The 48345-nt window shown below is 61.8% G+C and carries 47 protein-coding genes and 1 tRNA gene; 21 read left to right on the top strand and 27 right to left on the bottom strand.

What is annotated here, in order from left to right:
- Positions 1–738: 738 nt before the first annotated feature.
- A complete protein-coding gene (locus AC16XC_RS01845) occupies positions 739–2052 on the top strand; it encodes a MarR family winged helix-turn-helix transcriptional regulator (RefSeq protein WP_484032928.1) in 1314 nt (437 codons plus the stop codon).
- A gap of 14 nt (positions 2053–2066) precedes the next feature.
- On the opposite strand, the gene AC16XC_RS01840 is transcribed toward AC16XC_RS01845, so the two are convergent.
- Positions 2067–2639 carry a hypothetical protein gene (locus AC16XC_RS01840; RefSeq protein WP_484032927.1) on the bottom strand — a complete coding sequence of 191 codons (573 nt, stop codon included), beginning with the start codon at positions 2637–2639 and terminating at the stop codon, positions 2067–2069.
- Between the two features lie 244 nt (positions 2640–2883).
- Here AC16XC_RS01840 and AC16XC_RS01835 point away from each other — a divergent pair, with 244 nt between their 5' ends.
- The 3 genes from AC16XC_RS01835 (at position 2884) to AC16XC_RS01825 (ending at position 5762) form a co-directional block, all read left to right on the top strand.
- Positions 2884–3153, top strand: coding sequence for an FtsB family cell division protein (locus AC16XC_RS01835; protein ID WP_484032926.1), 270 nt, complete (start codon positions 2884–2886; stop codon positions 3151–3153).
- Positions 3154–3290: 137 nt separating this feature from the next.
- Positions 3291–4385: a pyruvate dehydrogenase (acetyl-transferring) E1 component subunit alpha gene (pdhA, locus tag AC16XC_RS01830; protein ID WP_484032925.1), complete on the top strand. Its 1095-nt coding sequence runs from the start codon at positions 3291–3293 to the stop codon at positions 4383–4385.
- A 3-nt stretch (positions 4386–4388) separates the two neighbouring features.
- Entirely contained in the window at positions 4389–5762 is a 1374-nt protein-coding gene (locus AC16XC_RS01825) for a pyruvate dehydrogenase complex E1 component subunit beta (protein WP_484032924.1), read from the top strand.
- Positions 5763–5772: 10 nt separating this feature from the next.
- On the opposite strand, the gene AC16XC_RS01820 is transcribed toward AC16XC_RS01825, so the two are convergent.
- From AC16XC_RS01820 to AC16XC_RS01810, 3 genes are read right to left on the bottom strand one after another with little or no spacing between them, the layout of a single operon-like run.
- Positions 5773–6213 carry a TadE/TadG family type IV pilus assembly protein gene (locus AC16XC_RS01820; RefSeq protein ID WP_484032923.1) on the bottom strand — a complete coding sequence of 147 codons (441 nt, stop codon included), beginning with the start codon at positions 6211–6213 and terminating at the stop codon, positions 5773–5775.
- Positions 6210–6674, bottom strand: coding sequence for a TadE/TadG family type IV pilus assembly protein (locus AC16XC_RS01815; RefSeq protein WP_484032922.1), 465 nt, complete (start codon positions 6672–6674; stop codon positions 6210–6212). The genes AC16XC_RS01820 and AC16XC_RS01815 overlap by 4 nt, the downstream gene beginning before the upstream one ends.
- The gene (locus AC16XC_RS01810) at positions 6671–8266 is read right to left on the bottom strand and encodes a pilus assembly protein TadG-related protein (RefSeq protein ID WP_484032921.1); all 1596 of its coding nucleotides are present in this window, start codon (positions 8264–8266) and stop codon (positions 6671–6673) included. The genes AC16XC_RS01815 and AC16XC_RS01810 overlap by 4 nt, the downstream gene beginning before the upstream one ends.
- Before the next feature lie 242 nt (positions 8267–8508).
- Between AC16XC_RS01810 and AC16XC_RS01805 the strand changes: the two genes are divergently transcribed.
- Positions 8509–9135 carry a hypothetical protein gene (locus tag AC16XC_RS01805; RefSeq protein ID WP_484032920.1) on the top strand — a complete coding sequence of 209 codons (627 nt, stop codon included), beginning with the start codon at positions 8509–8511 and terminating at the stop codon, positions 9133–9135.
- Between the two features lie 33 nt (positions 9136–9168).
- The gene (locus AC16XC_RS01800) at positions 9169–9630 is read left to right on the top strand and encodes an EF-hand domain-containing protein (RefSeq protein ID WP_484032919.1); all 462 of its coding nucleotides are present in this window, start codon (positions 9169–9171) and stop codon (positions 9628–9630) included.
- A gap of 12 nt (positions 9631–9642) precedes the next feature.
- On the opposite strand, the gene trmFO is transcribed toward AC16XC_RS01800, so the two are convergent.
- Entirely contained in the window at positions 9643–10974 is a 1332-nt protein-coding gene (gene trmFO / locus AC16XC_RS01795; protein WP_484032918.1) for a methylenetetrahydrofolate--tRNA-(uracil(54)-C(5))-methyltransferase (FADH(2)-oxidizing) TrmFO, read from the bottom strand.
- A gap of 60 nt (positions 10975–11034) precedes the next feature.
- Here trmFO and AC16XC_RS01790 point away from each other — a divergent pair, with 60 nt between their 5' ends.
- Positions 11035–11700 carry a lysoplasmalogenase family protein gene (locus tag AC16XC_RS01790; RefSeq protein WP_484032917.1) on the top strand — a complete coding sequence of 222 codons (666 nt, stop codon included), beginning with the start codon at positions 11035–11037 and terminating at the stop codon, positions 11698–11700.
- On the opposite strand, the gene AC16XC_RS01785 is transcribed toward AC16XC_RS01790, so the two are convergent.
- Both AC16XC_RS01785 and gyrA read right to left on the bottom strand, forming a co-directional pair.
- Entirely contained in the window at positions 11697–12476 is a 780-nt protein-coding gene (locus AC16XC_RS01785; protein WP_484032916.1) for a MerR family transcriptional regulator, read from the bottom strand. The genes AC16XC_RS01790 and AC16XC_RS01785 overlap by 4 nt on opposite strands.
- A 52-nt stretch (positions 12477–12528) precedes the next feature.
- On the bottom strand, positions 12529–15309 hold the full coding sequence (gyrA, locus tag AC16XC_RS01780) for a DNA gyrase subunit A (protein ID WP_484032915.1): 2781 nt from the start codon (positions 15307–15309) through the stop codon (positions 12529–12531).
- Positions 15310–15641: 332 nt separating this feature from the next.
- Here gyrA and AC16XC_RS01775 point away from each other — a divergent pair, with 332 nt between their 5' ends.
- On the top strand, positions 15642–16913 hold the full coding sequence (locus tag AC16XC_RS01775) for a hypothetical protein (protein ID WP_484032914.1): 1272 nt from the start codon (positions 15642–15644) through the stop codon (positions 16911–16913).
- Positions 16914–16978: 65 nt separating this feature from the next.
- Here AC16XC_RS01775 and AC16XC_RS01770 read toward each other — a convergent pair whose 3' ends face one another.
- Both AC16XC_RS01770 and AC16XC_RS01765 read right to left on the bottom strand, forming a co-directional pair.
- The gene (locus AC16XC_RS01770; protein ID WP_484032913.1) at positions 16979–17686 is read right to left on the bottom strand and encodes an NYN domain-containing protein; all 708 of its coding nucleotides are present in this window, start codon (positions 17684–17686) and stop codon (positions 16979–16981) included.
- Positions 17687–17733: 47 nt separating this feature from the next.
- Positions 17734–18387, bottom strand: coding sequence for a carbonic anhydrase (locus AC16XC_RS01765; RefSeq protein WP_484032912.1), 654 nt, complete (start codon positions 18385–18387; stop codon positions 17734–17736).
- A 58-nt stretch (positions 18388–18445) separates the two neighbouring features.
- On the opposite strand from AC16XC_RS01765, the gene lipA reads away from it, so the two are divergent.
- Together lipA and AC16XC_RS01755 are read left to right on the top strand one after the other, a co-directional pair.
- The gene (gene lipA, locus AC16XC_RS01760) at positions 18446–19366 is read left to right on the top strand and encodes a lipoyl synthase (protein WP_484032911.1); all 921 of its coding nucleotides are present in this window, start codon (positions 18446–18448) and stop codon (positions 19364–19366) included.
- A 2-nt stretch (positions 19367–19368) separates the two neighbouring features.
- Positions 19369–19830 (top strand): type II toxin-antitoxin system RatA family toxin, encoded by a 462-nt coding sequence (locus AC16XC_RS01755; RefSeq protein ID WP_484032910.1) that lies wholly within the window; start codon positions 19369–19371, stop codon positions 19828–19830.
- Here the strand turns inward: AC16XC_RS01755 and AC16XC_RS01750 are convergent.
- Positions 19791–20318 carry a CinA family protein gene (locus AC16XC_RS01750; protein WP_484032909.1) on the bottom strand — a complete coding sequence of 176 codons (528 nt, stop codon included), beginning with the start codon at positions 20316–20318 and terminating at the stop codon, positions 19791–19793. The genes AC16XC_RS01755 and AC16XC_RS01750 overlap by 40 nt on opposite strands.
- Positions 20319–20331: 13 nt before the next feature.
- Entirely contained in the window at positions 20332–21489 is a 1158-nt protein-coding gene (locus AC16XC_RS01745; RefSeq protein WP_484032908.1) for a bifunctional 2-C-methyl-D-erythritol 4-phosphate cytidylyltransferase/2-C-methyl-D-erythritol 2,4-cyclodiphosphate synthase, read from the bottom strand.
- A gap of 79 nt (positions 21490–21568) precedes the next feature.
- On the opposite strand from AC16XC_RS01745, the gene dusB reads away from it, so the two are divergent.
- From dusB to AC16XC_RS01705, 8 genes are all read left to right on the top strand, one after another.
- Positions 21569–22585: a tRNA dihydrouridine synthase DusB gene (dusB, locus tag AC16XC_RS01740; protein WP_484032907.1), complete on the top strand. Its 1017-nt coding sequence runs from the start codon at positions 21569–21571 to the stop codon at positions 22583–22585.
- Entirely contained in the window at positions 22582–23643 is a 1062-nt protein-coding gene (locus AC16XC_RS01735) for a two-component system sensor histidine kinase NtrB (RefSeq protein ID WP_484032906.1), read from the top strand. The genes dusB and AC16XC_RS01735 overlap by 4 nt, the downstream gene beginning before the upstream one ends.
- A gap of 19 nt (positions 23644–23662) precedes the next feature.
- Positions 23663–25075: a sigma 54-interacting transcriptional regulator gene (locus AC16XC_RS01730; RefSeq protein WP_484032905.1), complete on the top strand. Its 1413-nt coding sequence runs from the start codon at positions 23663–23665 to the stop codon at positions 25073–25075.
- Between the two features lie 60 nt (positions 25076–25135).
- Positions 25136–27355: a sensor histidine kinase gene (locus AC16XC_RS01725; protein ID WP_484032904.1), complete on the top strand. Its 2220-nt coding sequence runs from the start codon at positions 25136–25138 to the stop codon at positions 27353–27355.
- A 28-nt stretch (positions 27356–27383) separates the two neighbouring features.
- Complete coding sequence (ntrX, locus tag AC16XC_RS01720) at positions 27384–28766, top strand: nitrogen assimilation response regulator NtrX (RefSeq protein ID WP_484032903.1); 1383 nt, start codon at positions 27384–27386, stop codon at positions 28764–28766.
- A 166-nt stretch (positions 28767–28932) separates the two neighbouring features.
- Positions 28933–29481 carry an RNA chaperone Hfq gene (gene hfq / locus AC16XC_RS01715; protein ID WP_484032902.1) on the top strand — a complete coding sequence of 183 codons (549 nt, stop codon included), beginning with the start codon at positions 28933–28935 and terminating at the stop codon, positions 29479–29481.
- Entirely contained in the window at positions 29478–30800 is a 1323-nt protein-coding gene (gene hflX, locus AC16XC_RS01710) for a GTPase HflX (RefSeq protein ID WP_484032930.1), read from the top strand. The genes hfq and hflX overlap by 4 nt, the downstream gene beginning before the upstream one ends.
- Positions 30801–30839: 39 nt before the next feature.
- Positions 30840–31598, top strand: coding sequence for a Stf0 family sulfotransferase (locus tag AC16XC_RS01705; protein ID WP_484032901.1), 759 nt, complete (start codon positions 30840–30842; stop codon positions 31596–31598).
- Here AC16XC_RS01705 and mazG read toward each other — a convergent pair.
- From mazG to AC16XC_RS01650, 11 genes are all read right to left on the bottom strand, one after another.
- On the bottom strand, positions 31595–32335 hold the full coding sequence (gene mazG, locus AC16XC_RS01700; protein WP_484032900.1) for a nucleoside triphosphate pyrophosphohydrolase: 741 nt from the start codon (positions 32333–32335) through the stop codon (positions 31595–31597). The genes AC16XC_RS01705 and mazG overlap by 4 nt on opposite strands.
- A 72-nt stretch (positions 32336–32407) precedes the next feature.
- A complete protein-coding gene (locus tag AC16XC_RS01695) occupies positions 32408–32572 on the bottom strand; it encodes a hypothetical protein (protein WP_484032899.1) in 165 nt (54 codons plus the stop codon).
- Positions 32572–33339 carry an MBL fold metallo-hydrolase gene (locus AC16XC_RS01690; RefSeq protein ID WP_484032898.1) on the bottom strand — a complete coding sequence of 256 codons (768 nt, stop codon included), beginning with the start codon at positions 33337–33339 and terminating at the stop codon, positions 32572–32574. The genes AC16XC_RS01695 and AC16XC_RS01690 overlap by 1 nt, the downstream gene beginning before the upstream one ends.
- Positions 33336–34112 carry a TatD family hydrolase gene (locus tag AC16XC_RS01685; RefSeq protein WP_484032897.1) on the bottom strand — a complete coding sequence of 259 codons (777 nt, stop codon included), beginning with the start codon at positions 34110–34112 and terminating at the stop codon, positions 33336–33338. The genes AC16XC_RS01690 and AC16XC_RS01685 overlap by 4 nt, the downstream gene beginning before the upstream one ends.
- Positions 34112–35686 carry a methionine--tRNA ligase gene (metG, locus tag AC16XC_RS01680; protein ID WP_484032896.1) on the bottom strand — a complete coding sequence of 525 codons (1575 nt, stop codon included), beginning with the start codon at positions 35684–35686 and terminating at the stop codon, positions 34112–34114. The genes AC16XC_RS01685 and metG overlap by 1 nt, the downstream gene beginning before the upstream one ends.
- Positions 35687–35721: 35 nt before the next feature.
- A complete protein-coding gene (locus AC16XC_RS01675) occupies positions 35722–36684 on the bottom strand; it encodes a DNA polymerase III subunit delta' (RefSeq protein WP_484032895.1) in 963 nt (320 codons plus the stop codon).
- Positions 36681–37334 (bottom strand): dTMP kinase, encoded by a 654-nt coding sequence (gene tmk, locus AC16XC_RS01670; RefSeq protein ID WP_484032894.1) that lies wholly within the window; start codon positions 37332–37334, stop codon positions 36681–36683. The genes AC16XC_RS01675 and tmk overlap by 4 nt, the downstream gene beginning before the upstream one ends.
- Entirely contained in the window at positions 37331–38425 is a 1095-nt protein-coding gene (locus AC16XC_RS01665; RefSeq protein WP_484032893.1) for a D-alanyl-D-alanine carboxypeptidase family protein, read from the bottom strand. Before AC16XC_RS01665 ends, tmk begins: the two co-directional genes overlap by 4 nt.
- 139 nt (positions 38426–38564) lie before the next feature.
- Positions 38565–39611, bottom strand: coding sequence for a lytic murein transglycosylase (locus AC16XC_RS01660; protein WP_484032892.1), 1047 nt, complete (start codon positions 39609–39611; stop codon positions 38565–38567).
- 81 nt (positions 39612–39692) lie between these two features.
- On the bottom strand, positions 39693–40538 hold the full coding sequence (locus AC16XC_RS01655) for a DUF8021 domain-containing protein (RefSeq protein WP_484032891.1): 846 nt from the start codon (positions 40536–40538) through the stop codon (positions 39693–39695).
- Positions 40539–40549: 11 nt separating this feature from the next.
- On the bottom strand, positions 40550–41419 hold the full coding sequence (locus AC16XC_RS01650; protein WP_484032890.1) for a DUF8021 domain-containing protein: 870 nt from the start codon (positions 41417–41419) through the stop codon (positions 40550–40552).
- A gap of 122 nt (positions 41420–41541) precedes the next feature.
- On the opposite strand from AC16XC_RS01650, the gene AC16XC_RS01645 reads away from it, so the two are divergent.
- The 3 genes from AC16XC_RS01645 (at position 41542) to AC16XC_RS01635 (ending at position 44252) form a co-directional block, all read left to right on the top strand.
- A tRNA-Ser gene (locus AC16XC_RS01645) sits at positions 41542–41631 on the top strand.
- Between the two features lie 183 nt (positions 41632–41814).
- On the top strand, positions 41815–42777 hold the full coding sequence (locus AC16XC_RS01640; RefSeq protein WP_484032889.1) for an acyltransferase family protein: 963 nt from the start codon (positions 41815–41817) through the stop codon (positions 42775–42777).
- A gap of 170 nt (positions 42778–42947) precedes the next feature.
- Complete coding sequence (locus AC16XC_RS01635) at positions 42948–44252, top strand: MFS transporter (RefSeq protein WP_484032888.1); 1305 nt, start codon at positions 42948–42950, stop codon at positions 44250–44252.
- Positions 44253–44342: 90 nt separating this feature from the next.
- Here the strand turns inward: AC16XC_RS01635 and AC16XC_RS01630 are convergent, their stop codons facing one another.
- The 5 genes from AC16XC_RS01630 to AC16XC_RS01610 form a co-directional block, all read right to left on the bottom strand.
- On the bottom strand, positions 44343–44957 hold the full coding sequence (locus tag AC16XC_RS01630) for a hypothetical protein (protein ID WP_484032887.1): 615 nt from the start codon (positions 44955–44957) through the stop codon (positions 44343–44345).
- A 24-nt stretch (positions 44958–44981) separates the two neighbouring features.
- Complete coding sequence (gene lpdA / locus AC16XC_RS01625) at positions 44982–46391, bottom strand: dihydrolipoyl dehydrogenase (RefSeq protein WP_484032886.1); 1410 nt, start codon at positions 46389–46391, stop codon at positions 44982–44984.
- Between the two features lie 5 nt (positions 46392–46396).
- Positions 46397–46735 carry an acyl-CoA thioesterase gene (locus AC16XC_RS01620; RefSeq protein ID WP_484032929.1) on the bottom strand — a complete coding sequence of 113 codons (339 nt, stop codon included), beginning with the start codon at positions 46733–46735 and terminating at the stop codon, positions 46397–46399.
- A 47-nt stretch (positions 46736–46782) separates the two neighbouring features.
- Positions 46783–47175, bottom strand: a complete 393-nt coding sequence (locus AC16XC_RS01615) for a hypothetical protein (RefSeq protein ID WP_484032885.1) — start codon at positions 47173–47175, stop codon at positions 46783–46785.
- A gap of 28 nt (positions 47176–47203) precedes the next feature.
- Positions 47204–48345, bottom strand: a 1142-nt coding sequence (locus AC16XC_RS01610) for a 2-oxo acid dehydrogenase subunit E2 (protein WP_484032884.1), incomplete at its 5' end; no start/stop codon positions are given.

The following is a 48345-nucleotide window of genomic DNA, read 5'->3' as shown; positions in this document are numbered from 1 at the left end:
TACCCTCCCTATTTTAACCTCTCGCAGCGGCGGGCGGCCACCATCGAGCTTTTGGTTCACGGGTGTCGAATACGACTTTGCCCGTTCAAATCCTGAAGACAGTGCTTGCCCGAATTCCGGTCAGCGATGGGGAGAGGCAGGCCGGACATTTGCATGATGCCTTGCCAATCCGGCAAGGCGTCCGGTTCCGAATGTGAACGCGCGCTGGCGTTCACGATGTTTCCTCTCCCTCATCGAGATCCGTATACGATTCCGGCACTCTCAATCAGCGTTGCAACAATATTTGTGCGTTCTGGCCTTGTCCAGTGGCGAAAATGGCCAAATCGACGAAGTTTGCGACTGTGTCGCCTGAGATACACATGGCGCCCGGTTCCGGACTAAATCAACGATATGGCGGGCAAACCCTGGCCTGCGCGGCGTCGGACAAGAGGAGAATAAATGTGAATTCAAGTTCACAATATGTTAGATGACGAGGCGGGCGCGACGGCGCGCCGCCAGTGCGGGTACCGCACTCCGTGCCCATCCGAGTCCCTTGGCGCGGCCGCCAGTATGCGGGCCGGATCGAACGGAGCTTGTTCGAAACTTCTGTCAAATCGACGTAACAGCCGATAAGTGTCGGCCATTGGGAGGGCGGCGCGAAGGTTTCGCGGCGACCATGGTGGAAGTGGGAAGGGGCCGCGGCCTTGACGATTGCCGGCAGCAGACGAACACGACCGGATGTAAAGCGGGAAGAGCCGGTTGCCTGACCTGAAGCCTTCATCCGTCCGTGAACTGGTCCACGACTACGCGATGCGGCGTTGGCGAGAGGCGACCGACGCACTGCGCGCGGGCAGCGCGATATCGCCGCCCGATCGTTCCAGCCTCGGACCGCTCGATACAGCCATGGGCAGCCTGGCCGACGAAATAGCCGGGATTGTCGATCGTTTCGCACTTGGCGCTGCGGCCGAGGCCGCCGGCAAGCCTTCGGCGGACGATGGCCCGGGCAGGGATTTTGGCGAACAGCTTGACCGGATTCTCTCGGGATTTTCCCTGATCGAAGAGGCCGAGCAGCGTGAAGCCAAGGCGGTCGAGGCGAGGGAAGGACGCCCGAGAATCTTCCAAAGCGATCTCTGGCAGGTGCTCTACAAGGTGCGCGAGAGCGCCGAGCTGTCCTATGCGCGGGAAATCGACCTGGTCGAACTCGATCGCCGGATCGTGTTCATGCTTCACAACCGTGGCCCGATGGTGCCTGCGGTCCTGTCTTCGACGATCGGGGTGGACAAGGCGCAAGTGAGCCGATCCGTCAAGCGCCTGCTCGAACTGAAAATGGTCGAGCGCGACCAGATTCGCAGCCCGGTTTCGCTGTCCCGCAAGGGCGAGGCAATCGCCGAACGGCTGGCCAGGCTGGCCGAATTGCGCAACCGCGAATTGAGTTTCGATATCAGCGACCACGAATTGTCGGAGTTCTTCAAGGTGATGGAACTGCTGCTCGAACGCGCGGTGAAGCTCTATGATATCGAGCGGGAGATCGCGAGCCGGAGCGGCAGAGTCGAGGAGGACAACCGGATCGGCGTCGGCTTCAGCCCGACCAAGGTCGGCGAGCCGATCATTCTCGACCGGTCGCGGATCGTTTCTCCCTTGCTGACCCTGAGTTCGTATTTCTCGCGCAGTGGCGCGCTGGCCTTCAAGCGCAAGACCGGCCTGTCGAATTTCGAGGCCTGGGTCCTGTCCGAGATTTCGCACAATCCTCCCACCGAATGGTCGCGCCTGGTCAAGGCGCTCGAACGCGATCACAGCCAGGCCGGACGGACGGTCAAACACCTGATCGAAAAAGGGCTGGTCGTGCGGGAAGGCAAGCCTGGCAGGCGGCACGGCAAATTTTCGCCGAGCGAAGCCGGAAAGCGGCTGTTCGAGATCATTCTCGAAACCAGCCGGGAAAGGGCGGAATTCCTGATGGGATCGTTGCCGGCCGGCAAGCTCCAGGCATTCCTTGATACGTTCGAGAAGATCCGCCGCAACGCAGCCGCGCAACTGGAGCGGGAGCGCGCCTTCGAGGAATTCGAAAGTAACTGAGAAATGACCGTCAACTACCTGATTCGACGGACTCTTACAGACTGCTGATCGCCCACTCGCATGAGGAAGCTGCCGAGGGCAGCGCGGCCTATTTCAACCGTATCGCCCGGCCTTGGCGGCCTGAAACTGAATGGGACGGTATCGGTGAACAGCCACTCCGCACCGCCTTCGAGCGTCACCAGGTAAATTCCCGGCTCCCTTTGGCGAACCGAAGCCACGCGTGCGGTTATTTCGTCGACACCGAGGCCTCGCTCCTGATAGCTGTCAAAGCGGTCAGGATTCCTGACGTCCTCCGCGCCAAATCCTTGCGCGCCCGAGCCTCCCCCGATTCCGCGGCCGCCCTGCACGGTGCCGCTCTCTCCGGGCACGACCGGCCTGCCGCCGTCGGATCCGCCCGCCCGGATATTGTTGTCGTAACAGGCGAGGCGCGAGGTGGGATCGTCGATCTTCGCGCATTCGCGCATGATGTTGAGGACAACCTCGTCCGGAACTTGCGCCCGTATCGGAGCGCCGACCAGGACCGCGGCAGCAGTTCCGGCAAATAGAAGCGTTGTGCCTTTCACGCGAGTAGCACGTTCCAGCTTCATCAAGAATTCTCCTCTCAACAGGTGCGCAACACTGGCGTCAAGGTGTGGCTTTCGCAAGAGGCAAGCGACCGATCGCAGCGGATATCGTTCGCCCCTAACCGGGCTGCCGCGACATTCACCCGGGTGACTTCGCGGCATCTCCGATGAAAAAGCCCTTGAATCAGACGGTAATCTGTGATTCCTTCTGCTTATGGCCTTAGGGGGAACATCAGTCCTGACTCGCCGCGAACGGATTTCGCAGGGCTTGGCGCTCTGTTTTCTGCTTTTGCTTGGCGGGTTGGCGCTGGCGGGTCCCGGAGGACTTCTGGCCTGGGGCGAATACAATGGCATGCTCGAACAGCGCAAGGCGCAGATTGCGCTGCTCACGACCGAGCGCAACGAACTGCGCAACCGTGTCGATTTGCTGTCGCCAGCGGGGGCCGACATGGATTTGGCCGGCGAGCTGGTCCGCAGCAAACTCAACGTGTTGCACCCCGACGAAGTCGTTGTCCTGCTTGACGAACCAGATAGGTGAACGAGGGCGCCTTAGGCACCCAATATCATTTCATCCAGTTGCATATCGAGCTAAGCGAGGCGTTGCCTAGCGTGCTTTCCTGTGCCTATAGGCAGAGTGAAACTGCTCCTGCTCCGCCCTCGAAGAGGATGACCATCTTGGCCAAATCAGCCGCCAGACCCGCGAAGTCGCCGCGCAAGAAACCAACCGCCAAAACGCCCCCGTCCGACGAAAATTTTGCTCTTCGCAGTCTTCAGGAGATTCACGGAAAGGCGAAACGTTACGATGCCAGCGACGAGGAGTTGCTGACACTGTACGAGCGGATGCTGCTGATCAGGCGTTTCGAAGAGAAGGCCGGCCAGCTTTACGGACTGGGGCTGATCGGAGGGTTTTGCCACCTCTATATCGGCCAGGAAGCGGTCGCTGTCGGAATCCAGTCCGCGCTGCAGGAGAACAAGGACAGCGTCATCACCGGCTACCGCGATCATGGGCACATGCTTGCCTACGGGATCGACCCGCGCATCATCATGGCCGAGCTGACCGGCCGCGGAGCCGGGATCAGCCGGGGCAAGGGCGGGTCGATGCACATGTTCTCGACCGACCATGCCTTCTATGGCGGGCACGGTATCGTCGGTGCGCAGGTGCCGCTCGGCGCCGGCCTCGCCTTCGCGCATAAATATCGGGAGGATGGGGGCATTTGCGTGGCCTATTTCGGCGACGGTGCGGCGAACCAGGGGCAGGTCTACGAAACATTCAACATGGCCAGCCTGTGGAACCTGCCGATCCTGTTCGCGATCGAGAACAACCAGTATGCGATGGGCACATCGGTGAAGCGCAGCTCGGCCGAGACCGAATTCTATCGTCGCGGCACGGCCTTCCGGATCCCCGGCCTCGATGTCGATGGCATGGATGTGCTCGAGGTCCGCCAGGCGACCGAGATCGCGGTGGACCATATCCGCTCCGGCGGCGGACCGGTGCTGATGGAGCTCAACACCTATCGCTATCGCGGGCATTCGATGTCCGATCCGGCCAAGTACCGGACCCGCGAGGAAGTGCAGAACGTGCGCGAACACAATGATCCGATCGAACACGCCAAGCAGGATCTGCTGAAACGCGGGATCACCGAAGACAAGCTCAAGGAACTGGACAAGGCCATCCGCGCCAAGGTGACCGAGGCGGCGGATTTTGCCGAGAGTTCGCCCGAGCCGGAGCCAGCCGAGCTCTACACCGACGTGCTTGTCGGGGAGTATTGAGCGATGGCCATCGAACTCAAGATGCCGGCGCTTTCACCGACAATGGAGGAAGGTACGCTCGCCCGCTGGCTGGTGAAGGAAGGCGACGAAGTTTCGGCCGGCGACATCCTGGCCGAGATCGAGACCGACAAGGCGACCATGGAATTCGAGAGCATCGATGAAGGCGTCGTAGGCAAGATCCTCGTCGCGGAGGGCACCGAGAATGTGAAAGTCGGTGAGGTTATCGCCGTGTTGATGGGCGAGGGCGAAGACGTTTCTTCGGCAGTTGCCTCGTCTTCAGCAACCGAGACACGAGATGAAGCCGGGGACAGCGCACAAAAGGCTGGCGAACCCGAAATCACCAAGCCCAAACCCGCGCCTCGCGCATCGGATCCCGACGTCCCTGCCGGGACCAACATGGTCAGCATCACGGTCCGCGAAGCGCTGCGCGATGCGATGGCCGAGGAAATGCGGCGTGACGAGCGCGTTTTCGTGATGGGCGAGGAGGTGGCCGAGTACCAGGGCGCCTACAAGGTTACCCAGGGCCTGTTGGAGGAATTCGGGCCCAAGCGGGTGATCGATACGCCGATCACCGAATACGGCTTTTCCGGCATCGGAACCGGAGCCGCAATGGGTGGCCTGCGGCCGATCGTCGAATTCATGACCTTCAACTTCGCGATGCAGGCAATGGATCACCTGATCAACTCGGCCGCCAAGACCAATTACATGTCCGGCGGGCAGATGCGCTGTCCGGTCGTGTTCCGCGGGCCGAACGGTGCCGCCAGCCGCGTCGCCGCCCAGCACAGCCAGAACTACGCCTCGTGGTTCTCGCATGTCCCCGGCCTGATCGTGATCGCACCCTATGATTCGTCGGACGCCAAGGGGTTGCTCAAGGCTGCAATCCGGAGCGAAGACCCGGTGATCTTCCTCGAAAACGAGCTGGTCTACGGCCGCAGCTTCGAGATCGCCCAGCTTGACGACCATGTCCTGCCGATCGGCAAGGCAAGAATCGTCCGCGAAGGTTCCGATATAACCATCGTATCCTATTCGATCGGCGTCGGTCTGGCGCTCGAAGCGGCCGAAAAGCTTGCCGAAGAAGGCATAGATGCGGAAGTCATCGACCTGCGCACCTTGCGCCCGCTGGACAAGCAGGCGGTCCTCGAAAGTCTCGCAAAGACCAACCGGCTGGTGATCGCGGAGGAAGGATGGCCGCAATGCTCGATCGCATCGGAAATCCAGGCCATCTGCATGGAAGACGGCTTCGACCATCTCGATGCGCCGGTCCTGAGGGTATGCAACGAAGACGTTCCGCTGCCCTATGCCGCAAATCTGGAGAAGCTTGCGCTGATCGATGCGGCGAAGATCGTCAAGGCGGCCAAACAGGTCTGCTACCGCTGACCGGCGGTTCCTACTGCCTCACGAAGATCGGCCGTTCAAATTCGATAGTCGGGCTCGCCCAGCCCATCATCGTGAGGATCGAGGGAACCTCGTAGGCGATCTCGAGCGTGAGTTCGGTCGCCCCGGTGACCCGCTGTGTCATCGCCGTTTCCACCGACACGTCGAGACCGTCGCGATCGAGCAGGTAGGGCGAATTGACCGCTGTGGTCAGGGCTACCTGCCGGATCTGGGAATTGCTCAGCAGGTTCTCGGTCTGGTATTGGACCGCCGCGTGGCGCGCGACATCGGCGCTGACATTGCGGATGGCATTATAGGATTGCATGGCAATCCCGACCTGGAGCACGCCCAGCATCATCGCGATCAGCAAGGGACCCAGCAGGGCGAATTCCACGACCATCGCGCCGTCCTGGTCGGACTTCAGCCGGGTGAAGGATGCAAATGCCTGTCTCACGAGATCTGCACCGTCCTGAGGACACGATAGGTCAGCGTCTCACCGATGCCGAAATCGACCCATGGCGGGGTGTAGGTATCGGTGATGTAGATATTGAGGAAAGTCGAAACGTCGACGCCCGGTGCGCAGGTGTCGGTAAAGGCGATGTAATCGTCATCGACACCGCAGCGCTTGATCCGGGACACGAAGACCTCGTCATTGGTGAGGCCGGTCGAGAATTTGATCACGTCGCGGATGGCGTTGACCTCCTCTTCGGTTTCGGGAGGTACCGCAAGCGAGATCGCCGCGGCCTCGGCGGCCGCCGACTGGAGTTCGGATTGCCGGGCGACCATCCCGCTCGCCTCGAACCCGCCGATCGCCAACAGGGCGAGGATCGGCGTGACCAGCGCGGTTTCGATCGCCATGGAGGCGGTTGCATCGCGCGCGAGCGTTCCGATCGTAGCGAAGAAGCGGGTCATCATGCGACCAGCCTCACGATCGAACCGGAGCTCGCGACCGTGGTGTTGGTGCTCACACCGGAAGGGCAGAACGATGTCATCTCGGTATCGCCGGTCAAGGTGATCGTGGCCGCGGAAATGTTGAGGCACTGGCTGGTCACCGTTGCCGTTCCGGAAAACTGCAGATGGCTCGAGGGAAGATAGATGGTCCCGTTGAGCACGGTCTCGGCATTACCGTTGATGGTGTTGCCTCCGCCCTGGGTGTAGCCTTCCGAATTGCGATCCTCGAAAATCAGCATACCCGCCAGTTCCTCGGCCCGTTCGGCGGTAAAGCCGAGCGCCAGGAGTTCGGAGATCGTGAGCGCGGTCAGGTTGATGTCGGCGCCGCCATTGATATGGAAGCCGGCCCCATTCTTGAGCACGAACATCACGCCCGCACCGGTGACATCATATTGCGCGTTGATCGTCAGCGTTCCCCCGTCGATCACGTAAATGCCGCCGGTGAACACGCTGTCGCAGCTGAGATTCATGTCGGTGTAGGTGCCGGGCAGCACCGAGGCCACGCTGGTGGCCGGAACCACCCTGACATTGGCGTAGGTTATCGTATTCGTGGTGGTCGTCTTCTCGAAGACCTTGCTGTCCCCACTGCCGGCAATGTTGAACCAGGTGGGCGTGTCCGTCTGGGTTTGCGTACCGGCCACGGTCCCGTCCGGGACGGTCATTTCCGTCGGGCCGGAACTCGAATAGCCATCCGGCTTCGCGCCGGCATAATTATAGGGCGTGCTGTTGTTGCGGCTCGGGCCGATGAAATATTCATAGGTCGTGGCAGTCGTCGTGGTCACGTCCGCGACCGTGCTGGTTGTGGTATTGCCCGTCGGGCAGCTATAGGTCCGCGGTGTCGGGTTATCGGGCGGATCGAGATCGGCATATTTGTCGTACAGGCCTTCATAATTCTCGATCACCGTGTTGCCCTCGGTATCGTCGAACCAGTCGTCGACCCCGCCGGCAGCCATGACGAGGCCGATCTGCACGGTCGGATTGCCGGTCACCACGATCGCATCGGGAGAATCCGACAGGGCCGACATGCCGCAGCCGGCAGTGAGTACCGAACTGCCGCCGATGGTAATGGCGCCGTCGGCGTCTTCGTCGACCGCGATCAGGCAGCTTGAGAATTCCGCACCGGCTTCGAACTGGGCCTGGGCGAACACCGAGATGGTTGTGGCGCTGCCTGTCAGGATGCTGCTGAAGGGCAGGCTGCGGGTCAAATTGGCGGTGACGATCACGCTGTTGTTCGATCCGCCGCCGAAATTCGCCAGCTGGAAGCTGGGTGCGGAAGCATGGTCGGCCGTTGCGGCGAGGTTGTTGGCGTATTCCTGCTGGCCGCGCGTGTCGTAGGTGTCCGCGGTATCCTCGTCGGTCAATGCCCAGGCGGCCGCTATCGCTGCCTGGTCGGTCGCGAACTGCAATTCGCGCTTCCACATATACCATTGGGCGGTATCGACCGCGAAGCCCGTTCCGCCGATCAGCATGGGCAGGCCCATGGCGACGAGCATGGTTGCATTGCCACTTCGGCAATTCTTGAGCCTTTTGAGGAACCCGTCGATCATTCTGATCATGGAAACGACCCGCCGTTTAACTAATGGACGGGCGATAGGGGACGTTCGGTAATCGGATAGTCAATCGAGAGGGTTAATGAAATGAAACCGGAGTAAATTGCGTTTTCCGATCGGTCACTGCGGGCAGGCCGATCTGCTGCGCACGGCAATTAACGGAAATTTGGCAATCCTCGATTCTTGCGGGGGGAAGGGTAAACGGCCATCAGCGAATGATGACGTCACGACCGATTGACTTGCTGCCCTTGCCGCAGCGTTTGGCGCTTGCCTATGCGCCCCGCAAATCACAATCGGAATTGCTTGCCTTCTTTGCCCTCGATGCCCGTCTGGGGCAGGCAGTCGCGCAGGCGAGCGAGCCGCTCATGGGGCAGGTGAGGCTGGCCTGGTGGCGCGACCAGCTCGGTCTTTCGCCCGCGCAACGGGCACGTGGCGAGGCCGCCGTCCAGGCGTTGGACGCGCTGGAAGGAATCGAGCGGGATCTGCTGCGGCTTGCCGATGGCTGGGAATGCCTTCTCGGCGAAAGGCTCGATCGCGATGCTGTCGAACAATTCGCGTCCGCCAGGGCGGAGGCGCTGGTCGGCCTGTCCGGACTGCTCGACACACTCGATTCACCCGATCAAATACGCCGTTGCGCCCGCCAATGGGCACTCGCCGATCTTGCGGCCGGACTAAGCAGCAAGGACGAACGCGACCTGGTTCTGCAGATCGCCCATGAGCCGGGACTGGTCACGCCCAAGCTTTCAAGGGAACTCCGTCCGCTTGCGATCCTCAGTCAATTGTCGAGAATTAGTATTGATGGGCGGACATGCGAATTGATATCGGGCCCTTTCAGTCTTTATACTGTATTTCGATTTGGACTCTTCGGTCGATGACTTGTATCCTCGCTCCATGTTTGGAGTTATTGCGTGAGCAGGGTCCTGGCGGGGGCGCTTGCCGCCCTGTTCCTGGCCGGAATCGGGCTGTTCTGGTGGCAAGGCGTCGCCCAGGTCGAGCGCGCCGCGCCTCCGCCAATGCAGCAGGTCGGCGAAGAGCCGGCTGCGGATGAACTGCCCGCAGCCGATTTTGCCAACATGCTTGGTCCTGATCCGCCCGAAGCCGACGAACTGACCCGCGAACAGCAGCGCTTCATGCGTTATGACCGGAACCGCGACTGGCGCATTTCGCGCAACGAGATGCTCTCGACCCGCACCGACGGGTTTCGTAAGCTCGATGTCGACGGGAACAACCTGCTGACCTTCGAGGAATGGGCTGTGACAACGGTCGAGCGCTTCGAAGGCATGGATGTCGACGCAAACGGAGAGCTGACCCCGCGCGAATTCGCGGCATCGCGTCCCGCACCCAGGCCGCAATCGACCTGCCGTTGCTGATCCCGGCCGCAATCAGGCCGGAACAGTCTCCAATACGGCAAGCCATGCGCCGAAATCCGCTTTGCCTCGTTCGGTATAGGCTTCCTTCCTGGCCTTCTTCCTCACATCGTGAAGCGGCGGGAACAGGCCGAAATTGACATTCATGGGCTGGTAGCTCTCGGCCACGGCGTCACCGGTGATGTGGGACAGCAAGGCGCCCATGGCCGATGTCGCGGGCGGGGAAGTCCAGGATTCGCCTGACAGTTCGGTCGCCGCCATCAGTCCCGCCAGCAAACCCACCGCCGCGCTTTCGACATAGCCTTCGCAGCCGGTGATCTGGCCGGCAAAGCGGATATGCCCCGCATTCCTCAAGCGCAATTGCCGGTCGAGCAGGATCGGCGAATTGATGAAGGTATTGCGGTGCAGGCCGCCGAGCCGCGCGAATTCGGCATTCTCGAGGCCGGGAATCGTGCGGAACAGTTCAACCTGGGCGCCGTGCTTGAGCTTGGTCTGGAAGCCGACCATGTTCCACAGCGTGCCGAGCTTGTTGTCCTGCCGCAGCTGCACCACGGCGTAAGGCCAGCGACCCGTCCTGGGATCGTCGAGCCCGACCGGCTTCATCGGCCCGTAGCGCAGCGTATCGACCCCGCGCGCGGCCATTACTTCGATCGGCATGCAGCCTTCGAAATAGGGCGTGTGGGCTTCCCATTGCCTGAACTCGGTCTTTTCGCCCTCGAGCAGGCCGCGATGGAAGGCGAGATACTGCTCCTTGTCCATCGGGCAGTTGATGTAATCCCTTCCGTCGCCCTTGTTCCAGCGGGACTGGAACCAGCATCTGTCCATGTCGATACTCTCGAAATGGATGATGGGTGCGATCGCGTCGAAAAAGGCCAGCCGGTCCTGGCCGGTCGCCTGCACGATGCTATCCGCGAGCTTCGCGGCGGTAAGCGGGCCGGTTGCGACAATTGCCGGGCCGGACCCGGGCAGGGCGTCGATCCGCTCGCGGACGATCTCGACGTGGGGATGTTCAGCCAGCGTGCGTTCGACTTCGGCGGAAAAGGCATCGCGGTCGACCGCCAGGGCCGAGCCGGCGGGAACCTTTGCAATCTCCGCGGCCCGCATGACGAGCGAATCCAGCCTTCGCATCTCGTGATGCAGCAGCCCCACCGCATTGCGTTCATCATCGTCGGAGCGAAAACTGTTGGAGCAGACCAGCTCGGCCAGCCCGTCGGTCTGGTGGGCGGGGGTCATGTCCCCGCCGCCGCGCATTTCCGAGAGCCTGACCTTGAATCCACGCCGCGCGAGTTGCCAAGCCGCCTCGCAGCCGGCGAGCCCGCCGCCGATTATGTGGATGTCATGCGCCATCAACCCCGCCTAGCTTGCGCTGGCGCATTTTCAAGGCCAAGCGTCGGACAGGAGAGTGTCATGAGCAGGCATGCATTGCTGGAGAAGCGCCCCTATCTGCTGCTGAGCATCGCTGCCGCGGTGGCCTATTACATCTTGCGCGAGGGCTATTTCCCGGAACTCTATCTCGCGTTTGTGAAGGGCGCCGCCTGCGCCTTGCTCGCCACCTATGCCGTGCTGCGGCAGAAGGGGCGCGATGCTCTCATGATTGCTGCCGTGATGGCCATTGCGGCGATTGCCGACATGGTGATCGAATTCTACCCGCGGGAAGGGGGGCTGGTCTTCTTCGCCAGCCATGTTGTTGCGCTGACGCTTTACCTCCAGCCGCATAATCGCAGGGACCACCTCACGCCGAGCCAGAAGGGCGCGGCTGTCGCGCTGTTGCTGCTGACGCCGCTGGCAGCCTGGTTGCTGTCGCGCGACTGGGGCGTGGCGATCTACGCCCTGGCGCTCGGCGGGATGGCGGGGGCAGCATGGACGAGCCGCTTTTCGCGCTACCATGTCGGCATCGGCGTGCTACTGTTCGTGGCTTCGGATATGCTGATCTTCGCGCGGATGGGCGGGGCAGGCATCCAGTCCGCGATCGGCAACCTGCCCCACCTCCTGATCTGGCCGCTTTACTATATCGGCCAGTTCCTGATCTGCACCGGGGTGATCCAGACCCTGCGGCGCGACCACCACGCTTAGCCTGAGGCGCGTGCGGCATAGGCTCTCATCGCCTGCGCCAGCCAGTCTAGAAATCCCTCGCCGCGCGCATCGAAATGCTTTCTAAAGTCTGGATGGGCGAGGTAGAGGTCGGCCATTCCGCCATAGCCATCGCGCGGGCAATCGCGGCCCCACATTTGCGCAATCCAGGCGCGGTGGCGGTCGAACAGCGGATCGAGATCGACCGAAGCCGGATCCACTCCGGCGCGAAACTGTTCCGCCAGCTCATCCTCGGCTTTGGTGCCCGCGGCGATCGCCTCCTGGAACTTCTCGTCGCCTTGCTTCGCCCAGTGTGCCCTGCTGTGGTCGATCCCGGACTGCATGTCGCCCGGCCCGTCATATTCCTTGACCAGCCAGTCCTCGTATTCGGCCTGTTTCTTCGGGTCAAAGCCCTGGTAGAGTTGCTTGTCCTTCATTGCCTGTTCTCCGTTCAATTCCGCAATCGTGCGGTCGATGGTGCGGAGGAGCTGGCGGGAGCGCTTGAGCCGTTCGGCCAGTTCGGCGCGATGCCCGGTGAGGATCTCAACCCGGTCGCGCCCGTCCGAGACGAGCAGCCGGGCAATGTCCTTGAGCGGGACACCCAGTTCGCGATGGAACATGATGTCCTGCAGGCGCAGCAGTTCGTCGCGCCCGTAATAGCGATAGCGATTCTCGCCAACGAACGCCGGCCTGAGCAGCCCGATCTCGTCGTAATGATGCAGCGTGCGGACCGAGACCCCTGAGAGCCTCGCAAGCTGCTTGACGGTGTACCTGCTCATGATCGTCGTCCTTCCGCAGGACGACTCAATAGTCCCTCACCTTGCGTGAGGGTCAAGCATCTTCTTGACGGGGTGGCGGCGCAGCGTCCTGGTCCGGATCGTCAACCGCGATTTCCTCCTCTTCTATCCGCACCGCGCTGACGACCTGTTCACCTTCGGCAACGTTGAACAGGCGCACGCCGGCCGAACCGCGCCCGATAATGCGCATAGCCTTCTCGGCGAGGTCCGGGTCCTCGACCATGTGGCGCAGGTCGATCGGGAGGCGGATGAGCTTGGCATGGTCGGTCACCAGCATGAGCTGGTCACCATTTCTGACCGAGAAACTGGCAACGACCGGGCCATTGCGATCGATATTGTCGATGTTGAGGATCCCTTGGCCGCCGCGCCCGATGCGCCGGTATTCATAGGCCGAGGAGAGCTTGCCATAGCCGTTGGCGCACACGGTGAGGATGAATTGCTCCTTTTCCGCAAGCTCGTCGAAACGTTCGGACGAAAGCGACGGCTCGCCCTCCTTCTCCGCCTTCCAGGGTGCGTAGCGCAGGTATTCCTCCCGTTCTTCCGCTTCGGTTCCAACGCGATGCAGGATCGAGAGCGAGACCACCTCATCGCCCTTCTTGAGTTTCATCCCCCGCACGCCGGTGGATGTTCTGCTGGTGAATTCCCGCACATCATCGCCTGCAAAGCGGATCGCCTTGCCCTGGCGCGAGGCCAACAGGACATCGTCGGATTCTTCGAGCAAGGCGACGCCAATCAGGCGGTCGTCCGAACCTTCCTCGAAACGCATGGCGAGCTTGCCGTTAGACGGGATATTGGCGAATGCATCCATCGAGTTGCGCCTGACATTGCCCTTGGCGGTCGCGAAGACGACGCTCAGTGCACCCCAGCTGTCCTCGTCTTCGGGCAGGGGCAGGACCGTCGCTATCGTCTCGCCTTCGTCGAGTGCCGGGAGGAGGTTGACGATCGGCCTGCCGCGAGTCGCGGGGCCGCCTTCAGGCAGCCTCCAGACCTTGAGCCGGTAGACCTTGCCGGCAGTGGAAAAGAACAGCACCGGATTGTGGGTGCTGGTGACGAACATGTCGCTCACCGCATCCTCTTCCTTTGTGGTCATCCCGGCCCGGCCCTTTCCGCCGCGATGCTGGGCGCGGAAGGTCGAGAGCGCAGTCCGCTTGATGTAACCGTCCATGGTGACGGTCACGACCATGTCCTCATGCTCGATCAGGTCTTCGTCCTCGATCCCGTCCCAGGCAGGCGCAATTTCGGCGACCCGCGGCGTGGCATAGGTATCGCGGATCTCCGTCAGCTCCGCGCGCATCACGTCGTAGAGCCTGGCCCGGTCGGCCAGGATCGCGAGATACTCCTCGATCGCGGCCGCCAGTCCCTTCAATTCTTCGCCGATCTCGTCGCGGCCGAGTGCGGTCAACCGGTGCAATCGCAGGTCGAGAATCGCCTTCACCTGCGTTTCGGAAAGGCGATAATTGCCCTTCGAAGCTCCGAGTTTCGGTTCGACCGCCTCGACCAGCGCGAGATAGGGCGCAATCTCGGCAGTGGCCCATTCCCTTGCCAAAAGCTTTGCCCTGGCATCGGCGGGGTTTGCCGCGCCGCGGATCATCGCGACGACTTCGTCGAGATGGCTCACCGCGAGGACAAGGCCGAGCAGGATATGTGCGCGGTTGCGCGCCTTGGCGAGTTCGAACTTGGTTCGCCGCGTGATCACTTCCTCGCGGAAGGAAATGAACGCCTGGATCATATCGCGCAGGGTCAGCACTTCGGGCCGCCCGCCGCGAATGGCCAGCATGTTGGCGGCAAAGCTCGCCTGGGCGGGGGTGTGCCGCCACAGCTGGTTGAGCACGACATCGGGCGTCGCGTCGCGTTTGAGGTCGATGACGACTCTCACGCCATCGCGATTGGATTCATCGCGAATGTCGGAAATTCCCTCGACCCGTTTTTCCTTTGCGGCATCGGCGATCTTTTCGACGAGGTTTGCCTTGCCGACCTGGAACGGAATCGACGTGAACACGATCGACTTCCTGTCCCCGCGACCTTCCTCGATCACATGCCGACTGCGCATCAGGATCGAACCGCGTCCAGTCGTATATGCCGCCCTCGATCCGGACGATCCGAGGATGAGCGGGGCCGTGGGGAAATCGGGTCCCGGGATGATCTCGAACAATTCTTCGCTGGTGATCGCCGGCCCGCCGCTCATCATGCGATCGATGAAGGCCAGGCAGCCGTTGATGACCTCGCCGAGATTGTGCGGGGGAATATTGGTCGCCATGCCGACGGCGATGCCGCCCGCGCCGTTGACCAGGATGTTGGGGAAACCCGCCGGAAGGACGGTTGGCTCCTCACGCGAACCGTCATAATTGGGTACGAAGTCGACCGTGTTCTTGTCGATATCGTCGAGCAGAGCATTGGCGACCTTGGCCAGCCGCGCCTCGGTGTAGCGTTCCGCCGCCGGCGGATCGGGATCCATCGAACCGAAATTGCCCTGGCCGTCGATCAGCGGCACTCGCAGCGACCACCATTGCACCATCCGCGCGAGCGCATCGTAGATCGCCTGGTTGCCGTGCGGATGGTAATTGCCCATCGTATCGCCGACAATCTTGGCCGATTTGCGATAAGGTTTCCCGGCGACGAAGCCGCCTTCATGACTGGCCCACAGGATCCTCCGGTGGACCGGTTTCAGGCCGTCGCGGACATCGGGCAGGGCGCGAGCCACGATCACGCTCATCGCGTAATCGAGATAGCTCGTCTTCATTTCGTCGACGATATCGACCCTGGGAAATTCGCCCGCCGGGGGCAGAGAATCGAGAGTATCGGTAATGTCGCTCAACTGCGCTCTTCTGTCGTTGTTTTCGGGCTGGATTTATGTGCGGGGACTCTAGGGGAAGGCGCGGAAATCCGCCAGTCAAACCGTATTTGCAGACCTCCAAACGGCTGCTTTATCCACATTTGGATGAAGCCAGGCAAAGCGCAGCGTTCAATCGCCGTTCACTGCCGAAAACATAGGTCGCATTTGCAAAATCGGCCGCAACACGGCAGTAGCGCCCCCGATGGAAGCGGGGCGCCGGTCCCCACGGAATCCTGACAGGAGAGAGTTTGATGATTTTCGCTAACAATACGGCCCGCACGACCGCAAAAGGCCGCTTGCTTGCAAAAGCGGCCATGGCGATGGCGCTGGCAATTGGCGGGGTTGCGGGCGCCGGTCTGGCTGTATCGCCAGCCGCGGCCCAGGACTATTCGGATGGCTGGCGTTCGGCCGCCGCGCCGATCAGCGACGCGGTCGCCAAGACCGACTCGGATGCCCAGATCCAGGCGCTGGTCAGCCAGGTGGCGGCGGCCGATGGCGCCCGGAAGGCCGAACTGAAGGCCCAGCTCGATGCGGCGCTTGGAGGCGTGTTTGCCAAGCTGGAAGCCCTGGAACCGCTTTCCGTCAATGCCGACGACAAATACGCCACCGGCCAGTTCAACCTCAATTTCGGCAACAAGCTGCGCGAGCCGGCCCTGCAATACAAGGGGCTCAAGCTGATGGTCGACAGCGGCAAGTCGGCGCCCGATCAGGTTCCGCTGTTCAACTATTATGTCGGCAGTCTGGCCTATGACGCGCGCGATTACGCCAATGCCCGAACCTATCTGAAGAACGCCATCGACCTTGGCCACCAGGCCGACAACCTCGAGCGACTCTATGCCGAGACCTATTTCGGCCAGGATCAGTTTGTCGAAGGCCTGAATGAGCTGGACAAGGTCATTGGAGATCGCGGGTCCGCAATCCCGGAAGATACCTATCGCCGGGCGCTGCAGGTCGCCTATGACGAGGAGATCAAGGACCAGATCGTCAAGCGGTCCGCCGATCTGGTCAAAGCCCATCCTGGAGAGGGCACCTGGAATACTTCGCTCCGGGTTGTGCTCGATTCCTTCGATTTCACGGCAGACGAATCGCTCGACCTGTTCCGGCTCATGCGCGTTACCAATTCGATGGAAGAGGCGCGAACCTATGTCGATTACATCGAAGCGGCCGATGCGCGTCGAATGGCCAATGAAGTCTTGCCCGTGATCGAGGAAGCGATCGCGCTGGGTCTGCTGAACTCCGAAGACGTATTCGTGAAGGAAGCGCGCGAGGTGGCCGCGGCACGGGCCGCCGAGGATCGCAATGCGGCCGATGAGGATGCGGCGAATGCTCGCACGGCAGCGGATTCACTGAGCGCGCGGGCGACGGCCGACAATTTCTTCTCGCTCGGCCGCTATGCCGATGCGGAAGAATTCTACCAGCTGGCGCTCGATCGCGGCGAAGACGCAAACCGGATGACCATGCGGTTGGCCGTGGCCCAGGCCATGCAGGACAAGTTTGACGAGGCGAAGGCCAATTTTGCCAAGGTCACCGGGAACCGTGCCTTTGTCGCGTCCATGTGGCTGGCCTATATCGACACGATGAGCTGAGACGCGTCGAATATTGCCCGATCCTGTGCGGCGCGGAGGGCAACTTCCGCGCCCATTTTTTGCCGCTAGCGCAGGCGCCGCACGTAGAGCTGGTTGTCCTTGAGCCGCTTGAGTTCGAAATTGTCGATCCCGCGGAACAGGTCGGATAGCCGTTTGAAGCCGTAGTTGCGTACGTCGAAACTCGAACGGTTTCCGGCGATCTGGCCGACTTCCTGCAGCTTGGCGAACCCGTCATCGTCGCGGTTCGCCGCCTTCCAGGCAGCGCCGAGCAGGTCGACCAGCTCGACGTCGACCGGTGTGCCCGTACTCTTGCCGTCCTCGGCCGCGGCGGTCTTGATCAGGCTGTCGACCTCGATGAAGCGGGTGCAGGCGGTCTTGAACGCCTCGGGCGCCTTGGCGCTGCCAAATCCGTAGACGATCAGCCCGTCCTGCCTGAGGCGAGTCACCAGCGGCGTGAAGTCGCTATCGGAGCTCATGATCCCGAAACCGTCTACCTTGCCGTCATAAAGCAGGTCGATCGCATCGATCGTCATCGCCATGTCCGTGGCGTTCTTGCCCTTGGTGAGGTCGAATTGCTGCTGCGGCTGCAAGCCGTAACGATGGGTGATCTGGTTCCACTTGGCGAGGGCGGGCTTGGCCCAATTGCCATAGGCACGCCGGATATTGACCTGGCCAAGCTCCGCCAGCACGGTAAGCACGGGGTCGATCCCGGCATGGCTCGCATTGTCGGCGTCGATCAGCAGCGCGATGTTCTTGAGCGGGGCTTCGGACATGGGCTGTTAGATGGTCCTCCTGCGCGCCGGTGGCAAGGGCGCGCCGGTTACAGGGCGGGACGGAACTTGTCCGCCTGCTCGTCAAGGATGTGGAGGATGCCATCGGAAATCGCGAAAAAGGCACCGCGCAGCGCCAGCTCGCCGGTCCTTTCCTTGCTTTTGACACATGGGAATGTGCGCAAGTTGCGCAGACTGACCCGCACGCCAGCGTGCTCCATCGCGCGCTCGGCATCGCGCCCCTCGGTGCCGAATTCTTTCACCACTGCAACGCGCGCATCGTCGAGCATGGCAATCCAGTCCGCGATGAAGCCGCCTTCGCCCGGCTCGGTCCCGTGAAGCTCCTGCGTGAGGGCGGCCTTGCAACCGCCGCACATGCCGTGCCCCATCACCAGGATTTCCTTCACCTTGAGTACCTGGACCGCGAATTCGAGCGCCGCTGACACCCCGTGGTGGCCCGGCGAAGTCTCGAACGGGGGCACCATCGCCGCGACATTGCGGACCACGAAGATCTCGCCCGGATCGACGTCGAAAATCTGGGCCGGGTCGACCCTGCTGTCGGAACAGGCGATCACCATCACACGCGGTGATTGGCCCTGTTTGAGCGATGCCCAGCGATCGTGCTGGGGATGCCAGCGATGTTCGCGAAAGCGCCGGTAGCCGCGGATCAATTCGTCGAGTTCGGGCGAGGAGGGAACGCTCATGGTCCGGCATTTGCCGCGCATGCTTGCGACTGGCAAGCCTCAAGCCTAGATGGTCCCCATGAATGATCTCGCCGCCGCACCGCGCCCCGAAAGGCAGCGAAAACCCGACTGGATAAGGGTCAAGGCCCCGGTCAGCGAGGGCTATCGCAACACGCGCGACCTGATGCGCGAGCTGAATCTCAATACGGTGTGCGAAGAGGCGGCCTGTCCCAATATCGGCGAATGCTGGAGCAAGAAGCACGCTACGGTTATGATTCTGGGCGACGTCTGCACCAGGGCGTGTGCGTTCTGCAACGTCAAAACCGGCATGCCCCGCGCGGTCGATCCGCTCGAACCCGAGCATGTCGCGATGGCGGCGGCCAGGCTGGGGCTCGAGCATATCGTGGTGACCTCGGTCGACCGCGACGATCTGCCCGACGGCGGAGCAGGGCAGTTTGTCAAGGTGATCGAGGCGCTGCGCCGGACCACACCGAAGACGACGATCGAGATCCTGACTCCCGATTTCCGTGGCAAGATGCGCGAGGCAGTCGAAGCGATCTGCCAGGCAGGCCCGGATGTCTACAACCACAATCTTGAAACGGTTCCGCGGCTTTACCCGACGATCCGACCGGGCGCGCGCTATTACGCTTCGCTAAGGCTGCTTGAGGAAGTCAAACGGCACGATCCGCTGATCTTCACCAAGAGCGGGATCATGCTGGGGCTGGGCGAGGAACGGCTCGAAGTTCACCAGGTGATGGACGACATGCGCAGCGCGGATGTCGATTTCATCACCATGGGGCAATACCTCCAGCCGACCCCCAAGCACGCGGCGGTGAAGGATTTTGTCCCGCCCAAAGTGTTCGACGCGTTTGGAGCCATCGCCCGGGCAAAGGGGTTCCTGCAGGTGGCATCGAGCCCGCTGACCCGTTCGAGCTACCATGCCGGAGAGGATTTTGCCCAAATGCGCGACGCCCGCGAAGCCAGGCTCGCCAAAGCCTAGCAATGCCGGGAATTCACGAGACCAAGCGGCTCCCTTACAGCGCCGCGCAGATGTTCGACCTGGTCGCCGATGTTGGCCGGTACGATGAATTCCTGCCCTGGGTCGTCGGCGTCAGGATCACATCGGACAGCGAAAGCGAGATGATCGCCGACCTGCTGGTCGGCTTCAAGGCGATGCGCGAGAAATTCACGTCGCGGGTACTCAAGGACCGCCCAAGCCGGATCGAAGTGATCTATCTCGATGGTCCGATGCGCGATCTCGACAATATCTGGCTGTTTCGGGACCTGCCGGAGGGTGGGTGCGAGATCGAGTTTTCGGTCCGCTTCACCTTCAGGAACCGGCTGTTCGAGGCCTTGGCCGGACAGTATTTCGACCGCGCCTTTCGAAAAATGGTTGCGGCGTTCGAGGCCCGGGCGGACGAGCTTTACGGCAGCAGCAAATCGAGCGCGACGAGCGTCGCCTGACGCCGCACACCCGCGCGGGTCGTCTCTTCGAAATGACGTTCATTGGGGATCGGATCGCCCATTCCCCTGACCGCCGTTGCAAACACCACCGTGCCGACAGGCTTCAATTCGCTGCCGCCGTCCGGGCCGGCAATCCCGCTGATCGCGACCGCCATGTCGGCCAGGCTGTGCTTGAGCGCGCCCTGGGCCATGGCGAAGACGCAGGCAATCGACACTGCGCCGAATGCCTCGATAATATCCTGAGGCACGCCCAGCAGTTCCTGCTTCGCCTCGTTCGAATAGGTTACGAAGCTCCGATCGAGCACGGCCGAAGAACCGGGGATCTCCGTCAAGGCGGCGGCGACCAGCCCGCCGGTACAGCTTTCCGCGAGCGCGACCGTGCGGCCGATTCTGGCATTTTCTTCGACGACCCGCTTCGCCAGGGAGACGATGTCTTCGGGAAGGAGGAAGTCCTTCGAACTACTCTTGCTTTCGCCAAACAGGGACAAGGTAAAGCTCCAGTCAGTGATCCAGGAGGATCGTTGCGGCGGCCTGCGCGGCAATTCCCTCTCCACGTCCCGTAAATCCGAGCCGTTCGGTGGTGGTTGCCTTGACGCTGACCAGCCCGATGTCGATACCGATCAGCTCCGCAAGCCGTTTGCGCATGGCGTCCCGGTGCGGGCCGATCTTCGGCTGTTCGCAGATGATTGTGAGGTCGACATTGCCGATACGATAACCGGCCTCGCCGACCAGCGCGACCGCATGGGCAAGGAACCGATCCGAGGATGCGCCCTTCCAGCGTGAATCGTGCGGAGAGAAGTGTTCGCCAATGTCGCCGGCGCCCGCCGCCCCCAGCAGCGCATCGACTAGGGCATGGATCGCGACATCGGCGTCGCTATGGCCTGAAAGGCCCTTGTCGTGCTCGATCCTGACCCCGCACAGCCAAAGCTCCTCGCCCTCGACGAGGCGATGGACATCGAAGCCGCTTCCGGTCCTGACGGCCGGCAGCTCGTCCGCAAAATCTTCGGAATAGGTCAATTTGCGCATCTTCTCGTCGCCGGCAACCAGCGCTACCTTCAATCCGGCCGCCATGGCAACCTGGGCATCGTCGCCGGCAATGGCGTCACCCTGCCACGACCGATGAGCTGCCAGGATATCCGGATAACAAAAGGCTTGGGGGGTCTGCACACGGCGCAGGTCTTCTCGCGGAGCTGAGCCGGCCATCACGCCACCGGCGTCCTGCGCAAGACTGTCGACGACCGGAAGCACGGGGATCGCGCCCGGCTTGCTCCCGAGTGCTTCCAGCAGGCGATCGATGACCGCGCGGGGAACATTCGGCCGTGCCGCATCGTGAATCAGCACCCTTGCCGGCATCGTATCGCCCAGGGCCTCCAAGGCGTTCCTGACCGACGATTGGCGCGTCGTGCCTCCCGCGACGAGACTTACATCGGCAATCCCGGCAAGCGCTTCGCGGGCAATTGCCTCCGCATTTTCCGGTATTGCCACGATAATCGGATCGGCACCGGCCGCCGACAAGGCTTCCACCGAATGGCGCAGCAGCGGCTTGCCTCGCCACCGCGCAAATTGCTTTGGAACCGGCTGCCCGGCGCGCATTCCCTGGCCGGCTGCGACGATCACAGCAGCGAAGCCGCGTGTTTGGGAATGGCCGGGACTGTCCATCGACGGCGCGCCTAACCGCTTGCGGGGGAGGGTGCAATCCACTATGCGCCTGCCCAAATTTTAGGCACACAACCCCGCAATGACCGAACCAGCCCATAGTCCGCGCCTCAAGCCAATCCAGGTCGGCGATGTCACGATCGCTTGCCCGGTGATCCTGGCCCCGATGACCGGGGTAACGGACTTGCCGTTTCGCAAGCTGGTGCGCCGGTTCGGCTCGGGGCTCAACGTGACCGAGATGATCGCCAGCCCGGCGGCAATCCGCGAAACCCGCCAGTCGATCCAGAAGGCGGCGTGGGATTCCACCGAAGAGCCCGTTTCGATGCAGCTGGTCGGCTGCACGCCATACGAGATGGGCGAAGCCGCGAAACTGAGCGAGGATCGCGGTGCGGCCATCATCGATATCAATATGGGCTGCCCGGTGCGCAAGGTGACCAATGGCGACGCCGGATCGGCACTGATGCGCGACCTTGCGCTGGCCGCCAGCCTGATCGAGGCAACGGTGAAGGCGGTGTCGGTTCCGGTGACGGTCAAGATGCGCATGGGCTGGGATCACTCCAGCCTCAATGCGCCCGAACTGGCGCATATTGCCGAAGACCTGGGCGCGAGGATGATCACCGTCCACGGCCGGACGCGCAACCAGATGTACAAGGGCCATGCCGACTGGGGCTTCATCCGCAAGGTCAAACGGGCTGTGTCGATCCCGGTGATCGTCAATGGCGATATCTGCAGCGAGGACGATGCTGCCCGTGCGCTCGACGAGAGCGGGGCGGACGGGGTGATGATCGGGCGGGGCGCATATGGCAGGCCGTGGCTGCTCGTGCAGGTGATGCACTTCCTCCAGACCGGCGAACGGATCGCCAGTCCGAGCTTCGACGTCCAATACGAAACCCTCGTCGAGCATTACCGCGGCATGCTCGAACATTACGGCGAAGAGGTCGGCGTCAAGATCGCGCGCAAGCATCTGGGATGGTACACCAAGGGGCTGCACGGTTCGGCCGATTTCCGCAACAAGGTCAATTTTATCGACGATGCCGGGCTTGTGCTGGAGGAACTGGAACGATTCTACGAACCTTTCCTGAGGCGCCGCGCCGCGTGAGCGAAGAGCCAAGGCCAAGGACCCAGCTCGCCAGCCTGCCGATGGCGGTGTTGCTGCTCGAGCCTGACCTCACGATCAACAGTGCCAATCCGGCCGCTGAGCAGTTGATCGGGATCGGGCTCAAAAAGCTGGCGGGACGCAATCTCAAGGACATCGCCAATTTCGGCGACGAGCGCTTCTACGAATGGCTCTCGCGCGGGGATGCCCAGCTTTCGGCGCATTCAGTGGCGACCCGGATTGGCGACCAACCGGAGCGGCAACTGGACCTGATGCTTTCTCCGGTCATCGGCCATGCCGGGTGGCAGATGCTGGCGATGCACGACATCGGCAGTTCGGAGACCCTGGGCGAGCGCGACGATCCCCCGCTTCGCGCGCCCGCCATCCTTGCCCATGAAATCAAGAACCCGCTCTCGGCGATCCGCGGCGCGGCCCAGCTCATCGGGCGCAAGATCGACGAAAAGGACAAGGCCCTGACCAGCCTCATCGCCGATGAGGTCGATCGGATCGCCAAGCTGGTCGACCGGATGCAGGACCTCGGCCGTGAGCAGCCCGAGCCGGTTGGCCCCTGCAATCTCCACGAAGTTATCCGCCGCGCGATCAGCGTGATGGAGGCGGCCGGCGAAACGCTGGGCGACAATGTGGTGCTGGTCGAGGAATTCGATCCCTCGCTTCCGCCGGTCCTGGGCAACGAGGATGCACTGGTGCAGGTGCTGATCAACCTCATATCGAACGCCCGCGACGCATGCAGGGACGCGGAAAGTCCCAGGATCGAGATCCGCACCCGCTTTGTCAGCGGGCTGGTACTCAACGCGATCCGCCTGGGGCGGCCGATCCGCCTGCCGATCGAAGTGCGGATCAGCGACAACGGACCGGGAATCGATCCGGCCCTGCGCGACCATATTTTCGAACCCTTCGTGTCGAGCAAGAAGAACGGGCAGGGCCTGGGTCTGGCGCTCGTCAATAAGCTCGTGCGCGACATGAATGGCCGGATCACGCATGAACGCGACGAGAAGCAGGGCTGGACCCATTTCAAGGTCCACCTCCAGCAAGCGAAATAGGATCGGGAAGGAATCGGGAATGCCCAAGCGCGCCCTGCTGGTAGAAGACGACACCTCGATCGCGCTGGTCACGACAGCCGCACTCGAAGACGACGGCTTTGCGGTCGACCGGTGCGATTCGATCGCCGGACGCGACAGGCTGCTCGCAAAAGGACGCTACGACGTCATGCTGACCGACGTCATGCTGACCGATGGCGACGGCATCGAATCCCTGGGGGAAGTGCATTCCGCGCATCCCGACATGCCGATCATCATCCTGTCGGCGCAGAACACGCTCGATACGGCGGTGCGGGCAAGCGATACGGGTGCGTTCGAGTATTTTCCCAAGCCGTTCGACCTCGACGAACTGGTCCGCGCGGCTCGCCAGGCCGCCGAAAGCGGCGATGGCGAACAAGACGAGACCGATCAGCCGGGTGACGGCCTGCCGCTGGTCGGCCGCAGCCAGGCGATGCAGGGCGTCTATCGCATGATCACCCGCGTCCTGCGCAATGATCTGACAGTGCTGGTGCTGGGCGAATCCGGGACCGGCAAGGAGCTTGTCGCCGAAGCGATTCACCAGCTCGGGCACCGCAGCAAGGGTCCGTTCGTCGCGGTCAATGCCGCCGCTATTCCCCGCGAGCTGATCGAAAGCGAGCTGTTCGGACACGAACGGGGCGCTTTCACCGGTGCGATCGGCCGGGCGATCGGCAAGTTCGAGCAGGCACATGGAGGAACGCTGTTCCTCGACGAAATCGGCGACATGCCGGCCGAAGCGCAGACCCGGCTGTTGCGCGCATTGCAGTCAGGCAGGATCAGGCGGGTCGGGGGAAGCGAGGAGATCGCCATCGACGTCAGGATCATCGCCGCCACCAACAAGGATCTCGCACCGTTGATCGAGGCCGGGCAATTTCGCGAGGACCTGTTCTACCGGCTCAACGTCGTCCCGATCCAATTGCCTCCCCTGCGCGAACGGGCGAGCGATATCGAAGCGCTCGCCAAGCATTTTCTCGCGCAAGCCGCCGAGGAAGGACTTCCGCGCCGCCAGTTCGACAGCGACGCGGTGGAGCTGCTTTCGCGCCACCCCTGGCGCGGCAACGTTCGCGAATTGCGCAATTTCGTCTACCGCGCGGCGCTGATGGCGCGCGAGGATGTGATCGATGCCGCCAGCGTCCAGTCGCTGCTTGGCCAGCGGCCCGGCGCGGCAACCGTTGCCGAAAATGTGGACTTCCAGACCGCGCTGCAGGCATGGCTGTCCGAGGAAAATCCGGCTGGCGGGACCCTATATCACAGCGCCTTGGCGGCATTCGAAAAGCCGCTTTTCGAGTACGCTCTCCGGCAGACCGGAGGCAACCAGCTGCGCGCTTCGCAGCTTCTCGGCATCAATCGCAACACTTTGCGCAAACGCCTCGAAGACCTCGAAATCGATCCGGATGGCTTTGTCCGGCGCAATTAGCCGCGAACCCACAGAAAAACTCTTGCAAATCTGCAACAGCCCCGTTGTAAAGGAGCAACGATGCCGGATCAGCCCCTGCCAGCAAGCCGCCGATGGTCCCCGCGATGGTTGCGGCGTGCGCTGGTAGGAGCGCGGCGGTCGAACATTTTCGGTTTGCTCGAATGGACCGCCGGCGTGGTGCTGGTGATCATGCTCGGTTTTAGCTGGCTGAAGCTGTCGGCATCGCCGCAACCGGGAGAGCTCGTTCCGTCGGGCCTGGCCGCCGCGCTGCTGGTGGGGACCTTGTTGCCCGCAATGGCGTTGCTGGTGCTGATAGGAAGGAGGCTGGCGCTGAAGCGTGCGGGTGAGACCACCGCGCGCCTGCATGTCCGGCTGGTATTCTTCTTTTCACTCGTTGCCGCGATCCCGACCCTGCTGGTGGCCATCTTCGCCTCGGTACTGTTCCAGTCGGGCGTAGAATTCTGGTTTTCCGACAATTCGCGCAGCATGCTCGAGAATGCGAATGAACTGGCGCGCGGCTATTACGACCAGAACCAGCGCGATGTCGAAAGCGAAACCATCACCATGGCCAGCGACATGCGTTTCGTCCTGCAGGAACATCCCACTACCAGCCCGGATTTCGAGGAGAACTACCTCTATCAGGTGGTGGGTCGCGAACTGAGCGAATCGGCGATCCTTCAGAAGGGCGCGGGCGGGAGCCTCAGTACCGCCGCCATTGTCGGTCCGGACGAGAGCTCCGCGCGCGATCGGGTCCCGAACGAATTCATCGAACGGCTCGAGGCCGGCGAACAGATCATCGTCTGGATCAGGGGCGACCGGATCGAAGCCGTCACACCGATCGATCGCGATGCCGGGATTTTTCTTTACACTGCCCGCGGCGAGGACACCAACCGGCTTGGCCTGTGGCAACAGGCCGAACAGGTCCTCGGCGATTACGACCTGCTGACGCAGAACGCACGGGCGCTGCAATTGCAGCTCAATTTCGCGCTGTTTTTCGTCTCCCTGGCACTGGTCGGCCTCGCGATCTGGTTCGCCCTGCGCTTTGCCGATCGCCAGGTCAGACCGCTGACCGAGCTGGTTTCGGCCGCGCGCGAAGTGGGGCAGGGCAATTATGCCTTGCGGGTCGAGGGCCGGACCGGCGCCGACGAGATCGGCCTGCTCAACCGCGCCTTCAACCGCATGACCGCCCAGATCGAACAGCAGACGGCCGCGCTGCTTGGCGCGAACGACCAGTTGACCGAGCGTCGCGCATTTATCGAAGCGGTGCTCGAATCGATCACCGCCGGGATTATCTCGGTCGACGACAAGGGCGAGGTCCAGCTGATGAACAGCTCGGCCCAAAAGCTCTTGCTCGACCGCGTCGGTCCGACGCCCGTCGGACTCAAACTGTCCGAAATCTCGCCCGATATAGCGGCAATGATCGAGGCAAAGCTGTCGAGCGGCCTGGTCCAGTATAACAAGGGTGGCGAGTTGCTGACCCTCGCCGTCAAACTGGCCCCGGCAACGGAAGGCCATGTGATCACGTTCGAGGACATCACCCGCCAATTGCTCGACCAGCGCCAGGCGGCCTGGTCGGATGTTGCGCGCCGCATCGCTCATGAGATCAAGAACCCCCTGACCCCGATCCAGCTTGCGACCGAGCGCCTCAGCCGGCGTTACCGCAAACAGATCGAGAGCGATTCCGAACTGTTCGAAGAGCTGACTTCGACGATTATTCGCCAGGTCGGCGACCTCAGGAAAATGGTCGACGAATTCAGTTCGTTCGCCAGGCTCCCCAAGCCGATCTTTCGCAAGGAAGACGCGGTCGACCTTGTTCGGCAGGCGCTCTTCCTGCAGGAAGTCGCACGCTCCGAGATCGACTATTCGTTCGCGGCCGAGGACGATATCGGCCTGATCGCGTGCGACCGGCACCAATTCGGCCAGGCAATGACGAATGTGCTCAAGAATGCCGCCGAGGCTGTCGACGCGCGATCGAAGGGCGCCGAACCCGATTACCGGGGCCGGATTTCGGTAACGGTCAGCGCCGATGACGATGCCCTGGCGGTCTCGATCACGGATAACGGTATCGGCTTGCCGGTGGATCGCGAACGGATCGTCGAACCCTATGTCACGACGCGCGAAAAGGGCACCGGACTCGGCCTCGCCATCGTCAACAAGATCGTCGAGGAGCACGGCGGCGAAATGACATTCTCGCCGGTCGATGGCGGCGGGACGAGGGTGGTGCTGCGCTTTGCCCGCGATCCACTGCAGGCCCGCAGCGGCAGCGAGGCCGCGGAATGAACGGACTATTCGAATTGGAGGTTTATTGATGGCTCTCGACATCCTTGTCGTGGATGACGAACGGGATATTCGTGAACTCGTTGCCGGGGTGTTGAGCGACGAAGGATATGAATGCCGCACTTCTGCCGACAGCACCTCCGCCCTGGCGGCGATCGACGAGAAGCGCCCCAGCCTGGTCCTGCTCGACGTCTGGCTCCACGGCAGCGATATGGACGGACTCGAAGTGCTCGACGCGATCAAGCTGCGCGAGCCGGAACTGCCGGTCATCATCTTCTCCGGGCACGGCAATATCGACACAGCGGTTTCCGCGGTGAGCCGCGGGGCGATGGATTTCATCGAGAAACCGTTCGAAGCCGAGCGGCTGCTTCACCTCGTCAGCCGGGCAACCGAAACCGAGCGCCTCAGGCGCGAGAATGCGCGCTTGCGCGAAGGGTTGGTGAGCAATGACGAATTTACCGGCAACAGTTCCGCGATCAACCAGGTGCGCGCAACGCTCAAGCGGGTAGCCAACACCGGCAGCCGGGTGATGATCAACGGGCCGGCGGGCGCCGGGAAGGAAGTGGCGGCGCGGCTGCTGCACAGCTGGAGCCAGCGGGCCGACAAGGCCTTCGTTATCGTCAATTCGGCACGCATAACTCCCGAGCGCTTCGAACAGGAATTGTTCGGCGAAGAGGCGAACGGGCAATTGGTGCGAGCCGGCCTGCTCGAACTGGCGGATGGCGGCACGCTCTATCTCGACGAAATCGCGGACATGCCCGAAAGCACCCAGGCCCGGATCTTGCGGGTCCTGACCGAGCAAAGCTTCGTGAGAGTTGGCGGCAATCGCCAGATCGGCGTCGATGTACGCGTGGTCTCATCGACCTCGCGCGACCTGGAACGGGAAATCGCCGAAAAGCGCTTCCGCGAAGACCTGTTTTACCGGCTCAATGTCGTCCCGGTGAAAATTCCGTCCCTGTCGGAACGGCGGGAGGATATCCCCGCGCTCGCCGAGCATTTCTTCACCCGCTACTCGGCGGAGCAAGGGATCAGGCCACCGAATATCACGCCCGAGGCCATGGCCGCCTTGCAGGCCTATGACTGGCCGGGAAATGTAAGGCAATTGCGCAACGTGATCGAGCGCACCGTTATCCTGACGCCACGCGAAGACCTTGGCCAGATCGATCCGGACATGCTTCCCCCCGAACTTTCGGGCGGAAATATCGGGGGCGATTCCGGAATTACCGCGCTCATGGGAGTTCCGCTGCGCGAAGCCCGCGAATGCTTCGAACGCGAATATCTGCGGATCCAGATTCGGCGCTTTTCGGGCAATATCTCGAAGACAGCAGGGTTCATCGGCATGGAACGATCTGCCCTGCATCGCAAGCTCAAGCTGCTCGGGATGGGCGATCGCAAGGGCGACGGCGAAAGCTGAAATGCGACATTCTTCTTCGCAGGTGCACAAAAACATTGCCGTGACGGAGAAACTGGACATATTGTTGAGCTTCTAACCGGTTGTACTCCCGATTCACGCCAAGTGCAGGGGAGGGCAACCAGATTGCGGGTGCACCATGCGTCCGCCAACAACAGGAGTCAGGAACATGACCGGAAAGACATTGTCGGCACGCCCGAAGCCTGCAGCGGAACCCGAAGTGGTCGCCGCCGGTACCAAGGGTCAAAGCCTGCAGGATGCATTCCTCAACCACCTGCGCAAGAACAAGACCTCGGTGACGATGTTTCTCGTCAAGGGGGTTAAGCTGCAGGGCATCGTGACCTGGTTCGACAATTTTTCGATCCTGTTGCGGCGGGACGGGCAATCGCAGCTGGTTTACAAGCATGCAATCTCGACCATCATGCCCAGCACGCCTGTCGATACCGGGCTGTTCGCCAGCAGCGAAGGCAGCAGGAAGCAGCGCCTGTTGCAGGATGTCTTCCTCGGCAGCGTGCGCGAAGCGGGCGTCAGCGTGACGATGTTCCTGGTCAACGGAGTGATGCTGCAGGGCCGGATCGCGGCTTATGACCTGTTTTGCATGCTGCTTGAGCGCGAAGGCTTCGTCCAGCTCGCCTACAAGCATGCCGTTTCGACGATCCAGCCGGCCGGACCGGTCGACCTGTCGGGCGACTGGGACGGGGAAGGCGAGGACGACTGAATTTCCTGGATGAAGCCGAAGGCGAGGTTACCCGCGGTGCACGCGCGGTAATCGTTTGCCCGGACATTCGCGGCCAGAGAACCGGAGAGGACGCACAGGCCAGGCTTGAGGAAGCCAAGGGACTGGCCAATGCGATCGGGATCGTGGTTGCGGACGGCTTTGTCGTGCCCATTCGCGACGTTCGCCCGGGAACCCTGTTCGGCGCCGGCCAGATCGATAAGATCGAGACAGCCTGCAATCGCGAAGATGCCGAACTCGTCATCGTCGACGGGGCATTATCGGCGATCCAGCAGCGCAATCTCGAGGAAAAGCTCAAGCGCAAGGTGATCGACCGGACCGGACTGATCCTCGAAATATTCGGCGAGCGGGCGGCCACCGCAGAAGGCCGGCTGCAGGTCGAACTGGCACATCTCGATTACCAGCAAAGCCGCCTGGTCAGGAGTTGGACCCACCTTGAACGGCAGCGCGGCGGTTTCGGATTCCTCGGCGGCCCGGGCGAAACCCAGATCGAGGCCGACCGCCGGATGATCCGCGCGCGCATGGGCCGGCTGCGCAAGGAGCTCGACCAGGTGCGCAAGACGAGGTCGCTCCATCGCGAACGCAGGGGCAGGGCGCCCTGGCCGGTGATCGCGCTGGTTGGCTATACCAATGCCGGGAAGTCGACGCTGTTCAATCGCCTGACCGGGGCGGATGTGATGGCGGAAGACCTGTTGTTTGCGACTCTCGATCCCACCATGCGTGCGATCGAGCTTCCCGGAGTGGAGAAGGCGATCCTGTCGGACACGGTGGGATTTATCTCCGACCTGCCAACGCAACTAATTGCCGCATTCAGGGCGACGCTCGAAGAAGTGACGGCCGCCGATGTCATCGTCCATGTCCGCGACATGGCCAACCCCTCGTCGGCCAACCAGAAGGCGCAGGTGCTGGAGATATTGAAGGATCTCGGGATCCTTGATGGCGAGGGCGGGGAAAGCCGGATTCCGATGATCGAAGCGTGGAACAAGTGGGACTTGCTCGCTCCGGAGCGCAAGGAGGAACTTGCCGACCTGGCCTCCAACGAAGCCCTGGTCGTGCCGATCTCGGCGGCAACCGGCCTTGGACTGGATGAATTGCTGCGAATGCTGGGCGACCTGCTGACCGGAAATGCGCGGGTTTACGAATTCGTCGTGCCGGCCAGCGACGGACAGCGGATCGCCTGGCTGCATGCGCATGGCGAAGTGCTCGACGAAAGCGAGAAGGCAACCGGCGACGGAGCTCCCGGCCTGCTGATCAAGGTCAAGCTCACCCCCAAGGAATTCGGGCGCTATTCGAGCCTGTGAACGCTTGACCCGGAAGTGTCGCTTTACGATGTTCGGCGAATGATCGAAGGGATCGTGACCGGCTACGAGGCGCATTTCGATTTCCCGCCATGGGAAGGGCCGCCGAGGCTCCCATTTCTGCTCGCTTCGGTCCCCCGCAGCGGCAGCACCTATTTCAGTCATCTCCTGTGGTCGACCGGTTGCCTGGGTGCGCCGCTCGAATACTGCAATTTCGAACCTGCCAGCCCCTATGGCGAAGCGCATGATTTTCCCGCGCGGCAATCTGAAATCTGGCACTCGGTGCTTGCCACGCGCACGTCTCCCAACGGTGTATTCGGGCTCAAGGCGTTCCCGATGCAGATGGAAGCGCTGGGTCAGGGCAATCCTCGGCTTGTCGGCGAAGTGATGCGGTTGCTGCTGGGAAAGGGGAGTCCCTCCAAGGTTGTCCAATTGAAGCGCAGGGATCGCAATGCCCATGCGATTTCCTATGCCCGCGCGATCCTGTCGGGCATCTGGCGCCAGGAGCAGGAGCGGGACGATCGGCCGGAGCCCGAATATTCGGAGGTAGCGCTGCGGAATGCGACGAAATTGATCGAGCAGCAGGAAGCCGCCTGGCAGGCTATGCATGCCGATCTAAAGCTTGATCCGCTGGTCTTGTGGTTCGAAGACGTGCTCGAAGATCCGTCCGGCGCGGTCGGCCGGGTAGCAAGCTATCTAGGTGTGGAAATCGATCCAGCGGCCGCAATCGAGGTGCCCGAGATTCGAAAGCAGTCGCAACTTGGCGCGCGCAAATGGGCCGCAGCGCGGCCCCCGACTTAGCGCTCCTGCGCCTTGACCTGCTGCCAGAGCTCTTCCTGCTGTTCGAGGCTCAGATCGGCGAAATTGCCTTCCGCCAGCGCCTCCATCTGCCTGAAGCGCCTTTCGAACTTATTGTTGGCCTCGCGCAGGGCGCTTTCAGGAGCGATGCCATGCGCGCGTACGAGGTTTACCGCGGCAAACAGCAGGTCGCCCGCTTCTTCGAGCTTCTTATCGGGTTGTGCGAGAGTCAGCTCCTCGATTTCTTCGACCAGCTTCGCTTTGGGGCCATCGAGGTCGGGCCAGTCGAAACCCAGCCTCCGCGCCCGCTTCTGGAGCTTTTCGGCTCTCAGTAACGCGGGAAGGGCCTTGGCCACACCATCCATGGCGCTGGCGGCTCCGCCCTCCCTCCTTTCCTCCGCCTTGAGCTCTTCCCATCCGGGTGAATTTTCGCCAGCGAATACATGAGGATGGCGGGATTCCATCTTGTCCGCAATCACCTGCGCGACATCGTGGAAATCGAAAAAGCCGGCTTCCTCGGCCATTCTTGCATGAAACACGACCTGGAAGAGCAGGTCTCCCAGCTCATGCTTGAGCTCGGCCATCTCTTTCCGCTCGATAGCGTCGGCGACCTCGTAGGCTTCCTCGATCGTGTAGGGTGCTATCGTTTCGAAGCTTTGCGCGACGTCCCATTCGCAGCCTCGCTCAGGGTCGCGCAGGCGCGCCATGATCCGGAGCAGGCGGGCGAGGGATTCAGGCATGGTTCGATTTGGTTTGCATATAGAATGATAATATATATTATGTTAAATTCAAAATGGCTTGGGCTTGCCGTTCTAGGTAACCAGCGAGATGAAGCCGGTCACTCCAGCGAAAATCGCGGCCCAGATCAACGCCATGAGAATTCCCTTCTTCCAGCTCAATCGATACGCAGCCAAGGCGCTGCCGGCCAGGACCAGCCAACCGAGCAAGGCTACAATCGAAATCCAATCGCCACTCATCAGGCAAAGACCTCAAGGCCGTCGAAACCGACCAGCACATTATCCGGCACCTCGGACTGCAAGGATGCGTAGTCCATGCTCTTGTCGAGATGCGTCAGAATTATCCTCCCTGCGTCGCATTGAGCACCAAGTTCGAGCGCCAGATCGAGATTGGCATGCGTCGGGTGCGGCTCTCGCCGCAGGCAATCGCTAACCAGGATATCGACACCTTTGAAAAGCTCGATCATGGCCTTCGTAACAGAGCTGAAGTCAGTCGCATAAGCAATTGATTTACCGTCTGCATCAAAGCGGAACCCGGTCGTCTCGCTCGGCCCGTGCGGCATCTGGACCCAGCCGAAGCCAAAGCCCGCATGCATGGATTTGCCGTTGAGAACTTCCAGGTCGACAATGGTCGGATAACCAAACTGTCCCGAAAAGACGTAATCGAAGCGCTTGCGTAGCCTTTGTGCAGCCTCAACCGAGGCAAATCCCGGCAATGGCGCCGAACGGCCATAGCGCAACACCCGCAAATCGTCGATCCCGTGGCAATGATCGGCGTGGTCATGTGTCCAGAACACGCCATCGATCCGATCGATCCGGTTATCCAGCAGCTGTTGCCTCAAATCGGTCGACGTATCGACCAGAAGCCGCGATCCGGCATCGTTTTCAACCATGATCGAGACACGGGTCCGGCGGTTTTTCGGCTCGTTCGGGTCGCAAGCTCCCCAATCCCAACCCACTCGGGGTACACCGGTCGATGTGCCCGAACCCAGGATCAGGACTTTCACGCGGCGGCCTTGCTAAAGAGTCCGAAGAAATTCCTGGTGGTGTTCTCTGCAAATGCTGCGAAGCTTTCTCCGCGCAATTCGGCCACAAACCGCGCCGTATCGGCTGTAAACGCAGGCTCACAAGTCTGCCCGCGATGCGGAACCGGCGCCAGGAACGGGCTGTCGGTTTCGACCAGTATGCGTTCCGCCGGCAATTCTGCCGCAATTTCCTGCAGTTCCTTCGCGTTCTTGAAAGTCACGATGCCCGAAAGCGAGATCGAAAGGCCCAATTGCAGGACCTGTTTCGCGAAATCGGCAGAAGCTGTGAAGCAATGGATCAAGGCCGGGAAGGCGCCCTTCCCCGTCTCCTCTTCGAGAATGGCCAGCGTATCCTGTTCCGCATCGCGGGTATGGATGATGAGCGGCAGGCCGGTTTCGCGCGCGACCCCAATATGCATACGGAACAGCGCCTTTTGCGTCTCGCGATCGGAATGGTCGTAATAATAGTCGAGCCCAGTCTCGCCGATCCCGATGACCCTGGGATGTTCGCTCGCCTCGAGCAGCGCGGCCGCGCCGAGGTCGGCATGCGCATCGGCCTCATGCGGATGGATCCCGACACTTGCCCAGACATCCGCTTCGCGCTCGGCAGTGCCGACGACCCGATCCCATTCGTTTCGCCTGGTGGAAATATTGAGAAATCCGCCAATTCCGGCTTCCCTGGCACGGGATAGCACCCCCTGCTGGTCTTCCACCAGGCCCTTGTATTCAAGATGACAATGGCTATCGACCAGCATCAGGCGGCGGCCTCGGGCGGCTCAAGCCGGGGAAACAACGGAACCGGCGGAGCGATCGTGCGGTGTTGCTCGACGAGCGGCGAATACCAGTGCTCCCCGATGCCCTTGTAAGTCCGGTTACCGGGCGGAACCCCGATCATGTCGAGCACCTTTTCCGCGCTGGACGGGATCACCGGGGAAATTGCCACCGCCAGTTGCGCGATGCAGATGACCAGCGTCGCCAGAACCGTGTTCATGCGTTCGGGATCGGTCTTGCGCAGGGCCCATGGCGCCTGCTCGTCGATATAGGCATTGCAGGCGAACACGGCCTGCAGCCAATGGTCGACCGCCTGATGCAGCGCGAGCGATTCGAACGCGGCGGGAATCTCGTGGCTGACCGCCCTTCCGATTGTCTCGAACAGGGCGGTATCTGCCGCGTTGTGGCCGTAAATGCCCGGAATGTGCCCGCCTTCGACGTTCTTGGCGATGAAACCCAGCACACGCTGGACAAGGTTGCCGAAAGCGTTGCCCAGCTCGCCGTTCGCCCGCGTGACCAGGCCTTCCACCGACCAGCTGCCGTCCTGCCCGAAGCTGACCTCGCGCAGCAGGTAATAGCGCAGCACATCGACACCGTAGGTTTCGGCCAACGCCACAGGATCGGTCACATTGCCGAGCGATTTCGATTCCTTTTCGCCCTTGTTGAGCAGGAAACCGTGACCAAACACCTGCTTCGGCACGGCAATTCCTGCGCTCATCAGGAAGGCCGGCCAATAGACCGCATGAAACCGAACGATATCCTTGCCGATCAGGTGCAGGTCGGCCGGCCAATAGCGCTCCATGTCGGGCGTCTCTTCGGGATATCCCAGGCCGGTAAGGTAATTGGTCAGCGCATCGACCCAGACATACATCACATGGTCCGCATGACCCGGAACCTTGACGCCCCAGTCGAAACTGGTCCGCGAGACCGACAGGTCGCGCAAACCGCCTTCGACAAAGCGCATCACTTCATTGCGGCGGCTTTCGGGCTGGATGAATTCCGGATGCTCGCGATAAAGCTTGAGCAGCGGCTCCTGGTATTGCGAGAGCTTGAAGAACCAGCTCTCCTCTACTGTCCATTCGACGGGCGTTCCCTGTGGTGAGAGCCTTTCCCCCGCACCCCCGTCACCTGGTTCGTCGACCAGCTCGCTTTCGTCGTAATAGGCTTCATCGCGAACCGAATACCATCCTTCGTAGCGATCGAGATAGAGATCGCCATTCGCCTCCATGGCTCGCCAGATCGCCTGGCTGGCCAGGTGATGCTCGGGCTCGACGGTGCGGATGAAGCGATCGTAGGACACGTTCAGCCTGTCGCACATGGAGTGGAACAGGGCGGACATTTCATCCGCCAGTTCGCGCGGCTCCTTCCCCAGGTCCCGCGCCTTCTGCGCCATCTTGAGGCCGTGCTCGTCGGTGCCGGTCTGGAACCGGACGTCGCGCCCGGCAAGACGATGATAGCGCGCGATCACATCGGCCGCGATCGCCTCATAGGCATGGCCGATATGCGGCGGGCCATTCGGATAGGAAATGGCGGTGGTGATGTAATAGGGATCGGCCATGCCGGTCCGTGGCCTTTCTAGGGCTGGAATCGAGTTCAGGCCATTTCCCTAGGGGCAGCCGCCGAGGCGAGCAAGGTGCCGATTTCCATGACCAGCAATCCCGCGTCGAAATTATATGTCGGCGCCTGCGCGGAAAGCCGGTTGAGTTCGCTGTGGGCGTGGATGATTCCGGGAAGCCGGCGTTTTGCCGCCACTCGCATTTCCCGACCTACGACCGAGCGGGCCAACTCGATCGCGGCCAATTGCCGCTCACGCGTCGGTCGCTGTCCGATCGCGTCCGCCAGCGCCCCGCGCAAGGCGAAGCCGGCGTCTCCCTTGCCGAGGATTTCGAGCATCAGCCGATGAAGCGGAGCGAGATCCTGCTCGACGAATTCCAGCGCCACGCCGGGTGAGCCTTCGGCTGCCCGGACAGCCAGGCTTCGGATGTCCGGACTTGCCTTCGGAGCCGTCGTTTCAAGGTATTGGCCGACCTCCTCATCGGTGGCCCTGGAAAAGCCCAGCAGGCGACAGCGCGACCGGATTGTCGGCAGCAATCGGCCGGGCCTGTGGGTCACGAGCAGGAAGAAGGTCCCGGCCGGTGGCTCCTCCAGGCTTTTCAGGAGCGCGTTTGCGGCGTTCTTTTCAAGGTCGTCGGCAGCAGGAATGACAATTGCGCGGCGGGGGCCCAGGGTCGGCCGGGTTGTGAGCCGCTGCTGCATTTCGCGGATCTGGCCGACTGTGATGTTTCGCTTCAACTCGAAGGGTTTCCCTTCGTTGCGTTTTCTTTCCTCCTTTTCGTCCTTCGGAAGATGCGTGAGAAGCAGGATGTCCGGATGGTCCTTCGGTTGGTGAGTTCCCTCCACCGCCACCAGTTCGCGAGCCGCCGAAAGAGCGAATGCAACCTTGCCCAGGCCGCGCCTCCCGGCCAGCAGCCAACCATGGTGCAATCGCGGCCCCGACAATGCGGCGCGCCACTCGCGAAATGCCCGGTCGTGTCCCGAATGGAAGGGGCCGGTCATGCTCGAGATTCCAGCAGCGGCTCGACCGCCGCCATGATCCGGGCATGGATTGCATCGGGCCCGGCATTGCCATCGATGGTCACAAACCGGGCAGGTTCGGACTTGGCGAGTTGGCGGAAGGCGCTTGCAACCTTCGCGTGATAATCCTGACCGCGGCTTCCGATGGCGTCGCTGCCTCCCCCGTCCCTCGCATTGACACGCGAATCGGCAACATCCGGAGGAATATCGAGCAGCAGGGTGAGGTCAGGCAACAGCCCCTGACTGCCGACTTCGTGGAGCGAAAGTATTTCCGCATCGGACAATCCGCCTCCCCCGCCCTGATAAGCCCGGGTTGAGTCGATGAACCGGTCGCAGATGACCCATTTCCCTTCGTTCAACGCGGGATCGATGAGTTTCGCAACGTGATCCGCCCGTGCCGCCGCAAACAACAGCGCTTCGGTCCGGGCATTCCAGCCACCCGCATGCGCAACTTCACCTGGGGGTTGGAGCAACAATTGCCGGATTGCTTCGCCGCCCGGCGTTCCTCCGGGTTCCCGGGTCAGGAGCGTTGGTATGCCGCGAACATTCAAGGCGGCTTCGAGAAGCCTGGCCTGGGTCGATTTTCCCGCCCCTTCCCCGCCCTCGAGCGTAATGAACCTGCCCCGCTTCATCCGAAAATGCCAAGCACGCCGTTGACAACCCTCTGCAGCGGATTGGCGACCTCCACATCGGTCTCCGGCTTGAGCGGAATTCGATATGGCTCCATCCCTTCGACCGCAATTTCGAGCTCTGCGATCGTATCCGAGCTTGTGAACGGCGCGACGATCGGTCCTCGATATCGTACCTTCAAATCGATTCTTGGATCGACCCCTTTTGGAAAAGTCACCGACACTCCGCCGGGCGCGACCAATCCGATGTGCCGATAATTGCCGTTCTGGACTTTTGCGGAGGTCACGATCTCGTCTGCCTGGAACAGCCTCCGGACTTCGAAATTCCCGAATCCCCATTCGAGATAGTCGCGCGCAAGGCGCGCGCGCAATCGATCGCCCTCGACCCCCGCCAAAACCATGGCGAGCCGCCTGCCGCCACGTTCGGCACTGCCGAGAAAAGTGTACCCGGCTTCACGCGTATAGCCGGTCTTGATCCCGTCCGCCCCGGGAACAACCCCGGTGATCGGATCGTGATTGGGCTGGGTTATGCCGTTGTAGGTGAAACCCGGCTTGCCGAAATAGCGCCGGTAAAGCTGCGGATGGCGTTCGATCATGGCGTCCGCGAGCTTCACCAGGTCTTCGGCGGTGACGAAAGTATTGCCCTCATCCGGCCATCCATTCGGCGTGCCGAAATGGCTGTCATTCATGCCGAGCTTGCGCGCCGTCGCGTTCATCATCGCCACCCAGTTTTCGACCGATCCCGCCCCGGCAATGGCGAGCGCGATAGAACCATCATTAGCTGAAACAGAGGCAATTCCGCGCAGCAGCAATGCAACCCTGACATGGTCGCCTGCTTCCAGGAACATGGTCGAACCCTTACCCGACCATTCCTTTGCGGTTTCCTCGGTCACCACGACATTCTGATTCTCGTCGAGCTTGCCTTGATCGATCAATTCGAATGCAAGGTAGGCTGTCATTACCTTGGTCACCGATGCGGGAACGAAGCGCCTTGCGGCCTCGCGCGAGTGCAGCGGCTGGCCGCTCTCCAGATCGACGAGCAGCGCGACCGGGGCCTCGCTTGCGGCAGGTGGGCCCGGACTTGCGGCCAACACCGTCCGCGAAGCAAGGAATGCTCCAAGGTACAGCGCCAAGGCTATTGCAGATTTGTGCTTCAAGCGCGAATTCGCCCCATGCTTGCCAGAATTGCCGACATGGAGGACACTGCCCCTGTACCGCCGGGAATTCCAGCGATTACTGAACGATTTCGTCAGCCAGCAAGCCGACGCTTATGGCGTAATAGTTCGAGCAATTATATTCCAGGATCACGCGGTAATTGCCGGTCAGGAGCCAGGCTGGGGTCCCCGGTCCGTCCGGTTGGAACACGCTTGCCATGACATCCTCGCCAATGATTCCTTGCGGAATCACACCGAGGTCCCGCCATTCGCTGACAGACTTCCACACACTGTGGCGCTCGTGCACCCGCGGGCAGACCGGCGAGACGATCTTGCTCGCATAGGCCCCGGTGTCGAAACCGGCGGGAAGCCGGGCCTCGACCCCCCATGGCTGGCCGCTGCGCCAGCCCGCATCCTTGAAATAGTGCGCAATCGAATAGAGCGTATCCGCGCGGCTGTTCCAGATGTCGGCCTTGCCATCGCCATCGCCATCGATCGCGAGTCTGAGATAGACGCTCGGCAGGAATTGCGGATTGCCGAAAGCTCCGGCCCAGCTCCCGGTCAACTGCGATCGGGCAAAACCGAGATCGGCGATCTTGAGCAAATCCACGAATTCGGTTTCGAACAGGTCGCGCCTGCGCCCTTCCCAGGCAAGCGTCGCCAGGGAACGCGCGAGATCGAAATCGCCCATGAACCCGCCGTAATTGGTCTCGTGTCCCCAGATCGCGATCAGCACCTGGCCGGGCACTCCGTAATCATATTCGATCTGCCGGGTGATCGGCCTGGTATTCTCGTACATGCGCTGACCGCCGGAAATCCGGTTCCGATCCACATGGTCGCGAAGATAGGGCGCAAGGAGCGGAAACCCGATGTCCGGTGCCGGCGTGCCGGGCTGCCCGCGATCGAGGCTGATCACCCGTTCGTTCGGGGTCAGCCCCGCGGTCATACGGCTTATGGTGGCCTCGCTGACGCCCTCTGCCCGCGCGCGCGCCGCAAGGACCGCGACATATTCGTCGAAACTGTAGGCAATTGGACCTGCCGCAGGATCCTGTGCGGCGGCCCCGGACATCGGCACGCTCAACGCGGCCAATGCGGCGAAACCGTAAAATCGGGTCTTCAAACGCATGGCGCCAGTGTGTCGAATTCCAGGCCTCGCGCAAGCCTGTTGCGGCGGGCCGATGGCAGAAATCCGCAGTTTTCGATTAGGTCATGCTCCCGGAGGCGGGCCTTCGAATGGCGGGAAACCGCAGCGCTCGATTCCCTGGCAATTGGTCACGGTATGAATATTGGTGATCTTGCCGTTCCTGACCCTGAACATGTGACTGTCCGGCAAGCCGTCTTCGCCACCGAATTCCAGGAACACCGACACGGCCCCGAGCGTCTCGTCGACCACATAGCGCCGCTCGACCAGGTCGATCCCTTCGGGAATGCCGACATCGCAGCTGTCGGTGTCCTCGCCCTTGCCCGTGTAAAGCCCGCCTTCCAGCCTGCGGCACGGCGTGCCCCACGGAACTTCGACCGAATTGTCCTTGAACTTGTCGAGATAGGCATCGGCCGCGGCAATGATTGTTTCGCGGGAATCGCGCTCGGCCTCGGGAATGACCGACCAGTCTTCCGCCGCGGCATATTCCAGCGTCTTGGCGGCATCGAACAGCCAGTCGCCCGGCCGGTTGGTGATATTGTCGATCTTGCCCACGCTGCCGTTAAAGCCGAAATGGGTCAACTGGGTAGCCAGCACCAGCGGGTCATCCGGATCGTTGACCACGATTTCCACGAACGCCATGCACTGGGTCGTATCGAGCAGCTGGAACGACCGGTCGATTTCGCGCGGCTTCGTAAAGAACCCCGTCAGCGTGGCCAGCTTGAAATTCTCCCAGTAATCGACCCACTCGCCCATCGCCATCGGGAAGGGACTGCCCTCGCGAACCGCCTGGACCCAATTGTCCGCTGTCACGGCAAGGTCTTCCCTCGAACAGGCGCCCTGGGCGGCAGCCGGAGTGGCGGTGGCGGCGAGTGCAATGCCGCCGATCGTGCAAGCAAGCAGGCGCTTCATGTTCATTCCTCTCACAAGTCCGGTTGCATGTCCGGGTTATCTCTCAACATTTCCTCGAATGGCGGAAAACCGCAATTAACGTCCTCGAGGCAATTGGTTACCGTGTGGATATAGCGGATCTTGCCGTCTTCGATCCGGAACAGGTGACTGTCGGGCCGTTTGTTCTGGCCGAATTCAAGAAACACGTCGACCGCGCCGATCGTCTCGTCGACCACATATTGACGGTTCACCAGGTCGACATTGTCGGGAACGCCGACATTGCAGCTGTCGTCCGGCCGGTTGCGCCCGGTATAGATCCCGCCTTCAAGCCGCGCACAGGGAGTGCCCCATGGAACTTCGACGCTCTTGTCCTTGAACAGGTCGAGATAGGCGTTGGCGGCGGCGATCAGTTCTTCGCGGGTGTTGCGTCGCTCTTCCGGGATCACCGACCAGTCTTCCTGGCTGGCATAGCGATAGGTCGCATCGGCGTCGAACAGCCAGTCATCCTTGTCGGTGGTGATGTTCTTGATCGTGCCGACGCCGCCGCCCCAGCCCGAATTGATCTGGGTCGCCATGACATAGGGGTGTTCGGGATCGGTCATGACCGTTTCGATGAAGACCATGCATTGAGTCGTATCGAGCAGTTGCAGGTTCCAGTCGACCTTGCGCGGCTTGGTGAACAGCGCGGACATCGATCCAAGCTTGAAATTCTCCTGGTAATCGACCCATTCGCCCATCTGCATTTCGAACGGGCTGCCCGCCTCGAGCGCCCTGACCCAGTCGCCCGCCATGTCCGCCAGTTGCTCGCGCGTGCAGGCGCCCTGGGCCGCGGCCGGACTGGCGGCGGCAAGTGCAACCGCGGCGATGGCGCTCGATAAAAGAAACCGTTGATGTCGCTTCACGATAATCTGCCTCTCCCAATGGTTTGATCGACGCCTGTGGCGTTCGGGATCGATGCTATCGGCATATGCCCCGCCTGTCACGAGGTGACAGAACGGATTTCCCGCGCTAGCGGGTCGGCAACGGACAGGTGGCAGAGCGGTTGAATGCAGCGGTCTTGAAAACCGCCGTGGGTGCAAGCCCACCGTGGGTTCGAATCCCACCCTGTCCGCCATCGTTGCACGCCGCAGGCGTGAAGCGATGGTGGATCGCGGTGCGGTGGACGAACCCATGGTTCGGAAGCGAAGCTGGCCGAAGGCCAATCCCACCCTGTCCGCCAAAGTTCCGAAATTGGTAGACTTCCATCCTCACCGGTAAGGTTAATATGAATTCAATTGAATTCGACTAGCTGGACCCGATGGAAACGGGGCGACTGACCGGGCTGGATGCGCTGCGCGGCATGGCTGCCCTTGTCGTGCTCGTCTATCATGCCACGCGCCATTTCCTAGGTGACAGCTATCCGCTCGCGGGCGGTCTGGCGGTCGATTTCTTCTTCATGCTGTCGGGCTATGTCATGGCCCGGACCTACGAGGCGCGAATGGGCCAGGCGCTGTCTGCCGTCCAATTCCTCAAGATGCGCTGGAAGCGCTTGTGGGGCACGGTCGCGATCGGCACGGTGATCGGGTTCGTCTTCGTGGTTTCGTTCAGGCCGGCGACAGAACAGCCGCTGATCTTGCTGGCACTGGGCCTGATGTTCCTGCCTTCGCTCGATCGGCTTTCACTTTACCCGCTCAATGGTCCGGCCTGGTCGATCTTTTTCGAACTGTTCGCAAATTTCGCACACGCCTTGTCACTGCGACGATGCTCGAATGCCGGGCTGCTGGCCATCGCGGTCATTGCGCTGGCGACGACCGTCTGGCTTTCGCGTGACCATGGCGAATTTCCCGGGGGAGTAAGGGGCTGGTCCTTCGTTGTCTGCTTTTTTAGGGTCCTTGCCCCCTATGCGATCGGGATCGTCCTGTTCCGCATGGTCCGTGACAGGCGCCTTCTCCGCTTTTCTCCGCTCGCGCTCTATTTCCTGCTTCCGGCCGTGCTGGTGATCGGAAGCGGTCTCAACCAGCTCCTGTTCGGCGCGCTGTTCGTCGCGGTGCTATGCCCGCTGATCATGCTGGCCGGGATTTCGACCGAAGCGCGGTTTGGCGCATTCTTCGGCGCGATCTCGTTCCCGCTCTATGCGATCCATGATCCGGTCCTGATTCTGGTCAAGGAGCTGGGCGGCGGAATGGAGGCAGGACTCGCCGTTTCGATCGCCGCAGCGATCGGCGTAGCGTTCACCAGACCCGCGATCGCGACCACCAGGAGAATGGCCTGGTCGCGCTGACCGGCCAGGATGCGCACCACCCGGCCCGGGCATTCGCTCTCGCCAGTCCGTATTCATGATTGTCCGGGCCTCGAATGCCCCTATGAATGTAATTCAACAGCTTGCTCGCATTCCCGGTCGGAGAACGGCACTTGGCATCACAAACTCCCGGCGCATCAGCGCGTCTCGTATTGAGCGAAAGCAGGCGGCTCCGCTTCATCAGCATGACCGTTTTCTATCTCGCGCAGGGCCTGCCGATCGGGCTGTTCCTGACCGCTGTTGCCGCCTGGCTGGCCGACAATGGTCGGTCGGCGGATGAAGTCGCCTGGGTGGTGGGCATGACCTACATGCCGTGGAGCTTCAAATTCATCGCGGCCGCGATCATGGATCGCTACACCTTTCTCCCGATGGGGCGTCGGCGGGCGTGGCTGATCCTGTCGCAAGCGTTGATGCTGGTTGGATTTGCCGTGGTTGCGGCAATCAGCCCGACCCCGGAAGACGCTGTACTTATCGCCGTTCTTGGCCTTGTCGTATTCACCGGCAGTGCCGTCCAGGATGTGGCGGTCGATGGCCTGGCGGTCGATATCCTGCCCGAAGACGAGCAGGGTCCCGCCAGTTCCTACATGTTTGGTGGCCAGGCACTGGGTATCGCAGGCGGTGCGGCAATCGGCGGCATTCTGCTGCAGGAATACGGTGCGACTGTCGCCTTCCTGGCGTTCATGCCGCTCAATATGCTCTTCCTGTTGCTCGCGATCGTTCTGCGCGAACGGCCGGGCGAACGCATGTTGCCATGGTCGAAGGGCGAGGCTTCGCCTGAAGCGCTCGAGAAGCACGGTATTAACTGGGTCCAGATCTTCAAGGTCACATTCCGGTCGCTGATCAAGCGCGACAGCATCCTGCTGGTGGTAGCCAGTGGGCTGGGTCGCGCGGTGGCCGGCGCCTTCACCGCATTCTGGCCGGTTTTCGCCACCACCCAGGCGGGCTATTCGACCAGCGCCTATTCAGGCATGTTCGCGACAATCGGCCTGGTCACCTCGATCGCCTGCATGTGGATCGGCGCGGCCCTGATCCGCCAGCTCGGACCACGGCTGTCCTGCATCGTCACTTTTGCCGGATACGGGATCATCGGGGTCGTCTACCTGCTTTCGCCCGGGATCGCGATGATCGGCTATGTGTTCGTGATCCTGACTATCTACTGGAACGCGACCGATACGCTGACCACGATCAGCGGCAATCCCCTCAGGATGCGCCTGTCGGACAAGCGCGTCGGCGCCACCCAGTTCACGATCTACAATTCGCTCGGCAACCTGCCGGTTCCGGTCGGCGCTTCGATCTTCGCCTGGGCCTATGGCGATGGCGGGGTGGCGATGCTGATGCCGATCCTGATCGTGATGACCGTGTTCTCCGGCGGCATCTTCGCGTTGATGCGGATCGGCGGGAAGGCCCTGCCGGGGGACCTGGAGCATTTCGGCGAGCCGCAGCCCAGGCTGGACTAGGACCGCGTTCACCTCAGATATGCAGCGACCTGCCGTAGGCGCCGAGCAAGATTGCGCCCATGGTTGGCCAATCTTGGCGTTAAATTTGGCCTAAATGTTTGCCCTGACTCCAGCGCGTTTCATTTGTCCGATAATAATGCACTGCGCTTCCCATTGTAGTTGGCCCAAATCGACGTCGCCGTCAGCCACGACAACGCCTTTGACCTCAAAGACATCTCCGCAGCTGTCGGTAAAGCTCAATCTGTAAGTGCCTGGGCGCAGTTTGTGGACGTCGAAGCGCCGATCTTGCCCGATGTGCAGGCCTGCGCTTTCGCCATTTTCGGAAACTATTTCGGCTCGGACCACATAAGGATAACGCGGTGCAACACCGGAGATGTTGTGGCCGTCGGCAATCTGACCACCTGGCGTCGTTTGACACGCAGCTGCCAGCAACGACAGTGATGCACCGGCGCATGCGAACAAGATGCGAGCGTTCGGGTGTGCGCCATCCGCAGTCTTGATCCTTCCTTCTGGATCAACTTCCGCCCTAACGCAGAGTTTTTCCCCGCTGTCGAGCATGCGTTCAGTTTCGTCCGTCGTCAGTAGAGACAAGTCGTGGACGTTAGTGTCGCATGTCGTGCAATGGCGACTGCAACCTTGATTCGTCATTTCCTCCCAGGATTCGCTACAGGGGGCGGGAAACTCTACCTTCAAGTCGCTCTTCATTGCACACCTCCCAACTTCCAGTGCCTAAATATGCAGCGCCCGGCCATAGGCGCCGAGCACGCTCTCGTGCATCGCTTCGCTGATCGTCGGATGCGGGAAGATCGAGTTCATGAGTTCGGCTTCGGTGGTTTCGAGCGTCTTGCCGACGACATAGCCCTGGATCATCTCGGTCACTTCCGCGCCGACCATATGCGCGCCGAGTAGCTCTCCGGTCTTGGCGTCGAACACCGTTTTCACGAAGCCCTCGGCCTCGCCCAGCGCGATCGCCTTGCCATTACCGATGAAGGGGAAGTTCCCGACCTTGACCGCGTAACCGGCCTCCCTGGCCTTGGCCTCGGTCATCCCGACCGAGGCGATCTGCGGATGGCAATAGGTGCATCCGGGAATGTTGTTGCGGTCGAGCGGGTGCGGGTGGACCTCCTTGTTGCCCAATTCCTTCGCGATGCTTTCCGCCACGATCACGCCTTCGTGGCTCGCTTTGTGCGCCAGCCACGGGCCGGGCACGCAATCGCCGATCGCCCACAAGCCCTTGGTCTTGGTGCGGCCATAGGGATCGATCTTGATGAAGCCGCGATCCAATTCGACCAGCTTCTCGAGGCCGATATTTTCGGTGTTGGGGACGATCCCGATGGCGACGATGCAGTGGCTGAATTCGCCCGAGGTGACCTTGCCGTCCTTGCCCTTGATCTTCGCCGAGACGCCCTTGGCACCGAGTTTGAGTTCCTCAACCCCAGCCCCGGTCATGATCGTCATGCCCTGCTTGGTAAGCGATTTTTCGAGGAAGGTGGAGACGTCTGCATCCTCGACCGGGACGATCCGGTCGAGCATTTCGACCACCGTCACTTCGGTGCCCATATCGTTGTAGAAGCTCGCGAATTCGATCCCGATCGCACCCGAGCCAATCACCAACAGCTTTGACGGCATTTCCGGCGGGGTCATGGCATGGCGATAGGTCCATACGCGCTTGCCGTCGGCCGGCGCGAAGGGCAGGTCGCGCGCCCGCGCGCCGGTCGCGACGATGATGTGCTTGGCGGTGAGCTTTTCTTCGCCCTTCTCGCCTTTGACCGTGAGGCTGGTCGGGCCGGTCAGCGTACCCTCGCCCATATGGACGGCAATCTTGTTCTTCTTCATCAGGTGCGTGACGCCCTGGTTGAGCTGCTTGGCCACCCCGCGCGAGCGCTTGACCACGGCTTCGAGATCGGCCTCGATCCCCTTGGCGGTCAGGCCGTAATTCCCGGCATGCTGCATGTAGTGATAGATCTCGGCCGAACGCAGGAGCGCCTTGGTCGGGATGCAGCCCCAGTTGAGACAGATTCCGCCGAGCAGTTCGCGTTCGACAATCGCCGTCTTGAGCCCCAGCTGCGCGCAGCGGATCGCGGCGACATAGCCGCCGGGTCCCGAACCGAGCACGATCACGTCATAGGCTTCAGCCACTTCAACTACTCCCGCGTATTGACCGGTCGCGGCCGGCCCTGCTCATCGATAGCCACAAAGGTGAATTTGGCTTCGGTCACCTTGATTTCTACTTCGCCATGCCGTGGGCGGCTCCATGCCTCGACCGCGATGGTCATGCTGCTGCGGCCGACCCGTTCGATCTCACAATACACCGAAACCTCGTCACCGATTTTGACCGGCTCATGGAATTGCATCCCGTCGATCGCAACCGTGACCGCCCTGCCCTTGGCCCTGCGCGATGCGGCGAGACCCGCGCCATTGTCCATCAAGCTGACCAGCCAGCCCCCGAAGATGTCGCCATAGGGGTTGGCATCGCGCGGCATGGCAGCAACGCGGATAGCTGGCTCTCGTGGTTCTTCGTCCGACAAGCTCACCCCGCCACGAAATCGATATAACGCCCGGGCACCCACCCATGCAGGCAAGGCCCGTCATAGGCCTGCGGCTGCGCTACTGGCGTCCCCAACCGACAATCGCCCAGGTCCTGGTAATTGCCGCTGGCGAACACGATGCCCTGCCAGTCGCCATCGGATTCGCACATCCATACCAGCACACCGGGATAGAGCCGCGCCTTCTCGCGCGAGCCGTTGCCCGGGATACTGCGGACCGACAGATAGGGCCTGCCGGTCTCGTACAGGTTGAACACCTTGCCGATGCTCGAACAGGCATCGAGTTCGGGCCCATCGAGACCGATCCTCGGAACGCGGTCGCTCGATTGGGCTTGCAGCGGAGCGACCAGTGCGAGCGAAACAAAGCCGACCGCCAAGGCAATGACGGAACTGCAGCGAAACATGTCAGGTGACCAGCGAGAGCGGATGTTCGACCAGGTGCTGGAACGCCTGCATCAGCTGGGCTCCGTCGGCCCCGTCGATCGCGCGGTGGTCGAAACTGCCGGTGGCGCTCATCACCGTTGCGACCGAGAGCGCGCCGTCGACCACGAAAGGCCGCTTCTCGCCCGCTCCGATTGCCATGATCATTGCCTGCGGCGGATTGATCACCGCATCGAACTGCTTGATCCCGAACATGCCCATATTGCTGAGCGAAGCCGTGCCGCCCTGGTATTCGTGCGGTGCGAGTTTCCCGTCGCGCGCGCGCGCCGCGAGATCCTTCATCTCGTTCGAAATCTGCGACAGCGTCTTGGACCCGGCATCGACCACGATCGGCGTGATCAGCCCGCCGGGGATCGACACCGCAACCGAGATGTCGGCGCGCTGGAACTTCAGGAGCGTGTCGCCGGCGAACTGGACATTGCATACCGGCACGCGCTGGAGCGCCTTGGCCAGGGCCTTGATCAGCATGTCGTTGACCGAGAGCTTGATGCCTTCCGGTTCGAGCGCGTCGTTAAGCTCGCTGCGCAGCTTCAAAAGTGCGTCGAGCCGGACATCGACGGTGAGATAGATATGCGGGATCTGCTGCTTGGACTCGGCAAGCCGGCGCGCGATCGTCTTGCGCATGCCGGAAAGCTTCTCGACCTCGTGCGGAATTTCGCCGGGAGTTCCTGCGTAGGCAGGAGCCTCCATCGGTCGTGCTCCACCGCCAGAGGTCCCCGCCTGCGCGGGGACTCCCTCCACATCGGCCTTGACGATCCGGCCATTGGGGCCGCTTCCTTTCACGCCCGCCAGGTCGATTCCCTTCTGCTCGGCAATTCGCTTGGCGAGCGGCGAGGCAATGATGCGTTCGCCGGATGGAGCAGGTGCAGGCGCCGCAGACTTTGTTACCGCGGGAGCCGGTGCCGGTTCCTTGGCTGCCGGAGCTTCTTCCCTTGCGGCAGGAGCGAGCGCAGGCGCTTCGGCGCCACCGCCTGCGGGTTTCACATCGCCCGGATCCTCGCCCTCTTCGGCCAGCGTCGCGATGACCGTGCCGACCGCGACATTCTCGGTCCCCTCGGCCACCGCAATATGCGCGATCACGCCCTCGTCGACCGCTTCGAATTCCA

It is taken from the genome of Candidatus Andeanibacterium sp. (assembly GCF_057143545.1).
The sequence above is the reverse complement of the archived record's forward strand: the minus strand, read 5'-3'. Positions and strand labels throughout refer to the sequence as shown.

What these genes read in the sequence shown, in the direction of transcription:
- AC16XC_RS01730 (WP_484032905.1), top strand. Translation starts at nt 23,663, where the DNA reads ATGCCCAAGCGCGCCCTGCTGGTAGAAGACGACACCTCGATCGCGCTG.
- AC16XC_RS01660 (WP_484032892.1), bottom strand. Translation starts at nt 39,611, where the DNA reads ATGCGTTTGAAGACCCGATTTTACGGTTTCGCCGCATTGGCCGCGTTG.
- AC16XC_RS01765 (WP_484032912.1), bottom strand. Translation starts at nt 18,387, where the DNA reads ATGAGCGTTCCCTCCTCGCCCGAACTCGACGAATTGATCCGCGGCTAC.
- AC16XC_RS01620 (WP_484032929.1), bottom strand. Translation starts at nt 46,735, where the DNA reads ATGCCGCGCGATGCCAACCCCTATGGCGACATCTTCGGGGGCTGGCTG.
- mazG (WP_484032900.1), bottom strand. Translation starts at nt 32,335, where the DNA reads ATGCCTGAATCCCTCGCCCGCCTGCTCCGGATCATGGCGCGCCTGCGC.
- dusB (WP_484032907.1), top strand. Translation starts at nt 21,569, where the DNA reads ATGACCGAACCAGCCCATAGTCCGCGCCTCAAGCCAATCCAGGTCGGC.
- AC16XC_RS01775 (WP_484032914.1), top strand. Translation starts at nt 15,642, where the DNA reads ATGGCGATGGCGCTGGCAATTGGCGGGGTTGCGGGCGCCGGTCTGGCT.
- lipA (WP_484032911.1), top strand. Translation starts at nt 18,446, where the DNA reads ATGAATGATCTCGCCGCCGCACCGCGCCCCGAAAGGCAGCGAAAACCC.
- AC16XC_RS01725 (WP_484032904.1), top strand. Translation starts at nt 25,136, where the DNA reads ATGCCGGATCAGCCCCTGCCAGCAAGCCGCCGATGGTCCCCGCGATGG.
- AC16XC_RS01640 (WP_484032889.1), top strand. Translation starts at nt 41,815, where the DNA reads ATGGAAACGGGGCGACTGACCGGGCTGGATGCGCTGCGCGGCATGGCT.
- trmFO (WP_484032918.1), bottom strand. Translation starts at nt 10,974, where the DNA reads ATGGCGCATGACATCCACATAATCGGCGGCGGGCTCGCCGGCTGCGAG.
- hfq (WP_484032902.1), top strand. Translation starts at nt 28,933, where the DNA reads ATGACCGGAAAGACATTGTCGGCACGCCCGAAGCCTGCAGCGGAACCC.
- AC16XC_RS01815 (WP_484032922.1), bottom strand. Translation starts at nt 6,674, where the DNA reads ATGATGACCCGCTTCTTCGCTACGATCGGAACGCTCGCGCGCGATGCA.
- AC16XC_RS01790 (WP_484032917.1), top strand. Translation starts at nt 11,035, where the DNA reads ATGAGCAGGCATGCATTGCTGGAGAAGCGCCCCTATCTGCTGCTGAGC.
- tmk (WP_484032894.1), bottom strand. Translation starts at nt 37,334, where the DNA reads ATGAAGCGGGGCAGGTTCATTACGCTCGAGGGCGGGGAAGGGGCGGGA.
- AC16XC_RS01630 (WP_484032887.1), bottom strand. Translation starts at nt 44,957, where the DNA reads ATGAAGAGCGACTTGAAGGTAGAGTTTCCCGCCCCCTGTAGCGAATCC.
- AC16XC_RS01770 (WP_484032913.1), bottom strand. Translation starts at nt 17,686, where the DNA reads ATGTCCGAAGCCCCGCTCAAGAACATCGCGCTGCTGATCGACGCCGAC.
- AC16XC_RS01785 (WP_484032916.1), bottom strand. Translation starts at nt 12,476, where the DNA reads ATGAGCAGGTACACCGTCAAGCAGCTTGCGAGGCTCTCAGGGGTCTCG.
- AC16XC_RS01705 (WP_484032901.1), top strand. Translation starts at nt 30,840, where the DNA reads ATGATCGAAGGGATCGTGACCGGCTACGAGGCGCATTTCGATTTCCCG.
- metG (WP_484032896.1), bottom strand. Translation starts at nt 35,686, where the DNA reads ATGGCCGATCCCTATTACATCACCACCGCCATTTCCTATCCGAATGGC.
- AC16XC_RS01695 (WP_484032899.1), bottom strand. Translation starts at nt 32,572, where the DNA reads ATGAGTGGCGATTGGATTTCGATTGTAGCCTTGCTCGGTTGGCTGGTC.
- AC16XC_RS01685 (WP_484032897.1), bottom strand. Translation starts at nt 34,112, where the DNA reads ATGCTGGTCGATAGCCATTGTCATCTTGAATACAAGGGCCTGGTGGAA.
- AC16XC_RS01675 (WP_484032895.1), bottom strand. Translation starts at nt 36,684, where the DNA reads ATGACCGGCCCCTTCCATTCGGGACACGACCGGGCATTTCGCGAGTGG.
- AC16XC_RS01840 (WP_484032927.1), bottom strand. Translation starts at nt 2,639, where the DNA reads ATGAAGCTGGAACGTGCTACTCGCGTGAAAGGCACAACGCTTCTATTT.
- AC16XC_RS01810 (WP_484032921.1), bottom strand. Translation starts at nt 8,266, where the DNA reads ATGATCAGAATGATCGACGGGTTCCTCAAAAGGCTCAAGAATTGCCGA.
- AC16XC_RS01825 (WP_484032924.1), top strand. Translation starts at nt 4,389, where the DNA reads ATGGCCATCGAACTCAAGATGCCGGCGCTTTCACCGACAATGGAGGAA.
- ntrX (WP_484032903.1), top strand. Translation starts at nt 27,384, where the DNA reads ATGGCTCTCGACATCCTTGTCGTGGATGACGAACGGGATATTCGTGAA.
- AC16XC_RS01655 (WP_484032891.1), bottom strand. Translation starts at nt 40,538, where the DNA reads ATGAAGCGCCTGCTTGCTTGCACGATCGGCGGCATTGCACTCGCCGCC.
- AC16XC_RS01745 (WP_484032908.1), bottom strand. Translation starts at nt 21,489, where the DNA reads ATGGACAGTCCCGGCCATTCCCAAACACGCGGCTTCGCTGCTGTGATC.
- AC16XC_RS01755 (WP_484032910.1), top strand. Translation starts at nt 19,369, where the DNA reads ATGCCGGGAATTCACGAGACCAAGCGGCTCCCTTACAGCGCCGCGCAG.